Source organism: Thioalkalivibrio sp. ALMg13-2 (assembly GCF_000381185.1).
Classification (GTDB): Bacteria; Pseudomonadota; Gammaproteobacteria; order Ectothiorhodospirales; family Ectothiorhodospiraceae; genus Thioalkalivibrio; species Thioalkalivibrio versutus.
The window spans coordinates 1-52701 of sequence record NZ_KB906119.1 but is presented as its reverse complement, the minus strand read 5'-3'; the positions used below and the strand labels follow the sequence as shown (position 1 = coordinate 52701).

Here is a 52701-nt window from a genome sequence, read left to right as displayed (position 1 = left end):
AGGATCAGTGTCTTCGGGCCAGGGCATGAGAGGCCGGTGAGGAGAACCCCTGGCGCTCCTATGAGGTGCGCCCTTCCCCGGAAGGGCCGACCCTCGACTGTAGAGAAGGGCAGCTCCGCGACGAAGTGAAGTCCGGTCGGTAACCAACCCACGTATATCAGAGTGATCCACCGTCGCAATTCGCTTCTCGTGCCCTGACCCGAAGACATTGAAACAAGGAGGCCTCTATCGAACGCTATAGCCAACCGTTGACAGGTCAATCCATATCAGGAGCGTGCTCGCACGCGAAGCCCCTGCCAAAGCCGAATCCGGAAAACGCCGCGAACCTTGCCCCCACATCACCCGGCCGACAGACCTCATCATCCCGGCCCCAGTCACGCCCCCTGGTCATCCCGACCACAGCACCAGCCCCCCGTCATCCCGGCCGTAGCGCAGCGAAGAGCCGGGATCTCCACCGTTCGAACACCCCAAGATCAAGACCCCCGGCCATGACAACCAGCGGCACCCCGGCCCCCAGGGTGACAACGTGCGTCACTTAACGTGACCATTTTTGTCACGTGACACACCCGGGACGCGTGTCGGCGTGACCCATGCCACAGACCGCACCGCGCCCGGCCACCGTTTTCACGCATTCCCGCAGTCTTGGCACGCCCAATGCATCTCCTCAGACAGCTGCCCACGGGGCGGCCGGGCCGAAGGCCCAGCTTTTATCTCATCAAGGGAGTATCACCATGCATCAAGCCATGCGTACTGGACTCAGCAAACCGAAGGCCCAGCAGGGCTTCACTCTTATCGAACTGATGATCGTGGTTGCGATCATTGGTATTTTGGCTGCTATTGCGATTCCGCAGTATCAGGATTATGTGGCTCGGTCTCAGATGAGCACTGCTTATAGTGAAATCAACGTCTACCGGACCGCTATTGAAGAGCGCCTGGCTCGCGGTGAAGCAACCAACATGGGCGACGAAGACGACCAACTTGAAATCGGCCTCTCTGTCTCGAACCTCGTCGAAAGTGCAGACTCTTACGGCGGCACCATTGGAACAGATGGAACCGGAACTGTGACGATGTTGCTCAACGGGGCTGCTGCCGCCTCAATCAACGGTGCTTCAATCGAATTGACCCGGACAGCACAGGGCAATTGGTCTTGTGAAGTCACTGGAACTGAGGACGTTTTTAAAGAATCCTATCTGCCGGGCTCGTGCGACGAAGAAGACTAAACGATAGCAATTGGGTAAAAACACCCAATTAGTACCGAAGCCCCGGCCATCGTGCCGGGGCTTTTTCGTGTGTGCCAAATCCTCTGGTGAAGCCTCTGGGACACCCACTTCGTTGACATACTCTGGGACACCCATTTTGTTGTCATAAGCCGGATTCGCCGAAGCAATCGGCCGCAAGCCCCGCGTCTGCAACCCGTCCCTCACGCCGACCGATTTCTCGGACGGTTGCGCCAAGGTACGATTGACCATCTACATGTGCAGGTGAATCCATCCTCATCACCAAGCGCGGCAAGGCCATCGCGCGCCTTTCCAGCGCCACCGCCCCCAAGAAACCGATCGATGCGCATGCGCTCCGCCAAGTAACGGATACCCAGCACAACCGGACCGATGAGAGCTTCATGCGGCGAGTCCGTGACGGTGCCCGCTGCTGATGCGCCGAACCTCGGGCAAACCCACCTTGCTCGCCCCGCTCTAACGGAACCCTGGAACGCGGTTTCGCTACGCCCTGAAAAACTCCAAGGCATTCACTATCCTAACGACAGGAACGTCACGAACCTGCGTTGCTGCAAGACCTACTCCACGGAAGGAGCCCATCATGACCCAGCCCCGCTCGACCCTCGTCTCTCTGGACGATACTCCTTGGTACCACGTCGTTTCCCGCTGCGTCCGCCGCGCGTTTCTGTGCGGGCACGATGCCCACTCCGGGCGATCCTTTGAGCATCGCCGCGGCTGGATCGCCGATCGTCTGAAGCAGCTTGCGTCGTTCTTCGCCGTCGATATCGCAGCCTATGCGGTCATGAGCAACCACTTCCATATCGTTGTGCGAGTGGACGAGGCGCGCGTCGAGCGCCTGGAGCGCGACGCGATCCTGCGTCGCTGGACGCAGCTCTTCTCGGGGCCGGTTATGGTGCAGCGGTATCTGGCCGATCCACAGGGGCTCGGTGCGGCCGAGATGAAGGTCGTGGATGCCTGGGTGGAGACGTACCGCTCCCGACTCGCTGACCTGTCGTGGTTCATGCGCGTGCTGAACGAGTCGATCGCCCGCCAGGCGAACGCCGAGGACGGCGTGACGGGACGGTTCTGGGAGGGGCGCTTCAAGAGCCAGGCCCTGCTCGACGAGCAAGCGGTCCTGACGGCCATGGCGTACGTGGACCTGAACCCGATCCGGGCCGGGATGGCCCCCACGCCGGAGGCCTCCGAGTACACCTCGGTCGCGGAACGGCTTGCCCTGCTGCGGGCGACGTCCGGGGATAGAACAACGGTAGCCGAACGCGCCGCCGCCGATCCTGCGGTTCCAGGCGACAGCACTGCGCCGGGACACACCAACGCTACGAGATTCGACACACGAGCGAACCGGTCACGATCCGTTCCGCACCAAACAGAATCCTTGCAGCCGGAGACGGTCCTGGACCAACTGGTCAGCGCCCCGCTACTTCCATTCGACGCCACTGGCCGCGCGGAGTGCGCCGTGCCCTTCGGCTTCGAGGACTATCTGGAGCTCGTGGAGGCGACGGGGCGCGTCATCCGCGAGGACAAGCGCGGCTTCATCCACGATGGCACCCCGCCCCTGCTGGCACGTCTGGGCATTGATCCCGATCAGTTCATCCGTGCGGCCAGCCACATGTTGCAGCAATTCGGCAGCGCCATCGGAACACCGACCCATCTCACGGCCCGGTGCGATGCCCGCCAAACACGCTATCTGCGAGGCATGGCGACCGCCCGGCAGCTCTTCCCTCGGTTGGCAGCCTGATCCCGCCCCCCGGAACCAAGACCAGCCATTGGCCCAGCAATGATTTTGTACATACAATAATCAAATGGCGATTGAGTTCGACGCGGACAAGGATGCCGCAAATCAGGCCAAGCACGGGGCCTCACTCGCGCTGGCCGCGAGCCTGGAGTGGGAGACCCTTCTGGCCATGGAGGATCGTCGAAAGGACTACGGCGAATGTCGCATGCTGGGATACGCCCTGATGGGTGATCGCTTGTACTGCGTCATCTTCACGGACCGAGAGAATGTTCGAAGAATCATCAGCCTGCGCAAGGCGAATAACCGAGAGATCAGTCGTTATGTCCAGATCGTTGACGCTACGCAATGGCCGTCGGGTCTTGCTGAACAACCCGGAAGAGGAAACGGCGATTGAGGCCGGCATCGAAGCGGACCCGGAGACACGCGCGCCCGACGAGGAAGAAGCGCGGGCACTGCGGCGCCCCGGCCGCCCCCCAATGGATGTCACCAAGGAACGGATCACGATTCGCCTGTCGCCGGAGGTTGTGGAGGCCTTCCGCGCGACCGGAAAGGGCTGGCAAACCCGCATGGATGGCGCCCTTAAAGAATGGCTCCGGGAGCATCATCCAACGACGAAGTCCTGAATTGCCGTCGCATCGCAGGACGCCAGGTGTTGGACCCTTGATCACTCCCCTCGGGTCCGCCCCCTGCACAGCCTTAAAGCCCGACGCGCTATCGAGTGAAACCGACCCGCGCAGTCACACCCGCACCCCGTACTGTTCGATCTCCGAGCGCAACGTCTCGCTTGCCGCGCTGATATCCACCAGGTCAAAGCTGTACAGCGCCGGAAGCTCCTCGGTGCGCTCACGAAGTCGGCCCCAATACTGGCTTGTTGCCTTCCCCGAAGGGATCACAGCCAGGTCGATATCGGAATGCGGCCGGGCGGTTCCCTTGGCTCATGAACCGAACCAAATCACTTCAGACGTCCCCCAAAGCTCTTCCCTCTCAATCTCCGCCGCCTCGGATGCCAAACTCGTGACGCGGTTCAGGGCCAACTGCGCATCCTGATCATGGGCTGCCGTCACGCGGAAAGTCATCCATCCACCAATCACTCAACTGGGTACGAATATGGCATCCGTCCGGGCTTCACTCGCCGCCTACTCCAGGCGCTCACGCCTGGCTAGATCACCTCGCCGCTCAGAAACTCCCTCACCACACGATTAGCGAAACAAATCAGCGGCCGGTGCCGGGCGGTGGAGCAGGAAGCCCTGGCCGATGGCGCAGCCTTCCTGCAGCAGGAAGGCGCGCTGGGGTTCTTCTTCGACACCCTCGGAGATGAGGTCCAGTTCCAGGGCGGCGGCCAGCGCGATGATGGCGCGGATGATGGATTCGTTGTGGCGGGAATGGCCGATGTCGCGTACCAGCGACTGGTCGACCTTGAGGCGGTGCAGCGGCAGGCGGCGCAGGTGCGCGAGGTTGGAGTAGCCGGAGCCGAAGTCGTCCATGGCCAGACGCACACCGAGGCCGTCCAGCCGACGCAGGACCTCCAGGGCGCGCTCGGGGTACTCCATGATCATGGTTTCGGTCAGCTCGACCTCCAGGCGTTCGGGCGCGATGGCGAAGCGCCCCAGGGTCTCGCGTACGGTGGTGACGAGTTGCTCGTCGTGCAGCTCGCGCGCCGACAAGTTTACGGCGATCAACGGGATGTTCCGGCCCGCCTCGTCCCAGGCCGCGAGCTGGCGGCAGGCCGCCTCCAGAACCCAGCGATCGATCGCCTGGATCAGGCCGGTCTCCTCGGCCAGCGGGATGAACTCTGCGGGGGATACCATGCCCCGGTGCGGATGGTTCCAGCGCACCAGGCTCTCGACCCCCACGCACTCGCCACTGGCCAGGTTGAATTGTTGCTGGAAGTGGAGCACGAACTCGTGGTTGACGATGGCCTGCCGCAAGTCGTTTTCCAGAAACAGCCGATGCTCGGTCAGGGTGCCCATCTCGGCGTCGTAGGCGCACCAGCTGTCCCCTCCCCGGCGCCGCGCATCCTGCATCGCCAGCTCGGCGGCAGTGAGGAGTTCTTCGCGCGTCTGGCCGTCGCCAGGGAAACGCGCCACACCGACACTCGCCGTGAGTACCAGCGAGCGCCCCGCGATCTCGAAGGGGGCTCGCAGGGTATCGATCAGCGACTGCACGAAGCTGCCGAGGGCTTCCACGAGCGGGCTCTCGATGATCAGGCAGAACTCGTCGGCACCGATGCGGGCTACCGTGTCCTCGGGCGAAAGGGCCTGGTTCAGGCGCTGTGCAATGCCCTGCAGCACGGTATCCCCCGCCGCGGTCCCCAGGGTCTCGTTCACGTTGCGGAAGCGGTCCAGATCCATCAGCACAACCCATCGCGCCTCGCCGTCCGCCATGGCGCGCTCCACCGTGTGCCCCAGGCGGTCCTGCAACAGGGCGCGATTGGGCAGGCCGGTGCGCACATCGTAGTGCGTCATCTGCCGCAGCTGTTCCTTCTGTTCCATGCTGGCAGTCAGGTCGGTCCAGCTGCCAACGATCTCTAGCTCACCGCGCCCGTTGCTCCCTTCCACCACACGCATCTCGTCACGCACGTGGCGCAGCTTGCCCCAGCCGTCGAACAGGCGGAACTCGCGAACGAGCTCGCCATCCTCCAGCAGCCGTTCGTTCTCGCGCAGGACGTTCGCGCGATCCTCGGGATGCAGCTGATGCTCGAACCAGCCAGGACGCATCGCATCGTCGAGGTCGACTCCATACAGACGCTGGAGGTTGGGGCTAACCCATACCGGACAAAAGTCGTGAACATCCAGCTGGTAAATCACCGTAGGCCCACTGTCCAGCACATGCTCCAGGCGCTGGTTGACCGCGCTCAGCTCGCGGGTTCGCAGACGCACCTGCCAGCGCAGCAGTAACCCCGTAACCGTCAGCAGCACGACCAGAGCCAGCGCGATGATCAGCGCCCACACCACCCATCCCGGCAGCCCCGGTTCGCCCTGCGCGAGCAGCGTGGCCGCAAGGGCCTCCTGGTAGGGCGAGCCCGCCAGGGGCTTCCAGCGCTCCAGATAGGCGTCGATCAGTGCCAGACGCTCCGCCTGTGCCCCCGGCGCGGCCGCGTAGTGCATGCCCACCTGGCCGAAGGTGATCGGCGTCTCCACCAGCCCGTAGGCGCGGGCGTGCTGGCGTCCGTAGAAGTTATTGCTGACGGCGGCATCGGCTTCGCCGGCCGGCACCGAGGCCAGCACTGCTGGGAGATCGCTGTAGGGAACCAGTTGGTACTCGAGACCCGGGTCGCCGATTTGTTGCCGGCGCAGGTGGCTTTCCTGCACCGAACCCTCCAGCACGGCAATGCGCCGCGGGCCCAAGGACTCCAGACTGCTGAACCCCGACTGCGGGAACGCGTATATCTGGCTCCAGCCCTGGACGACCGGGATCTGGTGGAACCCGAAGAACGCCTCGCGCGTGTCAGTCCGGGCCACATCGGGCATCAGATCCAGCCGGCCTTCGCGCAGATCGGCAAGGCATTGCGACCATTGGCATGGGACGTACTCGACCTGCCAGTGCTCCCGGCGGGCGATCGAGTCCAACAGGCGGACGAACAGGCCGTCGGCTTCCCCGTGCTCGTCCACGCTGACCTTGGGCGCGTTGTCGTACACGCCCACGCGCAAATCCGGCGCGGAGGCCGCGGAGGACGGCGCCCAGGAGGCAAGCAGCAGGCCAACAAACGAGAGGCTGAGGAATACGCGCAGGTCCCTCGATCGCCTCCGGAGGGGCCGCCGCGTTCGAGGCGATTGGGAGCAATCCGTTGCGCGCACGACACTCTCTTGGAAAGACCGACATCCGCATAGTGCCATGCTCGGCCCATTGATGCGCGTCGGATACCACGCCCTCCTGGCTCCGCACCACAATAGCTGCATCCAGGCGCGCGGCGTCATCCAAGAAGGACCCGATTGCGCCCCTCCTCCTTGGCGCGGTACATCATCTTGTCGGCACGTTTCAGGACCGCATCCAGGCTGTCCTGCGGGCCGAAGCTGGTTACGCCGAACGAGGCCGTGACGCGAACCCCGGCGATCGGTTCGCGGGCAATCGCCTCCCGACAGCGCTCGGCAAGTTGCAGGGCGCCCTCGCGGCCGATCTCCGGCGCCACAATGAGGAACTCCTCCCCTCCCCAGCGAGCGACGGAATCCGGCTCGCGCACCGAAGATTGCAGGATTCGTGCAATGCCGGCGATCACGGCATCGCCGATCGCATGACCATGGGTATCGTTCACCGCCTTGAAGTGATCGATATCCATTCCGATCACAGCGACCGGCACGCCGTAGCGCCGGACCGAGGCGGCATGCCGCTGCAGCACGGACTCGGCCGCCCGCCGGTTGGCCAGACCGGTCAGGGGATCGGTCTGCGCCGCCTGTTCCAGCGCCTCGCTGCGCACCAGAGCGTCTTTGACGGTATCGCGCATGGAGGTCGCGACACTGGCCAGGGCCAACAAGACAGCCAGAAACAGATGCACCCGCACCAGGTAGACGCCCGCATCGCGCGAAAGCTCGCCACGCAGCCACTCCCCTGCGGCACCGGAGGCGGCGATCAGGGTGGCAACCACAAGGATGGCCACTCCGGCCCGAAACCCCCGGCGATGCTCAAGCATCACGAACGCGGCCAGGATCACGATTCCAACCGCCCAGTAATGCCCGCCGGCCAGCACCAGAAGGTGCTCGTCCAGGGGGCCGCCCGCGTGGAAATGCCATGCGAGACGACTGAGAATCATCATCGCCACCATCGCCAGCATCCAGGCTTCCAGCCGCGGCAAGGCCTGTGGTGCCCGCCACACCGCAACGAACAGCGCGGCCAGGACGAACGCAAACAACGGATAGAGATACGCGAGGAAGACATCCCCCGGTGTGCGAACAGCCCAACTGAGCACGAAGATCGCGATACCGGCGGGCAATACGACGAGATATACCCCCCGCTTGCGGGCCTCCACCCGTTCCGCCTCCGCTCGTGCGCTGCCGATCGCTTCGTCCTGCATTCCAGCTTTCCTCATTCAGGCGTCACGAAGATACGCATCATGGGCCCCAGCCTGGCATCCGCGCGCCGCCCCGAGGACAACGCTCCCAAAACGCGACCTGATTAGCAACGATCGTCAGCCAGTAGCGGGGCCCATTTGGGGACGTGCATGGCCCGCCCCGGGCCACTTTGATCTAGGCCTTCCCGGGAACATCACCCTCCCGAGCTCCGTTACCCCTGCCCTGTCATCCCGGTCGGAGCGCACCCCGATTGTGATCCCGGCAGTGGCGCCCCCTCCCCGTCATCCCGGCCGTAGCGCAGCGGAGAGCCGGGATCTCCACACGCCGTTCCAGCCCCAACGTACGGGTCACTCATACCGTGGAGATCCCGGATAACCGCTGCACGGTTTCCGGGATGACGATGTAGGAGACGCCTGGAGACCCGGGCCCGCACGGGCCTTGAGCCCGGCTGACGCTCGTTGCTGATCAGGAAACGCGAAAGGCCGCCTCGAGGGGCGGCCTTTCGCGGGTGCTGCAGTGATGGAGGCTGGGGTCGGAATCGAACCGGCGTACACGGATTTGCAATCCGCTGCATAACCACTCTGCCACCCAGCCTGTATCGGGTGGGTTTCGGCCCCACAGATGCTGGCGCATCTCCAGAGGCCGAAACAGAAAACCCCGGCGAACCGGGGTTTCAAAAATCTGTTGGAGCGGGAAACGAGATTCGAACTCGCGACCCCAACCTTGGCAAGGTTGTGCTCTACCAGCTGAGCTATTCCCGCTCTTCGTTATCGGCGCGTATTCTACCGCAGATTGCCCGCAGGTCAATACCCACGGTAGCCAATTGCCTCGGCGCCGTGCACCGCCCGGTCGAATACGACCACCTGGTTGCGCCCGGCGTTCTTGGCCACGTACATCGCCGCATCCGCCGCGCGCGACAAGGCGGGCCCGTCCGTCGCGTCCAGCGGAAACAAGGCGACCCCGATACTGCAGGAGATGTGCACCTCGGACCCGTCGCAGTTGAACGGGTCCGCCAGCACGGCTCGGATCTTCTCGCCGATCGCCGCGGCATGCACCCGGCTCTCCTCCACCGACTGGAAGCGAGGCAGCATCACCACGAACTCGTCGCCCGCAATGCGCGCGGCCACATCACTGTCGCGCAAGGCACCCGACAGGCGCTGCGCCACCAGGCGGAGCAGCATGTCGCCCACCGCATGCCCGTGCTGGTCGTTGACCGGCTTGAATTCGTCCAGGTCCACGAACATCAGCGCAACCTGCTGGCCCATTCGGCGAGCCCCCGTGAGTTCGTGATCGAGGATCTGAAAGAACAGGGTCCGATTGGGCAGGTCGGTCAACGGATCGTAATGCGCCAGGCGCTGCATATGCGCCTCGGTCTCCTTGCGCTCGGTGATGTCCCGAGCGATGCCGAGGAACACCGTCACCCGGCCCGCGTCGTCCAGCACGGGCGAGACATTGCTGGTGTGCCAGCGGTAATGCCCGTCCTGGTGGCGGATGCGGTACTCGATGCCGCTTTCCTTCTTCCCGGTGTCCGCAATCCGTTGCAGGAACGCGTAACACGCGGGCAGATCCTCCGGGGCTACGTATTCGTCGATCGAGTGATCGATCGCCGCGCTGACCGGATGGCCGAGGTTCTCCGTCCAGTTGGGCGAGACGTAGGTGAGCACGCCGTCCGGGCGCAGCGAATAGATCACGTCGCTGGCGGTCTCGACGAAGGCACGGAACTGCGCCTCGCTCTGGCGCAGTTCCACCTCGAGCTCCTTGTGCGTGGTGATATCGGTGGCGAAGCCGGTCCAGATGATCGTGCCATCCGCCAGCCGACGCGCAGTGTCATAGGCGGACAGCCAGACCACTGTGCCGTCGCGGCACTGCATGCGGAATTCCTGAAGCCAGGGCTCCGAATGCTCGGCCGATTCCATTGAGCTCGCCATCACCGCTTCGCGATCCTCGGGGTGGATACAGTCCAACAATGGCGCCCCATCCTTCTTGAGGGCCCCACGATCCACACCGAACCAGCCCTCCACCACTTCACCCACATAGGGAAAGTCGAAGTGCCCATCGGGCGTCCTGCGCAATTGATAGACAAAACCCGGCAACAGACCCTGAAGGGCCTCCAGGGTCTGCGTGTTGTCAAGATCAAGATCAGAAACGGGCATGGGCAGTCCACGCGCAGCACCGGGCAGGTGTCCGCAGTGTAGCCCCAAAGCCCCGGCCGACAAACACCCCGCCCCTTACTGCGAGCGTGCGGCCGCCAGCATGTACTGGATCATGGAGACCAGGGTCAGGGCGGCGGCCAGGTACAGCAGCCACTCGCCGATCACGAACGTCGGAAGGCCGACAATGGGCTCGGCCCACAGCAGCAGGAAGATCGCCACCATCTGCGCGGTGGTCTTCACCTTGCCCACCCAGGACACCGCCACCTTGGCACTGCCGCCGACCTCGGCCATCCACTCGCGCAGCGCGGAGATCGCGATCTCGCGCCCGATGATGACGATCGCGGCCAGCGCAATGCCGAGTTCGGGGTTGTGGTCCACCACCAGCACCAGGGCCGCGGCGACAATCAGCTTGTCCGCCACTGGATCGAGGAATGCCCCGAACCGACTGGTCACCTCCCAGCGCCGGGCCAGATAGCCGTCCAGCCAGTCGGTCACGCCCGCCAGGGCGAAGATGATGGCCGCCACGATTCCGCCCTGCGGCATGGACAGGCCGTAGAACGCGAGCACCAGTAACGGGATCATCACGATCCGCGACCAGGTCAGCCAGGTGGGCAATTGGGGAAACATGGCAGTGGCTCAACTCTCGTGAAACTGGTCGTAAATCGCCTGCGCGAGCCGGCGGTGAATCCCCGGCACCTTGGTCAGCTCCTCGACCCCGGCCCGGCTGACCCCGCGCAGGCCGCCAAAGTGCTTCAGCAGTGCGCTGCGACGCTTCGGCCCCAACCCCGGGATCGCCTCCAGGGTGGACTCCTTGCGCGCCTTGGCACGGCGGGCGCGGTGCCCGGTGATCGCAAAGCGGTGGGCCTCGTCGCGGATCTGCTGGATCCAATGCAGCGCACCCGAATGCGCGGGGAGTATAGAGGGCGCCTCTACCCCGCTCAATATCAGGGTTTCCATGCCCGCCTTGCGCTCCTCGCCCTTGGCCACGCCCACGACCTTGATGTGGTCCAGCCCGAGGTCGGCCAGCACGTTCAGCGCCTGGGTCACCTGGCCCTTGCCGCCATCGATGAACAGGATATCCGGTTCCTGCCCCTCGCCCTTCTTGAGCCGTGCAAAGCGCCGGCTGAGCGCCTGATGCATGGCCGCGTAGTCATCGCCCGGTTCGATCCCCTCGATGTTGAAGCGCCGATAATCCGACTTGATCGGCCCTTCCGGCCCGAACACGACGCAGGAGGCCACCGTGCCCTCGCCGCCGGTGTGCGAGATGTCGAAGCACTCCATGCGCTTGGGCGTCTCCTCCAGGCCCAACTCGCTGGTCAGCGCATCCAGGCGCGCCGTCTGTCCCGCCTGGCTGGCAATCCGGGTCTTCAGGGCCAGTTCGGCATTGCGCCGCGCCATGTCCAGCCAGCGTGCGCGGTCGCCGCGCAGCGACCAGGCCAGCGCGACCTTGCCGCCCCGCCGCTCGGCCAGGTAAGCCTCCAGTGTCTTGGCACCCTGCGGCTCGTGCGACAGCAGGATGCGCGCCGGCGGCTCGCGTTCCGCGTAGTACTGCGCCAGCACCGCGGCCATGATCTCGTCGGTCTCGGTCGCCTCCGGCACGTTCGGGAACAGCTCGCTGTTGCCCAGATTCTGCCCGTTGCGCACGAAGAAGATCTCCACCGCGCAGGTCCCCGCCTCCTGCGCCAGGGCAAACACGTCGGCATCCCCCTCGCCGCCGGAGACGAACTGCTGCTCGGAGATCTGGCGCAGCCGTGCGATCTGGTCACGCAGGCGCGCGGCATGCTCGAAATCCAGACGCGTCGAGGCCGCCTCCATGCGCTCCATCAGCTCCTCGATCACCGCCTCGCTCTTGCCTTCGAGGAACTTGACCGATGCCTCGACGTCGCGCGCGTAGTCCTCCGGGGAGATGTAGCCGACACAGGGCGCGGTGCAGCGCCCGATCTGGTACTGCAGGCAGGGGCGCGAGCGATGCGCGAACACGCTGTCCTCGCACTGGCGCACCTGGAAGAGCTTTTGTAGCAGCGCCAGGCTTTCGCGCACCGCGCCGGCCGAGGGGTACGGCCCGAAGTAGCGCATGCCCTTCTTGCGCGCGCCGCGATGGAACCCCAGGCGCGGGTACTCCTGGTTCGAGACGTAGATGTAGGGGTAGCTCTTGTCGTCGCGCAGCAGCACGTTGTAGCGCGGCCGGTGACGCTTGATCAGGTTGGCCTCCAGCAGCAGCGCCTCGGCCTCGGTATGCGTCACCGCAACGCGGATATCCGCGATCTGCCGCACCATCGAGCGGATGCGCGGCCCGCGGTCGTCGCTCCCACGGAAATAGCTGGGCACCCGGCTCTTCAGGTTGCGCGCCTTGCCGACGTACAGCACGTTCCCGGCCGCATCCAGCATCTGGTAGACGCCAGGCGACTGCGTCAGCGTCTGCACAAAGCGCTTGTGATCGAATCCGGTTTCGGAGGTACTCATGATCCGTTTAGGATACCGGAACTTCCCCGCCGCCCGGCATAGCCCGCGTGCGAGCCCGGCGATGTTCGGGCTATCCTGATACTCAGTTTTTCTCTTGCCTCCCGCCCCGGAGGCCAACGTATCGAGAGGGTCGAGCCATGGACATCGCCGAACAGATCTATCAGGAGGCCAAGCGCCTGCCGGAGCCCCTCTCGCGCGAGGTGCTCGATTTCATTGGTTATCTGGAGGCCAAGCACGGTTTGAGTGACACCCCGATCGAAGACCTCAAGAAGGCGCAGGAGACGACACTGGGACCGATTTGGGACACCCCCGAGGACGAGGTCTGGGATGACCGCTGAGCCGGGGGCCATCGTTGCAATCCCATTCCCCTTTTCGGACCTGACGACCCGCAAACGCCGCCCCGTTTTGGTCCTTTCCGAGGTCGATCGCTTCGGAGATTTTGCTGCTCTCGCGGTCACGTCGGCACCGACCCGCACTCATGCGGTCGAAATCACCTCCGAGGTGCTGACAGAGGGTTCTCTTCCCAAAACGAGTTGGGTCCGGTACGACAAGATCTTCACTCTCAGCAGCCGACTGATCACCCACCAGTACGCAAAACTGGGAGAACCAACCTTTGCAGATATCCGCGCCCACTTTTGCCGCCACTTCGGGTGCTGATCGCATAAGCAGTTGACCGCCTCGCCGGCACCGCCGATTGCCACGGCGCCTTAAGCGCCTCGCAATGACTGGAAGATTTGACCTCCGACGCGAATATCTACGCGAGGTACGTGCGAATGCGGGCGAAGAGTTCGTTGAACATGGCGGGGGTCAGGCGGCGGGTTTGGGTGTTGTAGCGTGAGCAGTGGTAGGAGTCGATCAGACGGGTGTGTGCGTCCAGCGCGTGTTCGGCGCCGTGGGCGAAACGCAGACTGGACAGCGGCAGGCCCTTCGCGCGCAGGATGGCGTCGTGGGCGATCTTGCCCAACGCCAGAATTACCCGCGGCTGCATCGCCGCCATCTCGGCGGCGAGGAACCCGTTGCAGGTGCGGATCTCTTCGGTCGTCGGCTTGTTCTGCGGCGGGAGGCATTTGACCGCGTTGGTGATGCGGCAGTCGATTAGCTCCAGATCGTCGTCCGCGCGCACGCTCTCCGGTGCACTGGCGAAGCCGTGTTCGTGCAGGGTCTGATACAGGAGCACACCGGCATAGTCGCCGGTGAACGGGCGCCCGGTGGCGTTGGCCCCGTGCATACCGGGTGCCAGGCCAACGATCAGGAGCCGCGCATCCAGCGGGCCGAAGGACGGCACGGGCGCGGCGTGATACTCGGGGTGCTTCGCCCGCACGTCCTCCAGAAAGCCCGCCAGGCGCGGGCAGGCGCGGCAGTCCGCGGCGAAGATCTCGCTAGGAGGCATCCGGCCACTCGCGATAGGGATTCCGGGCGAGTTCGGTGTTGTAGTAGCGCGGATCGTGCGAGACCTCCTCGCCCAGCCAGTCCGGACGCGGGAATTCGGCGTCGCTGCTCGGCAACTCCAGCTCGGCGACGATCAGGCCTGCATTGGCGCCCTCGAACACGTCGACCTCGTATTCCCAGCCCTCGACGTCCACCCAGTGGCGGGTCTTTTCGACCTGTGGGCCGGCCAGCGTGTCCAGCAGGCGGTGGGCCTCGTCCACGGGGATGTCGTACTGGTATTCGTCGCGTTCCACGCCGAGGGTCGCGCTCTTGATGTTGAGGTTGGCACCGCCCTCGTCCACTCGCACGCGGATGGATGCGCGGTCGTTGCCGCACAGGTAGCCCTGGCGCATACGCTGCGCACGCACGATGCGCTCGCGCCAGGCATCACTGGCCAGCAGGAATTTGCGTTCGATCTCGCGGCCCATGCCGAATGCTCCTTGTGTTTCCCCAGGATGCCGAGGACCCTCCCGGTCGATCGCCACGGCGCTGCGCGCCTCGCGATGACGCGTCCGCGGACCCCGGTTACATCCGGATGAGCGCGGAGCCCCAGGTGAACCCGCCGCCAAAGGCCTCGGTCAGGATCAGGTCACCCTTCTTGATGCGACCGTCGCGCACGGCGGTATCCAGCGCCAGCGGGATGGACGCGGCCGAGGTGTTGCCGTGGCGATCCACCGTGACCACGACGTTGTCCATGGACATGTTCAGCTTCTTCGCGGTCGCCTGAATGATGCGGATGTTCGCCTGGTGCGGGACCAGCCAGTCCAGCTCGGATTTGTCGATCCCGTTGTACTCGAGGGTCTCGTCGACGATCTGGTCCAGGGTATTCACTGCCACGCGGAAGACGGCTCGGCCTTCCATGCGAATGAAGTCGAGATCCGGGTTGCTGTCCGGCTGCGACACGCCCCCCGGCACCTCCAGCAGGCTCTTGTGGTGGCCGTCGGCATGCAGGTGCGTGGAGATGATGCCCGGGTCCGGCGAACGCGACAGGATCACGGCACCCGCACCGTCGCCCCACAGGATGCAGTTGCCGCGGTCGGTGTAGTCGGTAATGCGCGAGAGCGTCTCCGCCCCCACGACCAGCACATGCCGGATCTCATCGCTCTGCATGAAGCGGTCGGCAGTGGCCAGGGCATACACGAACCCGCTGCACACCGCCTGGATATCGAAGGCCGGACAGCCCCCCACACCCAGCTTGGCCTGCAGGATGCACGCGGTGCTGGGGAAGATCTGATCGGGGGTGGTGGTTGCGACCAGGATCAGGTCGAGGTCGGCGGCACGGATGCCGGCGGCGTCCATTGCGCGCTCGGCGGCCTTCAGCGCGAGATCCGAGGTCACCTCGTTCTCGGCGACGATATGCCGCTCGCGGATTCCGGTGCGGTCGCGGATCCAGGCATCCGAGGTATCGACCATCGCCTCCAGCTCGGCGTTGGTCAGGATGCGCTCGGGCAGGTAGCTCCCGGTCCCGCTGATGCGTGCATGCTTCACTCGCTTGTCTCCTGGCCCAGGAGCTGGCCAAGCTGCTTGTCGATCCGACTCGAGATGTTCGCCTCGGCCTCGATGCGGGCAATGCGGATCGCGTGCTCGAAGGCCAGCTCGTCGGCGCTGCCGTGGCTCTTGATCACCACGCCCTGCAGGCCCAGCAGCGAAGCGCCGTTGTAGCGGCGGTGGTCGAACCGATGACGGATCCGGCGCAGTACCGGCAGGGCGAACAGGCCGGACAATCGAGAAAACACCGATGCATCGAACTCCGCCTTCATTTTGGAGGAGATCATCTTGGCCACGCCTTCGCTGATCTTCAGCGCGACGTTGCCGACAAAGCCGTCACAGACCACCACGTCCACATCGCCACAGTAGACATCGTTCCCCTCGACGAAGCCGATGTAGTTGAGGCTGGATTCTTCCAGCATGCGGCCGGCCTCGCGCACGCGGTCATTGCCCTTGATCGCCTCGGAGCCGATGTTCAGCAGGCCGACCCGCGGGGCCTCCAGACCGTCCACCGCATTCGCCAGCACCGATCCCATCACCGCGAACTGATACAGATGCGCGGCCTCGACATCCACATTGGCGCCCAGGTCGAGCATGTGGGTATGCCCGTTCATCGACGGCAGGGCCGTGGCGATGGCCGGGCGATCGATGCCGGGGAGGGTCTTCAGGACGTACCGCGCGGTGGCCATCAGACCACCCGTATTGCCGGCGGAGACGCTGGCCTGGGCCGCCCCGTTCTTCACCTGGTCAATGGCGACCCGCATCGAGGAGTCGCGCTTGGTGCGCAGGGCCACGGCCGGCAGCTCGTCCATGCCGACCACCTGGCTGGCATGCACCATCTCGACCCGCTCGCGTTCGCTCGCGGACCAGCCGGATATCCCGGACTCGATGGTCTCCTGGTCACCGACCAGCAGCAGGCGGAAATCGTCTGCGACCTTCAGTGAACGGCGCGCAGCCGGAAGGATGACGGACGCACCGTGGTCGCCGCCCATCACGTCCAGTGCGATGGTAAAACTGGCAGTCATGCTCGGGCCCGACGGACGACCGCACAGCGGCCGTATTCAAACGCGGAAAGGCCACGGCGCAAACGCAACCGTGGCCCCGGGACGGTCATTCCCTGGACCTTAATCTTCGTCTTCGTCGACTTCGACGGCCTGCTGGATCACCTGACGACCGCGGTAGAAACCATCCGGAGTCATGTGGTGACGACGATGGATCTCGCCGGTGGTCGGGTCGGTCGACAGAGTAGCGCCCGTCAGACTGTCGTGGGAGCGGCGCATATCGCGCTTGGAACGAGTCTTGCGGCGTTGCTGAACAGCCATGATGCATCTCCAGATTGATCAAAATCCCGTGGCGACGGGAGTGAGCCCGGTATCAAATCGGGCGCAAGTATAACGGTTCGGCCCGGACAATGCCCCGGCCGGCGCTCACGTCATGAGCCGCCCCGGTCCGGGCCGCCCTTCTTGAGTTGTTCGAGCACCGCGAACGGATTCTCGGCGCCCTCGCCTTCCTCGAATTCGGCCCCAGCGGCGGGTTCGCAGTCCGCATGGCGCGGCACCAGTGGCCACGCCAGCAGGATCTCTTCCTCGACCCATGCCGCGGGGCGCAACAGGCCATCCGCCTCGAGAGCGACAAAGTCATCGCCCTCGCTCATGCCGGCCGGAGTGCCTTCCGGTGGCAGCAGCACGGCATCCGGTTCGAGGCGGAATTCCCATGCCATCGGCTGCAGGCAGCGCTGGCAGGTCTGCCACAGCTCGCCGGCAATCGTCCCGCTCAGCCGTATCTCGTCCAGCGCCCCGCGTTCCAGCTGGAATTGCGCGTGCACCCGCAACGGGTGTCCCGGCAGGGCATCGGCACGCAACCGCGGCAGCTCTTCCGCACGCAGGTCACCCTCGAATTCCAGGTGCCGCGCACGCGGTTGCCACGGGTCAAGAGAAACGGGGATGCGACTCATAAACGGCTCGGTTGCAAGGGCGCGGAATATACGCGCGCGAGGGCGATCTGTCAAAGCGAAACAGAAACTTGCAGCCGCCCCAAACGACGTCGATACTCGGGGTGTCATCGACCTGCCCGGGGCCTTCCGTTTGATTCGCAAGCTGCTCATTGCCAACCGGGGCGAAATCGCCGTGCGCCTGATCCGGGCATGCAGCGAACTGGGGATCATCTCGGTCGCGGTCTATACCGATGCCGACCGCCACGCCCTGCACGTGAAGAAGGCCGACGAGGCCTACGCCATCGGCCCGGACTCCATGGGCGGCTATCTCAGCATCCATCGCCTGATCAGCGTCGCGCGCGCCGCCGGTTGTGACGCGGTGCACCCGGGCTACGGCTTCCTCTCCGAAAACCCCGACTTTGCCGCGGCCTGCGCCGCCCGCAATCTGATCTGGGTCGGCCCGGATGCGTCGGTGATCCGCCGCATGGGCGACAAGGTGGCCGCGCGCCGGGCGATGATCGAGGCCGGCGTACCGGTCACACCCGGCTCGGAGGGCAACCTGGAGGGCGTCACCGCGGCGCTGGAGGTGGCCGAGCGCATCGGCTACCCGGTGATGCTCAAGGCCACCAACGGCGGCGGCGGACGCGGCATTCGCCTGTGCGAGGATGCCGCCGCTCTGGAGCACAACTTCGAGCGCGTGCGCTCCGAGGCCACCCGTGCCTTCGGCAGTACCGAGATCTTCCTCGAGAAGGCCGTGGTCAATCCGCGACACATCGAGGTGCAGATCCTCGGCGATGCCCACGGCCATGCGATCCACCTGTTCGAACGCGACTGCTCGGTGCAGCGCCGCCACCAGAAGCTGGTGGAGATCGCCCCCTCGCCACAGCTGGACGAGGCGCAGCGCCAGTATCTGGGAGAGTTGGCGGTGCGCGCCGCGCTCGCCGTCGGCTACCAGAACGCCGGCACCGTCGAGTTCCTGATGGACGCGGATGATTCATTCTATTTCATGGAGATGAACACAAGACTTCAGGTAGAACATCCAGTTACCGAGATGATCACCGGGGTCGACATCGTGCAGGAACAGCTGCGCATCGCCGCCGGCGAGCCGCTGCGCTACGAACAATCGCAGATCACCCGCCGCGGCTATGCGATGGAGTTCCGCATCAACGCGGAAGACCCGAAGAACGACTTCCTGCCGAGCTTCGGCCGCATCACCCGCTACTTCGCCCCGGGCGGCCCGGGCGTTCGCACCGACGGGGCCATCTACACCGGCTACACCATCCCGCCGCATTACGACTCGATGTGCGCCAAGCTGATCTGCTGGGCCCTGGAGTGGGACGACCTGCTGGCCCGCGCCAATCGTGCGCTGCGGGACATGGGCGTGTTCGGGGTCAAGACCACCATCCCGTTCCACCTGGCCATCGTTGACCACCCGACCTTCCGCAGCGGGCACTTCGATACCGGGTTCGTCGCGGCCCACCCGGAGCTGACGCACTTCCCCGGCAAGCGCTCGGACCGCCAACTGGCGGTGGCCGTTGCCGCAGCCCTCGCCGCCCACCACGGGTTATAACCCCGGCCACCGGACTGACCATGGATCGAGTTCACATCACCGACGTCACCCTGCGCGACGGCCACCAGAGCCTGATCGCCACGCGCATGCGCACCGAGGACATGCTGCCAATCTGCGAGCAGATGGACGCCATCGGCTTTCACTCGCTGGAGGCCTGGGGTGGTGCCACCTTCGATGCCTGCGTGCGGTTTCTCAAGGAGGACCCCTGGGAGCGGTTGCACCAGCTGAAGGCCGCGCTGCCGAACACCCCCCTGCAGATGCTGCTGCGCGGACAGAACCTGCTCGGCTATCGCCACTACGCCGACGACGTGGTGCGCGCCTTTGTCGAGCGCTCGGTCGCCGGTGGCATCGACATCATCCGCATCTTCGACGCGATGAACGACGCGCGAAACCTGCGCACCGCCATCGAAGCGACGCGCGACACCGGTGGCCATGCCCAGGGCACGCTCTGCTACACCACCGGCCCGGTGCATTCGGCCGCCGAATTCGTCGCCCTGGGCCGCGAGCTGGTCACGATGGGCGCACAGAGCATCGCGATCAAGGACATGGCCGGGCTGCTCACCCCCAGCGCCACCCGCGAACTGGTCACCGAGCTGGTGGATGCCCTGGACGTGCCGATCCACCTGCATGCCCACGCCACATCGGGGCTGTCCGAGCTGTGCCACTGGCAGGCCATCGAGGCCGGCTGCCGGCATATCGAGACCGCGATCTCGGCATTCGCCGGGGGCACCAGCCACCCGCCAACGGAGAGCCTGGTCGCCGCCCTCGCCGGCACCGAGCACGACACCGGTCTGGATCTGGTCGCGCTGCAGAAGATCGGGCTGTACTTCCACGAAGTGCGCAAGAAGTACCAGCGCTTCGAGAGCGAGTACACCGGCGTCGACACCCGCGTGCAGATCAACCAGGTGCCCGGCGGGATGATCTCCAACCTGGCGAACCAGCTGCGTGACCAGAACGCGCTGGATCACTTTGATGCGGTGCTGGAAGAAATCCCCCGGGTCCGCGAGGACCTCGGCTACCCGCCGCTGGTCACCCCCACCTCGCAGATCGTCGGCACCCAGGCGGTGATGAACGTCCTCGCCGGGGAGCGCTACAAGACCATCACCAACGAGGTGAAGCAATACCTGACCGGGCACTACGGCCGGGCGCCCGGCCCAATCAACAGCGTCGTGCGGCAACAGGCCATCGGCAATGCCGATGTCATCGATTGCCGCCCGGCCGACCTGCTGAAACCGGAGATGGCCACCCTGACTGACGAGATCGGAGACCTCGCCCGGGGCCCGGAGGATGTCCTGACCTTCGCCCTGTTCCCCGAGGTGGGTCGGCAGTTCCTGGAGCAGCGCCGCGACGGCACGCTCAGCCCGGAACCGCTCAACCTGCCGGAGAACACCCAGGCCGGCTGCCCGGCCCCGGTGGAGTTCAACGTCACCTTCCACGGCGAGACCTATCACATCCAGGTCAACGGCTCCGGCCATCACCGGGAGGACACCCGCCCGATGTACGTGACGGTCGACGGGATGCCGGAAGAGGTCCAGATCGAGACCCTGGACAGCATCGAGACCGCCGGCAACGGCGGCGCCGAACGCAGCCACGGGGCCAGCGGAGGCAAGAAGTCGCGCCGTGCGACCCGGCCGGGCGACGTCACTACCTCCATGCCCGGCACCATCATCGACGTGCTGGTGGCCGAGGGTGACAAGGTCGAAGCCGGGCAGCCAGTGCTGGTGCTGGAGGCGATGAAGATGGAATCGGAAATCGCCGCCCCCGTATCCGGCACGGTCACCGCAGTGAACATCACCAAGGGGGCTGCCGCCAATCCGGACGACGCCCTGATCGAGATCGACGGCGACGATGGCTGATACCGCACGAAGACTGGTCCTCGCCTCCACCTCGCGCTATCGCGCCGAACTGCTGGAGCGGCTGCATCTGCCATTCGAGACCGCGCGCCCGGCGGTGGACGAGACCCCTCTGGCGCATGAATTGCCCGAGGCGATGGTGGCACGCCTGGCCGAGGCCAAGGCCCGGGCGGTCGCCGATGTCTATCCCGACCATCTGGTCATCGGCTCCGACCAGAACGCCAGCCACGCCGGGCAGGTCCTCGGCAAGCCCGGCGACAGCGTCCACGCCGAGGCGCAACTCGCGGCGCTGTCCGGGGAAACGGTTACGTTCCACACCGGCCTGTGCCTACTCGACACGGCCACCGGGAAGGTGCGGACAGGCCAGGTCCCGTTCACCGTGACCTTCCGCGAGCTGAGCGCCGAGGAGATCCGGCGCTACGTCGCACTGGACCAGCCGCTGGATTGTGCCGGCAGCTTCAAGTCCGAGGGGCTGGGCATCAGCCTGTTCGCGCGCATGAGCGGCGACGACCCGACCGCGCTGGTGGGGCTACCGCTGATCACCCTGGGAACCTGGTTGCGCGAAGCAGGGGTGGCCGTCCCGCCCGCAGCGGCCTGAACACCGGCCCGGCAACCTCCAAGAACGGGCGCGCGCACGGCGTTGCGGCTCCCTTGTGCAGAATGACTGCACGGCAATCACCGCGCCTTGTTCGCACGCAAAAGCGACTCGAGCGCGTACATTAATCAGTGTTTCCCTAGCCCCAGTCGTTCCGCGGCTTGTGCGCCAGGACCTGCACCACCGCGCCGCGCCCGGTGTGGAAACGTCCCTCGATCACGTCGCGTTCGCGTTCCACGGCCTCTTCGAACTCCAGCCCTTCCAGTTCTTCGGTCAGCGCCTCCCGCTTCATCATCAATTCCGCAGTGGGCGGACCTCCCGTGCCCCATTCGAGTTGCGCCGGCGTATAGGCCTCGAGGATGAACACCCCGCCCGGGCGCAGGCCCGCGACCACCTCGGCGTGCAGGCGACGCCGAACGTCCGGTGGCAAATGGCAAAAAATCGATACGATCAGATCCCAGGAGTCCGGCTCGATCGCGTAGTCGGCCAGATCCGCCACCAGGGTCTCGATCTGCACCCCGCGGTCCTCGGCCAGACGCTGGGCCTTCTGCAGGCCGACCGCGGAGCTGTCCACCGCCAGCACGTCGAAACCCTGCTGCGCCAGGAACACCGCGTTGCGGCCCTCCCCCTCGGCCAGGCACAGGGCCCGCCCGCGCGGCACGTTGGCCACTGCCGCGCGCAGAAAATCATTCGGTTCAGTGCCGTAGACGTAGTCGTCCTCGGCGTAACGTTCATCCCACATCCCTGCTCTCCTTCCGTTCCCGGGAATCTGTCCATTGGTGCCGTCTGCCAGGCACTCCTGACGTGGCGCGTGCTTGCGCTCGCGCGATTGCCGGAACCCCGGCTTTACCCTACTCTTGCGCGTCCCCAAGGACTCCAACGATCTTCGACACCATGAGCGAAACCCCCACGCTGCGCGCACGCCTGGAACACTTTATCGAGGCCCGGCTGACCCAGCGCTTCATCATTGGCCTGATCCTGCTGAACGCCCTCACCCTGGGGCTCGAGACCTCGGACACCGTAATGGGCTGGATCGGCCCGGTGATCCTGAGTGCGGACGCCATCATCCTGTCGATCTTCACCGCCGAAGTGCTGGCCAAGCTGTTCGTCTACCGCCTGCGGTTCTGGCGCAACCCGTGGAACGTGTTCGATTTCTTCGTGGTGGGGATCGCACTGATCCCGGCCTCGGGGCCATTTTCGGTGCTGCGCGTGCTGCGTCTGTTGCGCCTGGTCTCCATGGTGCCGAAGCTGCGCTTCATCGTGGAGGCGCTGCTGCGGGCGATCCCCGGCATCATCTCCATCATGGGATTGCTGGTGCTGATCTTCTACGTGTTCGCGATCATCGCTACCGGCCTGTTTGGTGAATCCTTCCCGCAGAAGTTCGGCACGCTCGGCGCCACCATGTACAGCCTGTTCCAGGTGATGACGCTGGAGGGCTGGTCCGAGGACATCGCCCGCCCGGTGATGGAAATCTACCCCTGGGCCTGGGCGTTCTTCGTGCCCTTCATCCTGATCGCCACCTTCACCGTGCTGAACCTGTTCATCGCCATCATCGTGGACGCCATGCAGCGCATGCACGACCGCTCGATGGAGATCGAGCAGCAGATGATCCACGACAGCGTGCACGAAGAGAACCAGGCCCTGCACGCGGAGATCCACGAGATACAGCAGGAAACCCTCAAGCTCCAGGAACGCCTGACCCGCATGCAAACCATGCTGGAGAAACGCGTACGTTAACCCCCTTTACTACTCACTCGGCCCCGTCATTGCCGAACACACGGCGGTGTGCTTCAATATCGAAAAATGAAGCACACTTAGGGTGGCGCCATGAAAGAGCTCAACGTCCGCGAAATGCGAGCCTCCATTGGGCATCTGGACGAAATCGTCCAGGCGTCCGGGGAAATCACCATCACCCGTCACGGAAAGCCCATTGCACGGGTCCTGCCCGTTCGTCGCGGGCGCCAGCGCCCCGACCACCACGAACTTCGCCAGCGCACCGGACCACTGGTTCCCTCGGAAACCCTCCTGAGGGAAGAACGTGACGAGCGCGGATGAACGGAGCTACCTCGACACCAGTGCCCTGGCCAAGTGGTATTTGAACGAACCGGGATCCGAGGCCTTCGTCGACTATCTGCAGCGCGTCGACGTCGCGATCATCAGCCGCCTGGTAGCGACCGAACTGCGGTCCCTGCTCGCACGACGCCGACGCATAGGGGAGCTGCCGCAGGAACTGGAAACGATCATCTTCGCCACCTTCCAGGACGACATCTCCAGCGCCTCGTTACAACTCTATCCCTTCGACGACTCACTGTTCGACGAAGCGACCAACCTGATCACCCGCTATCCCGAACATCCATTGCGGACGCTGGACGCGCTGCACATCGCAACCGCGCGCCACCATGAGATTCCGGTGATTGCCACCGCAGACAACGTCCTCGCGGATGCGGCTTCATCGATGGGGCTGACCGTTCGTCGATTCTGACGCCTCGGGCATCCAACCTATCCGTAGGCAGGATGCCGATGAGCGCAGCGAATCGCATCGCGACCCAAACGCCTGGGTGACGGTGCGTTTCGCTTTGCTCTACGCACCCTACGGTAGACCGCAGACTGGCAGGGGCGGGGCCCCGCCGGAATCAGGCGTTAACGGCGGCCGGCTCGGTAGCGCGTTCGCCCAGACGGCGGCCGGTGGCGTTCAGGACGGCCTGCAGCGTCGCGGCCGTGGTGTCCTCGCCCAGGGCGACGCCCACGGAGCGTTCGCCATCGACCTGCACGTCCACGGCGGCCATGGCACGCGCCTCGGTGCCGGACTCCATCGCGTGCTCGTCGAAGTGGGTGACCTTCACCTGCACGCCACGCTCGGCCTCCATGGCGGAGGTCAGCGCCGCGACCGCGCCGTGGCCCTCGCCCCGCAGGCGGGATTCACGCCCGGGCGGGCCCATGGTCGCATCCAGCCGCACCACAGGACCGTCCTTCTCGATCTCGTAACGCACCAGATCCCAGCCGGTAACCGGCGTCAGGTAATGCTTTTCGAACAGCTCGTGGATGCGCTTCGAGGAGACCTCGATCTGCGAGGTCTCGGCATCCTTCTGCACGATGCGGGCGAACTCGATCGCCAGCCAGCGCGGCAATTCGATGCCGTAGTCGCGCTCCAGCACATGCGTGACCCCACCCTTGCCGGACTGGCTGTTGATGCGCACGACTTCCTCGTAACGCCGGCCCAGATCGCTCGGGTCGATCGGCAGGTAGGGCACGTTCCAGTGGCCGCCCTTCTCCTTGTAATGCGCCAGGCCCTTGCGGATCGCGTCCTGGTGGCTGCCGGAGAAGGCGGTGTAGACCAGCTCGCCCGCCCACGGGTGGCGCGGGTTGATGGGCATGTCGGTGCACTCCTTGTACACGTCCATCAGCCGCTCCATGTCGGACAGGTCAATGGTCGGGTCAATGCCCTGCGAGTACAGGTTCATGCCGACGGTGACCAGATCCATGTTGCCGGTGCGCTCGCCATTGCCGAACAGCGTGCCTTCCAGGCGGTCGGCCCCGGCCAGCAGCCCCAGCTCGGCCGCGGCCACGCCGGTGCCCCGGTCGTTGTGCGTATGCAGCGACACGCAGAAATGCTCGCGGTACTGCACGTGGTCGCAGAACCACTCGACCTGGTCGGCAAAGACGTTCGGCGTGGCGGACTCGACCGTGGCCGGCAGGTTGATCACGACCTTCTGGCCCTGGTCCGGGCGCCAGATCGCATTCACCGCATCGACCACCTCGACCGCGAAGTCCAGTTCGGTGGTGGAGAAGCTCTCCGGCGAGTACTGGAAGATCCAGTCGGTCTGCGGGTACTTCGCCGCATGGTCACGCACCCAGCGCGCACCGTTTTCGGCAATGCCGCGCACGCCGTCGCGATCCATGCGGAAGACCTGCTCGCGCTGCGCCGGGTTGGTGGAGTTGTACACGTGCACCACCGCGCGCGGGGCGCCCTCCAGCGCCGCGAAGGTCTTCTGGATCAGGTCCTCGCGCGCCTGGGTCAGCACCTGGATGTACACGCCCTCGGGGATCCGGTCTTCATCGATCAGGCGGCGGGTAAAGTCGTAGTCGATCTGCGAGGCGGACGGGAAGCCGATCTCGATCTCGGTCAGACCGATTTCCACCAGCACCTCGAAGAAGCGCATCTTCTGCTCCACGCTCATCGGGTGCACCAGCGCCTGGTTGCCGTCGCGCAGGTCCACCGCGCAGAAACGAGGGGCGGCCGTGGTGCGCTGCGCCGGCCAGCGCCGATCGGACTTGTCGATCGGCGGGAACGGGGCGTACTTGGTGTGATCGAAGGCCATCGTGTTCATCTCCTGTAAGGGGCGCGGCCTCGCCGTGTGGTCGGGTGCCACGCTCCGGATTTCTATCTGTGCATTATCCTAACGCATTGTCCCCGGCATAACCTTGCGTTTTTCCCTAAGAACGCAATAGTTGCGCACTATCCTTGCGCAATAAAGCCACTGTAGAGCAATATTCAACCATGGAATCCGAACCACACCGACTCGACCGCTATGACCGCCGCATCCTCGAGATCCTGCAGGAGGATGCGAGCCTGTCCAATCAGGCCCTGGCCGATCGCGTGGGGCTCAGCCCCTCCCCCTGTCTGCGTCGGGTACGTGCGCTGGAACAGGCCGGCGTCCTGTTGAGCCGCGTAGCCCTGCTGGATCGGCGCAGCCTGGGGCTGGAGCTGACCGCCCTGATCCATATCGGCATGGACCGCCACACCCCGGAGCGCTTCGCCCACTTCGAGGAGACCGTGGCGAGCTACGCCGAGGTCCAGCACTGCTACCTGATCACCGGCCAGTCGGCGGACTACATGCTGCAGGTGGTCGTCCCCGACATGGATGCCTACCAGGAATTCCTGCTGCGCCGCATCACCCGACTGGAGGGCGTGGACAGCGTCCATTCCAGCTTCGTGCTGCGCCGCGTGGTCGACCGCACCGCCCTGCCACTGGACTACACCCCCACCTGAATACCACATCAAGACCCAGGGCGGATTGACCACGAAGGCACGAAGAAAGGCAAGGGCCGGCAGGATGTGATGAGCGAAGCGAAGCGCATCGTGTAGCCATCCCAAGGGTGGCGAGGTTCCCGGATCGATGCGTTTCGCTTCGCTCAACAGCATCCTACGCCCGGGCCGCAACACCTCCCTGGGTTTTCTCCGTAATCCTCTGTGGCGCAACCGCCCTTGACCTTCTTCGTGCGCTTCGTGGTGGAACAAACCGGCCGTCAGGAGCAAACACGCACTCCGGATGGATGCGCCGCTCTTGTCCTCGCGCCAGCGACCCCTGTACTGTATATATAGACAGCAACCGGAGGGTGCCCCGTGTCGCTCACTGCACGCCAGCAAGCCATCTTCGACTACATCGCCGAGACCATCGCCACCCAGGGCACGGCACCGACCCGCAGCGAGATCGCCCGGGCCTTCGGCTTCCGCTCGCCCTACGCGGCCGAGTGCCATCTGAAGGCCCTGGAGAAGAAAGGCACGATCGAACTGCTGGGCGGCACCTCCCGCGGCATACGCCTGCCGGGCGCCGCCCGTGGCGCACCGGCCGAACTCCCTCTGGTCGGGCGCGTCGCCGCCGGCTCGCCGATCCTTGCCACCGAGCATATCGAGCGCCACTATCGGGTCGACGACGCCCTGTTCCGCGGCCGCCCGGACTATCTCCTGCGCGTACACGGCGAGAGCATGCGCGACGCCGGCATCCTCGACGGCGACCTGCTGGCCGTGCGCCAGACCCCGGAGGCCCGGCCCGGCCAGATCGTGGTCGCCCGCATCGAGGACGAGGTCACCGTCAAGCGCTTCGCGCAGGACGGCCCGAAGGTGCGCCTGCTCCCGGAGAACCCCGACTTCGCCCCCATCGAGATCGACCTCGAGCGCCAGGAACTGGCCATCGAGGGGATCGGCGTGGGCGTGCTGCGCGATCTCGACCCGCAGGCCTAGGGAAACACTGACTCATGTACACACTCGCGTTGGCACCCCAGGTTTTCCGAGACAAGGCGCGTCGTGCAACAGGTAGTGGTTCTACCTGCCCGTTTTTGATGGATTCGGGGCGCAACGCAGGATCGGCGAACCTGGGGCGCCAACCCCACAAACGATTGAAGGCAGGGGCTCGGCCGCCCATTGTTGATGAAAACGGGCGCGGGAACGGCGTTGCGGCTCCCTTGTGCAGAATGACTGCACGGCAGTCACCGCGCCTTGTTCGCACGCAAAAGCGACTCGAGCGCGAGCGTGTACATGAATCAGTGTTTCCCTAAGCCATGAGCGCGCTGGATACCCTGCTCGACCACCCGGCGCTCTGGCGCGGGCGCAGTGCTGCCCCGGCCACGGATGCCCCGGTCTGGCCCAGTGGCCATACGGAACTGGACCGGGCCCTGGGCGGCGGCTGGCCGCGCGGCCAGCTGATCGAACTGCTGGGGGCCCCGTTCGGCTGTGGCGAGACCCGGCTGCTGGTCCCCATGCTCGCCGCCTGCGGCCGCGACGGCTACTGGATCGCGCTGATCGCACCGCCGGCCACGCCCTGGCTACCCGGCTGGCAGACCCTCGGCATCCCGCCGGAGCGAGTCCTGTTGATCCATACCGAGCATGATCGCGACACCCTGTGGGCCGGCGAGCAGTGCCTGCGCGACCCGGCGTTCGGCGTCCTGCTCGCCTGGCTGCGCGGCCCCGTGGAGACGGCCCTGCTGCGCCGGTTGCGTCTGGCTGCCAGCGAGAGCCGGGCCTGCGCGATCCTGTACCGGCCACCAAACGCCGCGGCACAGCCTTCGCCGGCCCACCAGCGCCTGCGCTGGCAGCCCGCGGCCTCCGGCCTGGAACTGCACTGCCTGAAGGGGGCCAGCCACTGGGCCCGCTCCGGCCACCCCCTGCAGGTTCCCGAACCACCGGAGGCCTGAGATGGGCCAGCCTGCCCGTCCCTCGCGTGCGGCCACACACCCGGAGCCGGTCCGACAACAACTGAGCCTGCTTCCGGCCGCAGCCCTGCCCGCCACCGCACTCCGACCACCGAAGACGCATACCGCCACCCGCGACGCCCGGCCGCGGCAGGAACACTGGATGGCAATCGACCTGCCGCACCTTGCGCTGGACGCGCTGGCCCGGACGGAGCCGGACCCCGGGCGGCTTCAGCGCCCCCTGCTGGTGGTGGAATCCGACCCTGCCCCCCGGGTGCACGCCGCCAACCGCGCCGCCCGCCAGGCGGGTGCCCGCCCCGGCATGGCGCTGGGGGATGCCCTGGCGGTGCTGGATACCCCGGAACTGGTCGAGCATGCCCCGGACACCCTGCAGGCCCAACTGGAGATGCTGGCCGGCGTACTGCTGCGGTTCTCCGATCACGTGCACCCGGAGCCGGAGGCACAGCGCATCCTGGTGGAGGTCGGGCGCAGCCGCCGCCTGTTCGGCGGCCTCGAGACCCTGCGCGACCAGGCGCGGGACACCCTGACCGAACTGGGCTTCCATCCCCGTATTGGCCTGGCCCGCAGCCCCGCCGCCGCGCGCCTGCTGGCCCGCCTGCGCAACCCCGCGATCGCAGAAGACCCCGAGGCCCTGCGCCGCATCCTGTCCCCGGTTCCGCTGGAGGCCCTGCCACTGGCCGCCGCGACCCGCGAGGGCCTGCGCGCCGTGGGCCTGCGCCAGTTGGGCGATCTGCTGCGCCTGTCGCGCCCCGAACTGGCCCGACGCCACGGACCGGAGTTGCTGGACCTGCTGGACCGACTGCTGGCGCGGCGCGCGGAGACCCTGCCCCGCTTTGCGCCACCCCCGGTGCTGGATCTGTCCCTGCGCCTGGAGCACGAGATCCACGCCACGGCGACCCTGGCCTTCCCGCTCAAGCGGCTGCTGCGCCAGGCCGAGGCGCAGTTGCGCGGCCTGAACCGCAGCCTGCAGGGGATGACACTGGAACTGGCCCACCGCGAGGCGTGTACCCGCATCTCACTGGAGCGCGGGCAGCCGGGCATTCGCACCGACGAGTGGCTGCCCCTGTGGCAGACCCGACTGGATCGCGAGACCCTGCCGGCGGCGGTGATCGGCCTGCGCCTGCAGGCACCCCGCTTGCTGGACCCATCGGCCCGGGGCGACAGTCTGCTCGCCGCAGACCCGGCGAGCAGACCACCGGCCGATCAGCTACCCGCCGTGCTGGCTCGCCTGCGCGCCCGGCTGGGCGAGCAGGCCGTCGCCCGTCTGATCAACCGCCGCACACCGAGACCGGAGGATGCCCAGCGGCCGCGACACGATCTCGCCACCACTCCGGCCCCCACCGCTCCAACCCCGGGCCAACGGGCCTGCGGAACTGCCCTCTGGCTACAGGGCCCCGAGCCCGCCGCGCCCCCCGACCAGCCCCAATGGCTGGGACGACTGGAAGACGGCTGGTGGGATCACGGCCAGGACGCGCGCCGCGACTATGCTTGCAGCCGCGACCGTCAGGGCCGCCGGCTCTGGCTGTACCGCTGCCTGCGCAGCGGCCAGTGGTATCGCCAGGGTTACTGGGGCTGAGGGGGACCCCGCGTCAGCGGTGGTATTCGCCCGCGCGCTCCGGCTGGTACTCGACCTCCTCGATGCGCACGTGCATCTGCCCCCCGCCCGGGCGCGGCCACTCGATCTCGTCGCCCTCGGACAGGCCCAGCAGCGCACTGCCCACCGGCGCCAGGATCGACAGCGTGCCGCCACTCTCGTCCACATCGCGCGGGTACACCAGTGTCATCGAGAACTCGTCGCCGGACTCGATCACCCGGAACCGGACCTTCGAGTTCATCGTCACCACCGAACCCGGAACCTCGTGCGAATCCACGACATCCGCGCGATCCAGTTCGGACTCGAGATCGGCCTTGCCGGGGAAACTTCCATCCGGAAGGGACTCCAGCAGCTTGTCCAGGCGCTCCATGTCCGTGGTGGAGACAATGATCTTCGGCTTGTTCACTTTCTTACTCCAGAATGCAGAACGCGCCTCCGGGGAGACGCGCCAGGCAAATAATATTCAGGGAATTTCCGGAAACCGGGAAACTTACTCGGGAGACTAGCCAAGACCCGGCAAAAAAGCCATAGCGTCCATCACAGTGCTCGTAAGCGGGAGCCGCACACAGGGAGACGCTGATTAATTCGCACGTCCGCGCTCGATCGATTTTGCTCGCTGACAAGGCGCGGTGAGCGAAGTGTAGCCGAGCTACATAAGCAAGCCGCAACGCGGTCAGCGGGCCCATTTTCGTCAACAACGGGCGGCCGAGCCCTCAAGGGGTTGGCGCCCCATTTTCCCCGATCCTGCGTTGCGGCGTTTGACCGTAGAGTGACTACGGCGCTGCGCACCGCGCCTTGTCTCGGAAAAAATGGGGCACCAACGCGGACGTGCGAATTAATCAGCGTCTCCCTAGCCTTTGCCTTGCGCCCTCACCGAGGCCAGGTCTCCCGCCACGCCGCGTAGCCCCCGCGCAGCACATGCGCATTGATACCCATCGTGCGCAGGCTGTCGGCCACGAGCTGGGACCGGCCGCGACCGCCACAGAACACCACGACGGGCTGGTCCGCATCCGCCATATGAGACTCGATACCGGCCTCTAGCTTGGGCCGCGGGATGTTGATCGCGCCCTCGATCGTCCCCTCGGCCGCCTCCTCGGGCTGGCGCACATCCACCAGCAGAAACGGTTTCTCTTCCTCGAGCCAGCGCGCCACCTCCCCTGGTTCCAGATGCGGCAGGCTTTGTTCCAGCTCGCGGATACGCTTCTCGAAAAGACTCACAGGAGGACTCCGTTGGCTGCGTGAACCGCAAGTTTAGCGCGCGCCCGGGTCACAACGACGGACGTACCAGCAGTGGGACCACCCGAAGGGTGAACAGGACCAGCCCGACCAGCGCCGCCACCGCACCCACCGCCGTTAACATCGCAACGCCCAGGATCCAGCCGAGCCCCATGCCCAGCACGGCCAGATGCACCAGGACCTGCGGCGTCCAGGCCCACAGCCAGCCACTGGCGATCGGGTGGCCGGTAAAGCGCGGCAGCATGTGCTCGCCAAGCCCCATGATCAGCAACAGAAGAAAACCCAGGGTAAAGCCGTGCAGCGCGGCCGGACGCGCCGCACCCTCGAGGAAGAACCCGCCCAGTGGCAACGCGGCACCCGCGATCAGCAGCCAGATCATCGCGCCCAGCACCGAGGCCCGGCTGGAGGCCGACAACCCCAGCCCGACATGGCGCGCGGCCTTCTGTGTGCGTTCCGGGGCCTCCGCCACCAGTGCGGTCGCGGCGGTGCGATCCAGCAGCCCAATGTGCTTGAGCTCGCCATCCACCACCACGGCCGGGATCGACCGGATGCGCAGCCGGGTCGCCAGTTCGCGCCCTTCGGGCTGGCCCATATCGACCACCGCGAAGTCGATCTGTTTGTTTTCCGCCACCTCGCGCCAGATGCGCTCGGCATCGTGGCAGGAGGCACACCACTCGGATACCAGCAGCTCTACCTTCATGATCCCGCCCTTAGTCCGCGCAGCGCATGCAGTGGATGTCGTAGCGATCGACCCATTGTTTCAGACCGGCAATCGCCTCGGCCCCGGTATGTAGCCGCTCCAGCGCCGCTTCCGGATCGTCCGGGCGCATCACCACGACCCAGGCATCGGTATAGGGGGCCACGTTCACCAGCCCCGGATCGGCCTCCACGGCCGGATTGATGCGCTCAATGGTGCCGTCGAACGGCGTAGGGATGCCCCCCGCCCACTTGCCGGACTCCAGCCGCGCCACCGGCTTGCCCGCGGCGCGGTGCGAACCCGGCTTGCGAAAGCGGAAGTACTGCACCCGCCCCGCCATGGTCTGGGCGGGATCGGTAATCCCGAGGGTAAAGGTGCCGTCGTCCTCCGGACGGACCCAGACATAGTCCAGGTCATAGAACAGGTCGTCCGGCAACTCGCAGCCGTTGTATTCCGTATGACTCATTACGCCCCCTTCGGACCGTAGTGACGCACGGTGAGTGCAATGTTCAGTGCGAACAGGATCATCGCCCCCCAGGCCATCGCCCCGCCGACCGCGACGGTCGGGTTATGAAAGACCAGCCAGCCCGCGATCATCACCAGGAGCCCGAGATTGGCCAGCAGGAACTGCACATGGCCCAGGCGCTCGGAGAACAGCGAACGTCCGGAAAAGCGCGGCAACACATGCAGACCCACGCCATAGATCATCATGGTCACGAACCCCAGCAGCATCAGGTGGCCATGGATGCGCGGCACATTGCCGGGGATCAGGCCGGGATGGGCCAGCCAGAGGATGCCGAGCAGCCCGCCCAGCAGGGCATAGGCGAGGGCCGCGAGGATGAACATCCGGTTCCGAGGGTGCATCAAAAGCTCCAGGCCAGGTTTCGCACAGCATACTTTAAGCTATATTCAATTTACATTGATCGAGATCAAGACGGGGCGCGAGCGCTTCGGCGAAAGTCGCCTGCTTGTTGACCACTCTGCGAAGGTCCGATACCCCATGCACGCGCAACTCCACGAAAGTGTTCCCGGATTCCAGCAGCCCATCGAGTTGCTGCGGGCGTGCCATCGCCGAATCCTCAACTCTCTGGACATCCTCGAGCGCCTGCCCGCCCATTTGGCCGACAAAGGCGCCGACGAAGAGGCCCGAGGCGCCGCGCAACGGGTCCTGAACTACTTTCACGAGGCAGCGCCCAACCACCACGCGGACGAGGACCAGGACCTGTTCCCCGTGCTGCGCCAGCACTGTGGCCACCCCGAGAGTCATCCACAACTGTGCGAATGGCTGGACCGCCTGACTGCCGAACATGACGAGATCGAGGCCGGCTGGGATCGACTGGAGCCGGCCCTGCAACGCATCGCCGCGGGCCAGCCGGCGGACCTCGACGGGGCCGACGCCTGGATACGCCAATACCGCATCCACCTCGATCTGGAAGAGCGCGCCGTACTCCCCTTTGCCGAGCACCTGCTAAGCCCGGAAGACCGCCGCGCCATCGGTGCCGCCATGGCCGCACGCCGGGGCATCACGGGCGCAGACCGTGGCTGATTTCGTACTCGACCTCCGCGGCCTGGCCGAACATGCCCACACCCGCGCGTACTACACCCTGCGCGAACTGCGCAGCGGTCAGGTCTTCGAGGTCTGGCTTGATCAGGAACCGAAGATGCTGATGGACGCGGTCAGCCTGCAGCTGCGTCAGGCCATCCACTGGCGGGTGCTCGAAGACGGCCCGCCCTCGTGGAAGCTCGCGGTACAACGCCGCGAGGACGTCGCCCCGGTGGACCTGGTCGACCTACTGGAACGCGATCACCTGCGCATCGACCGCCTGTTCGCCAGCGCCCTGCACAAGGTCAACGCCGGCGACCTCGAAGGCGCAGCGCCGGATTTCCACGCCTATGTCGACGGCCTGCGGCGCCACGTGAAGGTGGAAAACGACCTGATCGTCCCCCTGCTGGACCTGCCCCGCAGCCCGAACGGCCAGGATCCCACCTCGATCATGCTGCGCGAGCACGACGAGATCCTGGAACAGACCGCGATGCTGGAACACGAATTCAGCGAAGGCGCGGACGAGGCCTGGGCCGTGGCCCCGTTCTTCGCCCTGATCTCCGGCGCGCTGGCCAAGCACGAAGGCCGCGAGGAACAGAACCTGTTCCCGCACTGGAGCCGCGCCCTGCGCGAACAGCCCGATGCCGCCGCCGAGCTGCTCCAGCGCGCACAGACCCTGCTGACGGCACCCGACCCGGCACCCCACAGCAACTGAGCGCCCCGCATGGCTGCGCGGCCGCCGCAGCCCGGCACTCGTGTCAATCCACGGCTTCCCGGGCGCGATGCGGCGCCGACAGGCGCGCCAGCGCCCAAAGCCCCAGCAACGGGCCGGGCAGCAACAGCCACAGGACCCAAACCCCGCCATCCGCCCATAACCAGCCGGTCAGCCAGATGCCCGGCAGGGTCAGCGCAAAGCCGATCGCATTCATCACGCTCAACGCGGAACCCACGGCATCCTCCGGCGCGCTGTCCGCGGCCAGCGCGGAGAACTGGGGCGAGTCCGCGATCACCGTGAGCCCCCACAGCGCCAGGAGGCCGAACAGCAACCAGGGCGACTGCCCCGCAAGCAGCGGGTACAGCAGACAGGCCAGGCCCGAGGTTGCCAGTGCCACCCGCGCCACACGCAGGCTTCCCAGACCCCTACTCAGGCGCCCACCCCAGACACAGCCCGCCAGACCCAGCGCGATCACGCCAAAGGCCAGCCACGGAATCAGGGCCGCATCGGCCTCCATCCGTGCAAGCTCACGGGCTACCAGCAGAGGCACCAGCGTCCAGAACGCATACAGTTCCCAGCAGTGCCCGAAGTAGCCCCCGGCCACGGCGCGAAAATCCCGCCGTGCCAGGGCATGGAAGCCCTTCCCGAGCCCCGGCGTGCGCCCCGGTGGCGGCAGATGCGGGCCATCCCCCAGACGCAGGATCATCAGCGCGGCCAGCAGGGCCAGGCCCGAGGCCAGAAGCACGGGCACCGCCCACGGGAAATCGAGCGTGGCGCCACGCAGCAGATGCGGGAGCGCGGTCCCCAGGGTCAGCATTCCGAGCAGCCAGGACAGCGCCCAGCCCTTGTACTGCGGGGTCCAGCCGATTACCAGCTTCATGCCCAGCGGATAGACCCCGGCCAGTGCCAGCCCGACCAGAAAGCGCGTCAGCAGGGCCAGCTCCCAGACGCCGGCGAGCAGGATGAAGATGGCGTTGAGCCCGGCCCCGAAAAGCGCCGAAATGGCGAACACACGACTAGCACGAAAGCGATCCGCCAGCCCCGTGGCGGCGACCGCCAGCGTCCCGGTGATGAAACCGAGCTGGGTGGCCATCGTCAGCCAGCCGATCTCGGCGGGCGACCACCCCAGTGCCTGCTGCAGCGACAGCCCGACCCCGTTGACCGAAAACCACAGCGACGTCCCGAACAGCTGCGCCACCACGATCACCGCCAGCGGATGGCGGCGAATCAGGTCAGCCATCGAGGGATGCCACTCCGGCCGACCCCGGCCGGGTCAACGACTGGCGCCGCGTATCCAGCGCTTCAGCAATGCGAACAGGGCGCCTCCGGAGATCAGCCCCAGCAGGTAGATCCCGACAATCAGCAGCGCCAGTGGCAGGGTTACGTACAGGGTGAGGAAGTTGAGCGTTACGAGACGCAGGTTCTGGATCGCAAAGATCGCAACCACCGCGACGAACACGATAATCAACAGGGTGTACAGGTAACGCATAGGACCTCCCTGGTCAGTCGGACATGCCTCTCAGGTTCCGGCGCCCCGCCGCGGGCGTCAACCGGCCGGGCGGTGGGTTTCAGGCCTCGGCGTGGGTGCAGTGCCGCCGCACCGGACAGGCATCACAGCGCGGCCGCGGCCGGCAGCGCTCCTTGCCATGTTCCACGATCAGCGCATGCAGGTCGTTCAGCGCCGCCACATCCGGCCCCAGAGCCACCTCGACGTGCTCGCGCAGCGCATCGTACGGAGCCCGTGCCTGCGGCAGGTCCAGACGTTCGAACAACCGGCGGGTATAGGCATCCACCACGAACACCGGGCGCCCGAAGGCGTACAGCACGATATCGTCGGCGGTCTCCGGTCCGACACCCTTGACCCCCAGCAGCGCCGCGCGCAGCGCGTCGGTGTCCAGCGCCGCCAGACCCTCGATCCCGCCGGACGCCTCCAGGAAGGCCAGCAGGTGGCGCAGGCGATCCGCCTTCACGTTGAAATAGCCACTGGGACGAATGTGTTCGGCCAACTCTTCCCGGCTCAGGGCCATCAAGCCCTCCGGCGACAGCGCGTCGATACCGCGCAAGTTGGCCAGCGCCTTCTCGACGTTGGTCCAGCTGGTGTTCTGCGTCAGCACCGCGCCGACCATCACCTCGAACGCAGTCTCCGCCGGCCACCACTGCAGGTCGCCGTACTCCGCGCGCAGGACATCCAGGAGCTCGGGGATCCGCACAGGAGCTACCGCTGACGGCTACCGCCCGGTTTGCCACCGCCGCCCGAGCGGCCGCCGGGTCGACCTCCCGCAGGCTTCGCGCCCCGGGAGCCGCCGCGCCCCGCGGGGGACGAAGACTTGCCCGGCTTCTTCGGCGGCGACGAACTCCAGCCGTCCTCGCGCGCCGCCCGGCTGGTGCGGGCCTTGCCCGCCGGCGCCGCCTTGCCGGGGCGTTGATCCCGCGGTTTGCCGCGCGGATCGCGTCGCGGGCCGCCGCGACCGCGCGTGCGCACGGAGTCCGGCACGGGCAGGTCCGCCGCCTCGTACAACCCGGCCACCTCGCGGGTCTCCAGATCCCGCACCGCACCGGTCTTCAGCCCGTGCCCGAGGACCACCGGCCCGTAGCGCACCCGGATCAGGCGGCTGACCGTGACCCCGACCGCATCCCACAGGCGGCGCACCAGCCGGTTGCGGCCTTCGCTGACCACCACATGAAACCAGTGATTGGCGCCTTCCCCACCCTGCTCCTCCAGACTGTCGAAACGGGCCGCGCCATCCTCCAGTTCCACGCCTTCGCGCAGCATGTCCTGGGTCGCCGGCGGCACCTCGCCCAGCACGCGCACCGCGTACTCGCGCTCCAGGGCCATGCTCGGGTGCATCAGCCGGTTGGCCAGTTCGCCATCAGTGGTGAACAGCAGCAGGCCCGAGGTATTCAGGTCCAGCCGGCCCACGGCCACCCAGCGCTGCCCCTTCAACCGCGGCAGGCTGGCAAACACCGGCCGCCGCCCCTCGGGGTCCGAGCGGCTGCAGATCTCGCCCACCGGCTTGTGATACACGATCCACCGATGCGGATGCTCCGGGCGCCGCACGATGCGCCCGCGCACGCGGATCACGTCGTGCTCGTCGACCTGGTCGCCCAGCTTCACGGTGCGGTTGTTCACCTGCACCTCGCCGCGCTCGATCCAGCCCTCGATCTCGCGCCGCGAACCCAGCCCGCGCGCCGCCAGGACCTTCTGTACCCGCTCCGACATTCCCGGAACTCCAGCAACTCATTAAGATGGACGCCACGATACACCAACAGGACGTTGCCATGACCGATTCCGCGCCGGAAACCACGCCCGTCAAGACACCGCTGAACATCGCCGTGCTCACCGTCTCCGACAGCCGCGAACTCGCGGAGGACCGTTCCGGCGACGCCCTGGTGGAACGCCTTGAAAGCGCCGGTCACCGGCTGGCCGAGCGCAAGATCGTGAAGGACGACATCTATGCCATCCGCGCCGAACTCTCGCGCTGGATCGCCGATCCCGCTATCGACGCGGTGCTGACGACCGGCGGCACCGGCATTACCGGCCGCGACGGCACCCCCGAGGCCGCCTCGGTGTTGCTGGACAAGACCATCGAGGGCTTCGGCGAGCTGTTCCGCATGCTCTCCTTCGACGAGATCGGCACCTCCAGCCTGCAGTCGCGGGCCCTGTCCGGCGTCGCCAACGGCACCTACATCTTCGTTTTACCCGGCTCCACCGGCGCCTGCCGCACGGCCTGGGACCGCATCATCCGCGCCCAGCTCGACGACCGCACCATGCCCTGCAACCTCACCATGCTGATGCCCCGCCTGAAGGAATCCTGAGGCAACATGATCAATCCGGCTCCGGGCCGGACTCGTCGGGCGCGAAGCATACCGGCGAGGCCCGCTCGTCCGTTGGTTCCTCCTCGGCCCGTTCGGCGTCGAGGAGAGCGCCAAGGGCCGCCGCATGGCTGTGCTCGACGTCCCGGGTCGCCGTCAGCAGCGTCAGGCGGCCGCGACGGGCATGCCCCAGCAAGCGGCCCCAGGCCTCGGGCGCCGCTCCCAGTTCCGCCCGGTACCGGCGACAGAATTCGCGCCAGCGTTCCACGTCATGGCCGAACCAGCGCCGCAGGTCGGTGGACGGAGCGAGCGACTTTTCCCAGGCATCCAGCGCGAGCGCCGACTTTTTCACTCCGCGCGGCCACAGGCGGTCGACCAGCACACGCGCTCCATCCCCGGGGTCGACCGGGTCGTAGACGCGCCGGATCCGCACCCGTTCCATACGGCGATTACCGGTCCACGTGGGTCTGCAACCAGTACTCCAGCAGGGCCGCGTGCCAGAGCTTGGAGCCCTGGATGCGGGTGAAGTACTGGTCGGGCGCATCCAGCAGCTTGTCGATGTAGGCCGGCTGATAGAGGCCCCGCTCGCGCGAGGCGCGCGAGGTGAGGATGTCGCGCATGAACTCGAGGAAGTCACCGCGCACGTACTTCAGCGCCGGCACCGGGAAGTAGCCCTTGGGCCGATCCAGCACCGCGTCCGGTAGCCGGCCACGAGCGATGCGGCGCAGCACGTCCTTGCCGCCATCGCCCAGCTTCAGATGCGGCGGCATCGCGGCGGCGGTCTCGACCAGCTCGTGGTCCAGGAACGGCACCCGCGCCTCCAGGCCGAAGGCCATGGTCATGTTGTCCACGCGCTTGACCGGGTCGTCCACGATCAGCGTGGTCACGTCCAGCGCCAGCACGGCGTCGATGAAGGAATCCGCGCGGTCGGTCTCCAGTTCGGCGAACTGCTCCCGCAGCCAGTCACCAGTGACGTCGTTCGCCGGCGGGTGACGCAGCATCTCGGCCATCTCCGGATGATCGCGGTCGAAGTAGTGGCGCCGGAAGCGTTCCACCCAGTCGCCATGGCGATCCTCCGCCATCTGCGGATACCAGAAGTAGCCACCGAACACCTCGTCGGCGCCCTGCCCCGACTGCACGACCTTCACATGCTGCGAGACCTGCTCGGACAGCAGGTAGAACGCGACCGCATCCTGGCCGAACATCGGCTCGGCCATGGCACCCACCGCCTCCGGCAACCGGGCCAGCACCTGGTCGTTGGGGATCAGCGTGGCCTGATGGTCGGTCGCGTAGCGCTCGGCGACGGGGTCGGAATACTCGAACTCAGAGCCCTTCTCCTCCGGCTGGTCTTCGAAGCCGACGGTAAAGGTGCGCAGGTCCTGGGCGCCCTCCTCCATCGCCAGCGCGACCAGCAGGGAGGAGTCCAGCCCACCGGAGAGCAGCACGCCGACGGGCACATCGGCCACCTCCAGCCGCTTGCGCACCGCCTGGCGCAGCGAATACTCGATGCGTTCCTGCCACTCGCCGTCCGATACCGGCTCGGCCGGGCGGTGTGCATGCAGCGTCCAGTAGCGCTGCAACCGCTCCTGGCCCCGCGCGTCGATGCTCAGGTAGTGCCCCGGCTCCAGCTTGCGGATGCCGCGCAGCACGGTGCGCGGCGCGGGCACCACCGCGTGCAGCGAGAACAGCATGTGCAGGGCCTCCGCATCCAGCTCGGTGTCCACGTCGCCGGCCGCCAGCAGCGCCTGGGTGTTGGAAGCGAAGCGGATGCCCTCACCGACGCGGGCCAGGTACAGCGGCTTGATGCCCATGCGGTCGCGCGCCAGCAACAGACGCTGGGCGTTGCCATCGAACAGTGCGAACGCGAACATCCCATGCAGTCGGGCGACGATGCCCTCGCCCCACTCGGCGTAGCCGCGCAGGATGACCTCGGTGTCGCCGGTGGAGAAGAAGCGGTGGCCGCGTCCTTCCAGTTCGCTGCGCAGCGCACGGAAGTTGTAGATCGCGCCGTTGAACACCAGCGCAAGCCCGGTCTCCGGATCGAACATCGGCTGGTGCGCGCGCTGCGACAGGTCCAGGATCGACAGCCGCCGGTGGCCGAGGGCGACCCGACCAGAAGCCCACAGGCCGTCGGCATCCGGCCCGCGCCGTTCCAGACAGGGCAGCATGCGCGCGACCGCCTCGCCGCTCGCGCGCCGTTCACCCCAGACGAATTCTCCTGCGATCCCGCACATGATTGGTTCCTTGCTGGTTGGGACTTCTTGGGTTGTGCTTCGTGGTCATCGTCCTACGCGGGCGGGGCTTCGCGGGCGAACCCGCCCCCCAAGCCGCGATCAGGACGACTGCTCGGTTCGAAACGCCTGCTCCAGTGCGTCCATCAGGGACTGACTGGCCGCGCCGGCGCGGTCGCGATCGGCATGTGTAATGTAGAACGGCACCGCATGCCGCGCCCCGGCCTCCAGATTCAGTTCGACCAGGCCTCCCGCGGCAAGATCCTCGGCGATCCGGTCCTCCGGCATCCAGGCGAAGCCGATCCCGGAGCGCAGGATCTCGCAGGCCGTACCCATGTGCGACACCGTCCAGCGCTGGTCCGCCTCCACCCAGCCGCCCTCACCGGAGGCCTGGGCACCCGAGTCCCGCACCACGACCTGGCGGTGCGGCTGCAGATCGCGCCGGGTCAGCGGCGCTTCACCCTGCGCCAGGGGATGCGAAGGGTGCGCCACGCACACCATCGACAACTCGCCCAGGCAGGTCCCGAGGTAGCCGGATGGCAGTTCCGGACCCAGCAGGATGTCCACCGCCGCTTCGCGCAGCAGATCCGGCCCACCGCTCAGCACTACCTCGTGCAGCTGGATGCGAGTGGCCGGGTAGGCCCGCGAGAAGACCTCCAGGGCCCCGATCACTGGCGCCCGCGGCAGGAGCTGATCCACTGCCAACCGGATTTCGGATTCCACCCCGGCGGCCAGCGCACCGGCCAGGGTCTCGATCTCCGCCGCCTCTTCCAGCAGGTGGCCGGCCCGGCGCAACAGCGCCGCCCCGGCCGCGGTGAGCACCGCCTTGCGGCCCTTGATCTCGAAGACGTCGACGCCCAGCTGTTCTTCCAGCTTCTGCACCGCGTGGTTGATGCTCGACGGACTCTTGTGCACCCGTTCCGCAGCACGCGCAAAGCCCCCGGCGTCCACCACCGCCTGCAGCATGCGCCACTGTTCGAGAGTGACGCGGATCAATCTACCCGCTCGCGCTGGTGCCCCGGGTTTCCCGGGACCTGGCGCGGCGCGCCACCGAGCGTGATGCTACCGGCCGGTTTTGGTCTGTCTCGGGTCGCAACACAGGGTCGGGAAACCTGGGGCATCAACCCCACACACCATTGCATGACGCGCCGCAGCCGCGTTTGCCTTCTACTAACGTTGGGCCCGCTGGCGGCGTTGCGCGTCCCTTGTGCAGAGCGAGGGCATGGCAGTCGCTCTGCCGGGTCAGCGAGCACAATCGACTCGAGCACGAACGGGACCATTGATGCGCGCACCCCTAGTGTTCCTCGGGGCAGCCGCAGCCCGGATTGTGGGTCCGCGCATGCCACTCCTCGCGCATGCGGGCATAGGCCGCGCCGGTCAGCAGGACCAGGTGTACGGTGGAGGGGTAGATCCGCCCGTCCAGGCGCAGGGTCTCGGTGAGTTCGGGGTCGCGGCCTTCCGGGATGTAGAAGAAGTCCACGCCCTCGCGCAGCTGATGCTTGCGCGCCTTGAACAGACGGAAGGCCGTGCCCTTGGGCACGCCGTTCCATGCATCGACCTGGCGCAGACTCAGCGTCGCATACCCGGCATGGATGATCGGCTCCGGCGTCGGACCGGCCGCGGAACCTTCCTGGCCGTGAAACCGTCCCGCGCTACGAGGGTCTTCAACTGTATCGGTATCCATGCTGGCATTATGCCTGCGCGGACATCCCGGCTCATCAAGGACAGCCAATGGAATTTCTTCAGGAATACGGACTTTTCGTCGCCAAGGCCGCCACGGCCGTCATCGCCGGGCTCATTGTGTTGAGTGCGATCGCCGGCCTGGTCGGCCGGTCGCGCGAGGGCAAGCCGGACCGGTTGCACGTCAAACGCCTGAACGATCGTTTCGAGCGGATGGAGAAGACCGTGCGCCGGGCGGTGGAGCGCCGCCGCGGGCGGGTGGAACGCCTGCGCCACTGGGCCGCACGCAAGCTGCCGCGCAAGGGGATGGGGGACTCGACCGCCACAACCGAAACCGAACAGACCGACAAGCTCGGTGGCACCCGTTCCGACCACGAGGCAGATGCCGAGCGCCCGCGCGTGTACGTCCTGCGCTTCGACGGTGATATCCGCGCCTCCAGCGTCGAGAGCCTGCGCGAGGAGGTCACCGCCATCCTCACCATGGCGCGACCGGAACAGGACCGCGCCATCGTCTGCCTGGAGAGCCCCGGCGGGCTGGTGCCCTCCTACGGGCTCGCGGCCGCCCAGCTGGCACGCCTGCGCGAAGCCGCGCTGGACCTGACCGTGGCGGTGGACCGCGTCGCCGCCAGCGGCGGCTACATGATGGCTGCGGTCGGTCACCGCATTGTCGCCGCGCCATTCGCGGTGCTCGGCTCGATTGGCGTGGTCGCCCAGATCCCCAACTTTCACCGCTGGTTGTCGCGCAACGATATCGACATCGAACTGCTGACCGCTGGCGAATACAAGCGCACCCTGACCATGCTTGGCGAGAACACCGACGAGGGCCGCAAGAAATTCCGCGAACAACTGGAAGAGGCCCACGAGCTGTTCAAGACCTTTCTCGCCCGCTACCGCCCGCAACTGGACCTGGACCAGGTCGCCACCGGCGAACACTGGTACGGCGAACAGGCCCGCGAGATGGGGCTGGCCGACGAACTGCGCACCAGCGACGATCTGCTGCTGGAGCTGACCCGCGAGGCGGACGTATTCGAGCTGATCTACCATCGTCCGCAGACCCTGGGCCGGCGCATCACCTTTGCGATGGAATCCATCCTCGAGCGCGTTTTGCGCAGCCAGGGGCCGGAAACCCGGATGTAAAGTCCACCTGCCGGGGAACGCTTTGGCGGGCGAGAACGTCAACCTCACACGATCTACTGCAACAATCGGAGTCCCTCATGAAACGAAACAACCACCCACTGACCCGTCTTCTGCTGATCCTGCTGGCCGCCGCCAGTCTCATGGCCACGCCGCTTGTGGCCGGCGCGGACGACAACCTGCCCTGGGGCTCGGCCGAAAAGATGGACCGGCAGTACGAACCCCGCAAGGTGGTCTACGACGTGTATACCAGCAGCCCCAGCGAGCTGGAGGGCGTACTGGACCGCGTGAGCATGCTGAACAACGTCTACGAGGCGGACCCGTTCGAATCGCACATCGTCCTGGTGCTGCACGGTGCCGAGGTCCCGTATTTCACTCGCGACGAGTTCGGCGAGCACGAGGAACTGATGCGCCGCGCCCGCTCGCTCACCCAGGCCGGCAATATCGAGTTCCGCATGTGCGAGGCCTCTGCGCGCCTGCGCGGCATCGACGTGGAAGACGTGCATGGCTTCGTGAACGTCGTACCGATGGCCGATGCCGAGATCATCGAACTGCAGCACGAAGGCTATCTGCTGATGCAGTAATCCTCGAGCGGTGTTCGGCCACCCAGGGCCGAACACCGTGCACGGGCGTCGTCCCACGACCCGATCACGCTTCCGCCGACCGGTCGCTGAAAATTCTGCATGGGTCGCCTACCTTTTTCGGACGTGATGACGAAACCACCCGGTCGATCGTCGCCACTGGCTCGACGCACCCATTACTGCACGAGGACGTTGTCATGAAGAAGACGCTACTGACCGCTCTGTTGCCCCTAGCCCTGATCGCGACCCCGGCGCTGGCCGCCGACGTACCCGGGATGATCGCCAAGGCCAGCCCGCATTCCGCCTCCGAGACCCTGGATCGGCTGGAGAATGCCCTGGAAGCCAACGATATCGGCGTCGCCTTGCGCTGGGACCACGCCGCCAAGGCGGACGGCGTGGATATCGAACTCGGCCCGACCGAACTCCTGATGTTCGGCAACCCGGCGCTCGGCAGCCACTTGTTCACCAGCCAGCAGACCGCCGGCATCGACCTGCCGATGAAGGCGCTGGCGTGGACCGATGCAGACGGCCAGACCTGGCTCGCCTACAACGATCCGGAATGGATGGCCGAACGCCACGGCATCGAGGACCGCGATGACATCCTCGATACCATGAGCAACGCGCTGGACAACCTGACCAACGCAGCAATCGCCGAGGACTGAGCATCTGCTCGATCCCCGCCGCACGGGCGCAGCCCTGCTGAGGTTCACTCGCGCCGGGCGGGCGATTGGTTATAGTGAGGCTTCCATCCTTTCCGGGAGCCGACGTGGATCGCCCGTCCCCTTCCAGCCAGACCTCACCCGACATCCGCGACCGGCCCATCCTCGGCTGGCGCGAATGGGTCGGCCTGCCCGACCTCGGCATCCCCGCGATCAAGTGCAAGGTCGATACCGGAGCCCGCAGTTCCGCGCTGCATACCTTCCAGATCGAACCCTTCACGCGTGATGACCACGAGTGGGTGCGCTTCGGCATTCACCCCCACCAGCATGATACCGAGACCGAAATGTGGTGCGAGGCGCCGGTGCTGGATGTCCGCAAGGTGACGGATTCCGGCGGGCACACCGGGGAGCGCTACTTCATCGCCACCCGGGTGCAACTCGGTGCCGTAGTACTGCCAGTTGAACTCTCCCTGACCAGCCGCGATACCATGCTCTTTCGCATGCTGCTCGGCCGCGAGGCCATGCGCGGTCGCTTTCTTGTCGACCCCCAGGCCTCGTTTGTCGCCAGCCACCGACCGCAAATCCCTACAGCCCAGCAGGCGCCTGAATGAAACTCGGCATCCTTTCGCGCAACAGCAAACTCTATTCCACCCGACGCCTGGTCGAGGCGGCCGAACAGCGCGGCCACGAGGTCCGTGTGGTGGATCCGTTGCGCTGCTACATGAACATCACCGCGCACAGCCCGCAGATCCACTACAAGGGCGACATCCTCGACCAGTTCAACGCGGTCATCCCGCGGATCGGGGCATCGATCACCTTCTACGGGACCGCAATCCTGCGCCAGTTCGAGATGATGAACGTCTACCCGCTGAACGAGTCGGTGGCCATCTCGCGTTCGCGCGACAAACTGCGCAGCCTGCAGCTGCTCTCGCGCCGCGGCATCGGCCTGCCGGTGACCGGGTTTGCCCACTCGCCGGACGACATCGATGACCTGCTGGCGACCGTGGGCGGCGCGCCCTGCGTGATCAAGCTGCTGGAAGGTACGCAGGGGCTGGGCGTGGTACTCGCCGAGACCAAGCAGGCGGCCGAGAGCGTGATCCAGGCCTTCATGGGCCTGAAGCAGCACATCCTGGTGCAGGAATACATCCAGGAGGCCAAGGGCTCGGATATCCGCTGCTTCGTGATCGGCGACAAGGTGGTCGCAGCGATGAAGCGCCAGGCCAAGGACGGCGAGTTCCGCTCCAACCTCCACCGTGGCGGCAGTGCCTCCCTGTGCCGCATCACCCCGGAAGAACGTGCCACCGCGGTACGCGCGGCCAAGGTCATGGGCCTGAACGTCTGTGGCGTGGATCTGCTGCGTTCCAATCACGGTGCGGTGGTGATGGAGGTGAACTCCTCACCCGGCCTGGAGGGCATCGAGAATGCCTCGGGCAAGGATGTGGCGGGCATGATCATCGAGTTCATCGAGAAGAACGCCAAGCCCAACCGGACGAAGACCAAAGGGAGCGGCTAGTGTCCTTGAGTCGCAGGGCTACACTTCACTCGCAGCGGGTGGACCGCACGCAAGAGCGACCCGCGCGGGCGTATGCACATTGTTCGGTGGCTCCCTGATGCCCGGCATACCCCAGTCACTGCGCAACAAGCCGATCACCATTGGTGGCACCACCGTCCGCCCCGGCGAGCGGCGCACGGTGGAGCTGGAACTGGGAGCGCTGTACACCCACACCCCGACCAACATGCCGGTACAGGTGCTGTGCGGTCGGCGCAAAGGGCCCGTGCTGTTTGTCAGCGCCGCCATCCACGGCGACGAGATCAACGGCGTCGAGATCATCCGCCGCCTGCTGAAAGTCCCCGCCCTGCGGCGCATGAAGGGAACCCTGATTGCCATCCCTGTGGTCAACATGCACGGCTTCATCAACCAGAGCCGCTACCTGCCCGACCGGCGTGACCTGAACCGCTGTTTCCCCGGCTCGCAGAAGGGCTCACTGGGGGCTCGCGTTGCGCGCCTGTTCATGCGCGAAATCGTGCAGAACAGTACCCATGGCATCGACCTGCACACCGGCGCCATCCACCGCTCCAACCTGCCGCAGATCCGCGCCAACCTCGATCACGCCGAGACCCTCGATCTGGCGCGCGCCTTCGGGGCCCCGGTGATTCTCAACTCGGCCCTGCGCGACGGCTCCCTGCGCGAGGCCGCCGCGGAACGGGAAGTCCCCATCCTGCTGTACGAGGCCGGCGAGGCCCTGCGCTTCGACGAGCTCTCCATCCGCGGCGGGGTGCACGGCATCATCGAGGTAATGCGCCATCTGGGCATGCTGCCGGCCGTACGCCGGCGCCCGCGCAAGGAACCCATCATGGCGCGCACCAGCGGCTGGGTCCGCGCGCCCCAAAGCGGCATCCTGCGCACCTTCGTGCGCCACGGGGACCGCGTGGTCCGCGACCAGACCCGCCTGGCGATCATCTCCGACCCGTTTGGCGAAACCGAGACCGAGATCCTCGCCCCGGCCTCCGGCATCATCATTGGTCAGCTCAACCTGCCGCTGATCAACGAAGGGGACGCACTGTTCCACATCGCCCAGTTCAACCGTACGGACCTCGCCGTGGAACGCCTGGAGACCTTTCAGGAAAACCTGGAGGCCAGCGACTACCCCTACGCCGATCAGCAGCGGCTCGAGACACCCTGAAGGAGACGCCCTGAAGGAGACGCCGAGGGACACGCCGGGCACGGCCCTTGCGCCGGCCATCCGGCTCAGTGGCCGATGTCCTCGTGCCACAACTCGGGGTGCGTCTCGATAAACGCGCGCATCAGTTCGCGGCAGCCCGGGTCCTGGACTACGTCCACCTGGATGCCGTGACCGCGCAACCACGCCTCCTCCCCCAGGAACGACTCGTTCTCCCCGATCACCACTCGCGGAATACCGTAGAGGACGATCGCGCCGCTACACATCGCGCAGGGCGAGAGCGTGGTGTAGAGCGTGCATTCGCGATACACCTGCGCCGGCTGCCGGCCGGCGTTCTCCAGCGCATCCATCTCCGCATGCAGGATCGCGCTGCCCTGCTGCACCCGCCGGTTGTGCCCGCGCCCAATCACCTCGCCCCGGTGCACCAGCACCGACCCGATCGGGATCCCCGCCTCGCCCAGCCCCGTACGCGCTTCGTCGAGCGCCATTTCCAGAAACGGATCCATCGTCGTCACCCAGTTGTCCCAACGAATTCAGGCTGACGGTAGCCGATGCGGCATTGCAAGATCGAGTCCGCCCCACGCGTGAGACGCCGATGGAGCGGGCGTCAGATGTGGGCGCTGAACTGGCCCCGCCGCGGCAGGCCGAGCAGATGGAGGAAATCTGTTTCGCGCAGCCGGACGAGCGACTCGTGATCGCCAGCCTCGAAATACACGTTGCGCTGTTCCAGCACGCTGTCATCAAGCAGGGTTTCCAGCCCGTAAGCGGCGCCCAGAGCGGGGATTGCGCCGCGTTCGCAGTCAGCAAAGACGCGGGCCACCTCGTCCTCGGTAGCCAGGCCCACGTGCTCGCCCAACAACCGGTGCAACTGCCCAAGTTTTACGCGGCGCGTGGCCGGTACGACGGCCAATCGGTACTGTCCATCCTCCTCGACCAGCAACACCGCCTTGGCCACGGCGTCGCCCGGCACATGGGCCGCCTCGGCCGTGCGGCTGGCCGAATTCGAATGCGGATGGGGCACCAGCTGGTAGGCCACCGCATGTTCGGCCAGAAAGTTGTTCAGGGTCCCGGGGATACTCATGGCGCACGCTCCGCAGTGTCTTCCTTCGACTATAGACCCCACCGGGATCGCCTACGTCTGCACGGATCCAGCAGGTCGGTACAATCAAGCATATGACTGCCTTTTCCGTACTCGACCTGGCCCCGATCACCGCTGACGGGGACGCCACCCACGCCTTGCACAACACCCTCGATCTTGCGCAACACGCCGAGGCCCTCGGCTTCCAGCGCTACTGGCTGGCGGAACACCACAACATGCCCGGCATCGCCAGCGCAGCCACGGCGGTGGTGATCGGCCAGGTGGCAGCCGCCACACAGCGCATTCGGGTGGGTGCCGGGGGCATCATGCTGCCCAACCACGCCCCGCTGGTGGTCGCCGAACAGTTCGGCACCCTGAACGCGCTGTACCCGGGCCGCATCGACCTCGGGCTGGGGCGCGCACCCGGCACCGACCCGACCACCGCGCGCGCCCTGCGCCGGGCCCCGGATATCGACCCCGACCAGTTCCCGCGTGACGTCGCCGAGGTGCTGGGCTATTTCGACGACCCCCAGCCGGACCAGGTGATCCGCGCCATCCCCGGCGCCGGCCAGCACGTGCCCGTCTGGATCCTCGGTTCCAGCCTGTTCGGTGCCCAGCTGGCCGCCCAGATGGGCCTGCCGTATGCGTTTGCCTCGCACTTCGCGCCCGGGCATCTGATGAACGCACTGGAGCTGTACCGCAGCCAGTTCCGGCCGTCCGCATGGCTGGATCGCCCCTACGCCATGCTCGGCTACAACGTGTATGCCGCCGACACCGACGCCGCGGCGCGAACCCTGGCCAGCTCCATGGAACAGGCCTTTGTCAGCCTGCGGCGGGGTCGCCCCGAACCGATCCAGCCGCCGATCGAGGGCTACCGCGAACGCCTCGACCGCGCCGAACGCGCGATCGTCGAACAGACGATGGCCTGTTCCGCGATTGGCGCGCCGGACACGGTGGAAACCGAGATCCGCCAGTTTCTCGACCAGACTGGCGCCGACGAATTGATCGTAACCACCTCCACCTTTGACCATGCGGCGCGCCGGCGCTCGCTGGAACTAACGGCGGAGGTGCGCGACCGAATCACCATGTGAAAACCGGACCACCTGTTCACCCGACCGAACTGGGGCCCTATGCTTGAGGCGACGGCCGGAGTGGCCGAGCCCATTCAGAAACAGGGGGACACATGCGCGTCAAGGTCCACGGCATCACCATCGAATGCATCACCGGCAATATCGCCGCCCAGCGCGACATGGACGCGGTCGTCAATGCCGCCAACGCCTGGCTGCGGCCCGGCGGCGGCGTGGCCGGGGCCATCCACCACGCCGCGGGGCCCGGTCTGGAGCGTGAATGCCAGCCCCTGGCTCCGATTGAACCCGGCCAGGCCGTACTGACCGGTGCCCACAACCTGCCCAATCGCTTCGTAATCCACTGCCTGGGACCGGTCTACGGGCACGACGAACCGGCCAGCCGGTTGCTGGCTGCCTGCTATCGCAACGCCCTCACCCGCGCCGAAGAAGCCGGGGCCTACAGCATCGCATTTCCCGCGCTGTCCACCGGGGCCTTCGGCTATCCCGTCGAGGAAGCCGCCCGCATCGCTTTGGAAACCGTGATCGCCGCCACGCCCCGGCTGGATGCCGTCGGCCATGTCCGCTTCGTTCTGCATACCGAGGGCGATCTGGAGATCCATACCCGCATCCTTGGCGAACTGACGGCATGATCACCGCCGGTCCCACGGCTTCACACCTCCACGAGCTCCACGCATGAACCCGCCGCGCAAGATGCCCGTGCAGTTGATCCCGGTCGAGGAGGTGGTCCACCGCGCCGACGACCTGGCACGCCAGATACGGGCCAGCGACTTTCGGCCGGACACGATCGTGGCCATCACCCGCGGCGGGTTCATGCCCGCGCGATTCTTGTGCGACTTCCTCCGAGTGCACAAGCTGCTCAGCCTCAAGGTCGAGCACTACACCTCGGGCGCGCGCGAAAAGCAGCGAGCGGCCGTTACGGTCCCGCTGGCCGGGGATGTGCGCGGCGAACGGGTCCTGCTGGTCGACGACGTCAACGACTCCGGCGACACCCTGGTGGCCGCCCGCCCCCATCTGGAGGGCTTCCAACCGGCCGCCGTGCGCACCGCCGTGCTGCATGAAAAGGCCAGCACCCAGTGCCCCGCGGATTTCCACAGTCAGGCCGTGCAGGAGTGGCGCTGGATCCTCTACCCCTGGGCCGTCATCGAAGATGTCGGCCAGTTCGCGCGCGAAATGGACCCGCCCCCGACCACCGCCACCGAGCTGCGCACGCGTCTGCAGCAGGACTACGGCCTCGAGCTCGACGCGGCCCAGTTGGACCGCGTAATCCGCTACAACGACCTGCCCTTTTCCGCGTAGGACGACGCGGACCGGGATCCGCCCGGGTTGGCAATCGGGTTCGGGGAACGGATGATATGGACCCGGCCCGGTCACCCCGGGTCACGAAACCCGATCCGACCCAACGGGCCCTTCCATCCGGCCCACCAACCTGGCATCGAGACTGCCCATGTCGTATCTCAAGGATTTCCCCAACCCGGAAGGCTACTTCGGCGAATTCGGCGGCGCCTTCCTGCCGCCGGAGCTGGAACCGCATTTCGCCGAGATCAACCACGCCTATCGGACCCTGGCGCGCTCCGGCGATTTCCTGAACGAACTGCGCTACATCCGCAAGCACTATCAGGGGCGCCCGACGCCGGTGTACTACGCCCATAACCTGAGCCGTTCGGTGGGCGCGCATATCTATCTCAAGCGCGAAGACCTGAACCACTCCGGCGCGCACAAGCTGAACCACTGCATGGGCGAGGCGTTGCTGGCCAAGCACATGGGCAAACGCAAGCTGATCGCCGAGACCGGGGCCGGCCAGCACGGCGTGGCGCTGGCCACTGCGGCGGCCTACTTCGGCATGGAATGCGAGATCCACATGGGCGAGATCGACATCGCCAAGGAAGCACCCAACGTGACCCGCATGAAGCTGATGGGGGCCCAGGTGGTACCGGTCTCCTTCGGTGGCCGCTCGCTGAAGGAGGCGGTGGATTCCGCCTTCCAGTCCTATCTCTCACAGGCGGACGAGGCCCTGTTCGCGATCGGTTCCGTGGTCGGGCCGCACCCGTTCCCGCTGATGGTGCGCAACTTCCAGTCGGTGGTAGGCATCGAGGCCCGCGAGCAGTACCTGGAGATGAGCGGTGGCGAGCTGCCGGATCACGTGGTCGCCTGCATCGGCGGTGGGTCCAACGCGATGGGCATGTTCGCCGGCTTCATCGAGGACGCCCAGGTGCAACTCAACGGCGTGGAGCCACTGGGGCGCGGTACCAAGCTCGGCGAGCACTCCGCCACCATGACCTACGGCAAGCCGGGCATGATCCACGGCTTCAAGTGCATGCTGCTGGCCGACGCGGAGGGCAATCCGGCCCCGGTCCACTCCATCGCCTCCGGCCTGGACTATCCCGGCGTCGGCCCGGAGCACTCCTACCTCAAGACCACCGAGCGCGTCGCCTACCACGCCATCAACGATGACGCTGCCCTGGATGCCTTCTACCAGCTCTCGCGCACCGAGGGCATCATCCCGGCCCTGGAAAGCGCCCATGCCGTCGCCTGGGCCATGAAGCACGGCCGCGAGAACCCGGGCACGACGATCCTGGCCAACCTCTCCGGTCGTGGCGACAAGGACATCGACTACGTCGCCCGCGAGTTCGGACACGGATAGCCCGCCTCGCCAATACGGCTCGAAGGCGGCGCTACGGGAACTTCAGGCCAGGTTGCGCCGGTCTCAGTCTTGTTGACCACGGGCGGAGGCCTCGCGATGGCAGGCGGATGGGCAAAAGACGGTGCGGAGCAGGAGCAGATCGACAACACGGTCGAGGACGCCCTGCAACGGGTGCGCAGCCAGATTCCCACCGGGGAAGGTCTGAAAGAGTGCGAGGAATGCGGGGCGCCGATTCCCGAAGGCCGGCGCCAGGCCCTGCCGGGCGTGCGCCTGTGCGTGGGCTGCCAGGAGGCGGAGGACGCGGCACAGCAGGCCACCAGCCCCTACAACCGGCGGGCCTCCAAGAACAGCCAGCTGCGTTGAGCCCGCCCCAGGGCAACACTGATTAATGTACACGCTCGCGTTGGCAGCCCAGGTTTTCCGAGACCAGGCGCGTCGTGCAGCGGGTAGTGGTTCTACCCGCCCGTTTTTGATGTCTTCGGGGCGCAACGCAGGATCGGGGAACCTGGGGTACCAACCCCACAAGCTATTGAAAGACGGGGCTCGGCCGCCCGTTGTTGATGAAAACGGGCGCGGGAACGGCGTTGCGGCTCCCTTGTGCAGAATGACTGCACGGCAGTCACCGCGCCTTGTTCGCACGCAAAAGCGACTCGAGCGCGTGCGTGTACATTGATCAGTGTTCCCCTAGTGTCCTTTAACAAAAGTTCATCGACTCCGTGACTGTCCCCCTGTATCCTGATAACAGGCACTCGGGAGGCGACCGGAATGGGACGACCGATCAAGACGTTGACGATCAGCGAAGCCGAACGCGACGAGCTCGAGAGCTGGCTGCGGCGGCGCCAGATGCCCGCGGCGGAACAACAGCGCGCGCGCATGATTCTGCTGAGCACGCGAGGCCTGAAGGCTTCGGAGATTGGCGCGCGGGTTGGCGTCTCGGCGGAGAC

General features: G+C 66.3%; 59 protein-coding genes, 2 tRNA genes and 1 pseudogene. 31 read left to right on the top strand and 31 right to left on the bottom strand.

Features of this window, described 5'->3' with window-relative positions:
- Positions 1-590 precede the first annotated feature (590 nt).
- From F618_RS0111895 to F618_RS0111880, 5 genes are all read left to right on the top strand, one after another.
- Positions 591-1220 carry a pilin gene (locus F618_RS0111895; protein ID WP_369772995.1) on the top strand — a complete coding sequence of 210 codons (630 nt, stop codon included), beginning with the start codon at positions 591-593 and terminating at the stop codon, positions 1218-1220.
- A gap of 269 nt (positions 1221-1489) precedes the next feature.
- A complete protein-coding gene (locus F618_RS15635) occupies positions 1490-1651 on the top strand; it encodes a prevent-host-death protein (RefSeq protein ID WP_081620892.1) in 162 nt (53 codons plus the stop codon).
- A gap of 164 nt (positions 1652-1815) precedes the next feature.
- A complete protein-coding gene (locus F618_RS0111890) occupies positions 1816-2970 on the top strand; it encodes a transposase (RefSeq protein ID WP_019568667.1) in 1155 nt (384 codons plus the stop codon).
- Positions 2971-3034: 64 nt separating this feature from the next.
- Entirely contained in the window at positions 3035-3361 is a 327-nt protein-coding gene (locus F618_RS0111885) for a BrnT family toxin (RefSeq protein ID WP_019568666.1), read from the top strand.
- Complete coding sequence (locus F618_RS0111880) at positions 3327-3590, top strand: BrnA antitoxin family protein (protein WP_019568665.1); 264 nt, start codon at positions 3327-3329, stop codon at positions 3588-3590. Before F618_RS0111885 ends, F618_RS0111880 begins: the two co-directional genes overlap by 35 nt.
- 114 nt (positions 3591-3704) lie before the next feature.
- Here F618_RS0111880 and F618_RS16230 read toward each other — a convergent pair.
- The 8 genes and pseudogenes from F618_RS16230 to uvrC all read right to left on the bottom strand — a co-directional run.
- Positions 3705-3890, bottom strand: a pseudogene (locus tag F618_RS16230) (nucleotidyltransferase family protein); the annotation flags it as partial.
- 276 nt (positions 3891-4166) lie between these two features.
- Positions 4167-6611 carry an EAL domain-containing protein gene (locus tag F618_RS0111865; RefSeq protein ID WP_019568664.1) on the bottom strand — a complete coding sequence of 815 codons (2445 nt, stop codon included), beginning with the start codon at positions 6609-6611 and terminating at the stop codon, positions 4167-4169.
- 269 nt (positions 6612-6880) lie between these two features.
- The gene (locus F618_RS0111860; protein WP_019568663.1) at positions 6881-7975 is read right to left on the bottom strand and encodes a diguanylate cyclase; all 1095 of its coding nucleotides are present in this window, start codon (positions 7973-7975) and stop codon (positions 6881-6883) included.
- Positions 7976-8493: 518 nt separating this feature from the next.
- Positions 8494-8567 (bottom strand) — tRNA-Cys (locus F618_RS0111855).
- A gap of 91 nt (positions 8568-8658) precedes the next feature.
- A tRNA-Gly gene (locus F618_RS0111850) sits at positions 8659-8734 on the bottom strand.
- A 42-nt stretch (positions 8735-8776) separates the two neighbouring features.
- Positions 8777-10126 (bottom strand): sensor domain-containing diguanylate cyclase, encoded by a 1350-nt coding sequence (locus F618_RS0111845; protein WP_019568662.1) that lies wholly within the window; start codon positions 10124-10126, stop codon positions 8777-8779.
- A 75-nt stretch (positions 10127-10201) separates the two neighbouring features.
- A complete protein-coding gene (gene pgsA, locus F618_RS0111840) occupies positions 10202-10753 on the bottom strand; it encodes a CDP-diacylglycerol--glycerol-3-phosphate 3-phosphatidyltransferase (RefSeq protein ID WP_018170035.1) in 552 nt (183 codons plus the stop codon).
- 9 nt (positions 10754-10762) lie between these two features.
- Positions 10763-12589, bottom strand: coding sequence for an excinuclease ABC subunit UvrC (gene uvrC / locus F618_RS0111835; protein ID WP_019568661.1), 1827 nt, complete (start codon positions 12587-12589; stop codon positions 10763-10765).
- Between the two features lie 137 nt (positions 12590-12726).
- On the opposite strand from uvrC, the gene F618_RS0111830 reads away from it, so the two are divergent.
- Both F618_RS0111830 and F618_RS0111825 read left to right on the top strand, forming a co-directional pair.
- Positions 12727-12927 carry a DUF2281 domain-containing protein gene (locus F618_RS0111830; protein ID WP_018144158.1) on the top strand — a complete coding sequence of 67 codons (201 nt, stop codon included), beginning with the start codon at positions 12727-12729 and terminating at the stop codon, positions 12925-12927.
- Positions 12917-13246 carry a type II toxin-antitoxin system PemK/MazF family toxin gene (locus F618_RS0111825; RefSeq protein WP_018938063.1) on the top strand — a complete coding sequence of 110 codons (330 nt, stop codon included), beginning with the start codon at positions 12917-12919 and terminating at the stop codon, positions 13244-13246. The genes F618_RS0111830 and F618_RS0111825 overlap by 11 nt, the downstream gene beginning before the upstream one ends.
- A gap of 97 nt (positions 13247-13343) precedes the next feature.
- On the opposite strand, the gene F618_RS0111820 is transcribed toward F618_RS0111825, so the two are convergent.
- The 6 genes from F618_RS0111820 to F618_RS0111795 form a co-directional block, all read right to left on the bottom strand.
- Positions 13344-13979, bottom strand: coding sequence for a uracil-DNA glycosylase (locus F618_RS0111820; RefSeq protein WP_019568660.1), 636 nt, complete (start codon positions 13977-13979; stop codon positions 13344-13346).
- Positions 13969-14445 (bottom strand): CYTH domain-containing protein, encoded by a 477-nt coding sequence (locus tag F618_RS0111815; RefSeq protein WP_019568659.1) that lies wholly within the window; start codon positions 14443-14445, stop codon positions 13969-13971. The genes F618_RS0111820 and F618_RS0111815 overlap by 11 nt, the downstream gene beginning before the upstream one ends.
- Positions 14446-14542: 97 nt before the next feature.
- The gene (locus tag F618_RS0111810; protein ID WP_018144161.1) at positions 14543-15505 is read right to left on the bottom strand and encodes a beta-ketoacyl-ACP synthase III; all 963 of its coding nucleotides are present in this window, start codon (positions 15503-15505) and stop codon (positions 14543-14545) included.
- Positions 15502-16530: a phosphate acyltransferase PlsX gene (plsX, locus tag F618_RS0111805; RefSeq protein ID WP_019568658.1), complete on the bottom strand. Its 1029-nt coding sequence runs from the start codon at positions 16528-16530 to the stop codon at positions 15502-15504. The genes F618_RS0111810 and plsX overlap by 4 nt, the downstream gene beginning before the upstream one ends.
- 99 nt (positions 16531-16629) lie before the next feature.
- Positions 16630-16827 (bottom strand): 50S ribosomal protein L32, encoded by a 198-nt coding sequence (gene rpmF, locus F618_RS0111800; RefSeq protein ID WP_018144163.1) that lies wholly within the window; start codon positions 16825-16827, stop codon positions 16630-16632.
- Positions 16828-16937: 110 nt separating this feature from the next.
- A complete protein-coding gene (locus tag F618_RS0111795) occupies positions 16938-17459 on the bottom strand; it encodes a DUF177 domain-containing protein (protein ID WP_019568657.1) in 522 nt (173 codons plus the stop codon).
- Between the two features lie 130 nt (positions 17460-17589).
- On the opposite strand from F618_RS0111795, the gene F618_RS0111790 reads away from it, so the two are divergent.
- The 3 genes from F618_RS0111790 to F618_RS0111780 are packed head-to-tail and all read left to right on the top strand — an operon-like array spanning position 17590 to position 21459.
- Positions 17590-19008, top strand: coding sequence for an acetyl-CoA carboxylase biotin carboxylase subunit (locus F618_RS0111790; protein WP_018649968.1), 1419 nt, complete (start codon positions 17590-17592; stop codon positions 19006-19008).
- Between the two features lie 20 nt (positions 19009-19028).
- The gene (gene oadA / locus F618_RS0111785) at positions 19029-20864 is read left to right on the top strand and encodes a sodium-extruding oxaloacetate decarboxylase subunit alpha (RefSeq protein ID WP_019568656.1); all 1836 of its coding nucleotides are present in this window, start codon (positions 19029-19031) and stop codon (positions 20862-20864) included.
- Complete coding sequence (locus F618_RS0111780) at positions 20857-21459, top strand: nucleoside triphosphate pyrophosphatase (RefSeq protein ID WP_019562934.1); 603 nt, start codon at positions 20857-20859, stop codon at positions 21457-21459. The genes oadA and F618_RS0111780 overlap by 8 nt, the downstream gene beginning before the upstream one ends.
- Positions 21460-21595: 136 nt before the next feature.
- On the opposite strand, the gene F618_RS0111775 is transcribed toward F618_RS0111780, so the two are convergent.
- Positions 21596-22198 carry a cyclopropane-fatty-acyl-phospholipid synthase family protein gene (locus F618_RS0111775; RefSeq protein ID WP_019568655.1) on the bottom strand — a complete coding sequence of 201 codons (603 nt, stop codon included), beginning with the start codon at positions 22196-22198 and terminating at the stop codon, positions 21596-21598.
- A 152-nt stretch (positions 22199-22350) separates the two neighbouring features.
- Here F618_RS0111775 and F618_RS0111770 point away from each other — a divergent pair, with 152 nt between their 5' ends.
- The 3 genes from F618_RS0111770 (at position 22351) to F618_RS0111760 (ending at position 23938) form a co-directional block, all read left to right on the top strand.
- The gene (locus tag F618_RS0111770) at positions 22351-23193 is read left to right on the top strand and encodes an ion transporter (RefSeq protein ID WP_019568654.1); all 843 of its coding nucleotides are present in this window, start codon (positions 22351-22353) and stop codon (positions 23191-23193) included.
- 90 nt (positions 23194-23283) lie between these two features.
- Positions 23284-23511 (top strand): type II toxin-antitoxin system Phd/YefM family antitoxin, encoded by a 228-nt coding sequence (locus F618_RS0111765; RefSeq protein WP_018938068.1) that lies wholly within the window; start codon positions 23284-23286, stop codon positions 23509-23511.
- Complete coding sequence (locus F618_RS0111760) at positions 23495-23938, top strand: type II toxin-antitoxin system VapC family toxin (RefSeq protein WP_018938069.1); 444 nt, start codon at positions 23495-23497, stop codon at positions 23936-23938. The genes F618_RS0111765 and F618_RS0111760 overlap by 17 nt, the downstream gene beginning before the upstream one ends.
- A 151-nt stretch (positions 23939-24089) precedes the next feature.
- Here the strand turns inward: F618_RS0111760 and F618_RS0111755 are convergent, their stop codons facing one another.
- Positions 24090-25775: a 2-isopropylmalate synthase gene (locus F618_RS0111755; protein WP_019562935.1), complete on the bottom strand. Its 1686-nt coding sequence runs from the start codon at positions 25773-25775 to the stop codon at positions 24090-24092.
- 179 nt (positions 25776-25954) lie between these two features.
- Between F618_RS0111755 and F618_RS0111750 the strand changes: the two genes are divergently transcribed.
- From F618_RS0111750 to F618_RS0111735, 4 genes are all read left to right on the top strand, one after another.
- Entirely contained in the window at positions 25955-26446 is a 492-nt protein-coding gene (locus tag F618_RS0111750; RefSeq protein ID WP_019568652.1) for an Lrp/AsnC family transcriptional regulator, read from the top strand.
- A 354-nt stretch (positions 26447-26800) separates the two neighbouring features.
- Positions 26801-27418, top strand: a complete 618-nt coding sequence (gene lexA, locus F618_RS0111745) for a transcriptional repressor LexA (RefSeq protein ID WP_019568651.1) — start codon at positions 26801-26803, stop codon at positions 27416-27418.
- A gap of 317 nt (positions 27419-27735) precedes the next feature.
- Positions 27736-28368 carry a translesion DNA synthesis-associated protein ImuA gene (imuA, locus tag F618_RS0111740; protein WP_019568650.1) on the top strand — a complete coding sequence of 211 codons (633 nt, stop codon included), beginning with the start codon at positions 27736-27738 and terminating at the stop codon, positions 28366-28368.
- A gap of 160 nt (positions 28369-28528) precedes the next feature.
- Positions 28529-29962, top strand: a complete 1434-nt coding sequence (locus F618_RS0111735) for a DNA polymerase Y family protein (protein WP_019568649.1) — start codon at positions 28529-28531, stop codon at positions 29960-29962.
- A gap of 13 nt (positions 29963-29975) precedes the next feature.
- Here F618_RS0111735 and rnk read toward each other — a convergent pair whose 3' ends face one another.
- The 5 genes from rnk to F618_RS0111710 form a co-directional block, all read right to left on the bottom strand.
- Positions 29976-30386: a nucleoside diphosphate kinase regulator gene (rnk, locus tag F618_RS0111730; RefSeq protein WP_018144175.1), complete on the bottom strand. Its 411-nt coding sequence runs from the start codon at positions 30384-30386 to the stop codon at positions 29976-29978.
- A 464-nt stretch (positions 30387-30850) separates the two neighbouring features.
- The gene (locus tag F618_RS0111725; protein ID WP_018175770.1) at positions 30851-31198 is read right to left on the bottom strand and encodes a rhodanese-like domain-containing protein; all 348 of its coding nucleotides are present in this window, start codon (positions 31196-31198) and stop codon (positions 30851-30853) included.
- Positions 31199-31247: 49 nt separating this feature from the next.
- Positions 31248-31916 (bottom strand): thioredoxin family protein, encoded by a 669-nt coding sequence (locus F618_RS0111720; RefSeq protein ID WP_018175769.1) that lies wholly within the window; start codon positions 31914-31916, stop codon positions 31248-31250.
- Positions 31917-31926: 10 nt separating this feature from the next.
- A complete protein-coding gene (locus F618_RS0111715; RefSeq protein ID WP_018144178.1) occupies positions 31927-32379 on the bottom strand; it encodes a glycine cleavage system protein H in 453 nt (150 codons plus the stop codon).
- The gene (locus tag F618_RS0111710) at positions 32379-32777 is read right to left on the bottom strand and encodes a hypothetical protein (protein WP_026182008.1); all 399 of its coding nucleotides are present in this window, start codon (positions 32775-32777) and stop codon (positions 32379-32381) included. Before F618_RS0111710 ends, F618_RS0111715 begins: the two co-directional genes overlap by 1 nt.
- A gap of 55 nt (positions 32778-32832) precedes the next feature.
- On the opposite strand from F618_RS0111710, the gene F618_RS0111705 reads away from it, so the two are divergent.
- Both F618_RS0111705 and F618_RS0111700 read left to right on the top strand, forming a co-directional pair.
- Positions 32833-33459 carry a hemerythrin domain-containing protein gene (locus tag F618_RS0111705; RefSeq protein WP_018170051.1) on the top strand — a complete coding sequence of 209 codons (627 nt, stop codon included), beginning with the start codon at positions 32833-32835 and terminating at the stop codon, positions 33457-33459.
- Entirely contained in the window at positions 33452-34171 is a 720-nt protein-coding gene (locus F618_RS0111700) for a hemerythrin domain-containing protein (protein WP_019568648.1), read from the top strand. The genes F618_RS0111705 and F618_RS0111700 overlap by 8 nt, the downstream gene beginning before the upstream one ends.
- A gap of 43 nt (positions 34172-34214) precedes the next feature.
- Here the strand turns inward: F618_RS0111700 and F618_RS0111695 are convergent, their stop codons facing one another.
- The 4 genes from F618_RS0111695 to rluB form a co-directional block, all read right to left on the bottom strand.
- The gene (locus tag F618_RS0111695) at positions 34215-35411 is read right to left on the bottom strand and encodes a nitrate/nitrite transporter (protein ID WP_019568647.1); all 1197 of its coding nucleotides are present in this window, start codon (positions 35409-35411) and stop codon (positions 34215-34217) included.
- A 33-nt stretch (positions 35412-35444) separates the two neighbouring features.
- Positions 35445-35660, bottom strand: coding sequence for a lipopolysaccharide assembly protein LapA domain-containing protein (locus F618_RS0111690; protein WP_019568646.1), 216 nt, complete (start codon positions 35658-35660; stop codon positions 35445-35447).
- A 79-nt stretch (positions 35661-35739) separates the two neighbouring features.
- Positions 35740-36381 (bottom strand): endonuclease III domain-containing protein, encoded by a 642-nt coding sequence (locus F618_RS0111685; RefSeq protein WP_019568645.1) that lies wholly within the window; start codon positions 36379-36381, stop codon positions 35740-35742.
- A gap of 5 nt (positions 36382-36386) precedes the next feature.
- Positions 36387-37391, bottom strand: a complete 1005-nt coding sequence (rluB, locus tag F618_RS0111680) for a 23S rRNA pseudouridine(2605) synthase RluB (RefSeq protein ID WP_018144185.1) — start codon at positions 37389-37391, stop codon at positions 36387-36389.
- A 59-nt stretch (positions 37392-37450) separates the two neighbouring features.
- Here rluB and moaB point away from each other — a divergent pair, with 59 nt between their 5' ends.
- Positions 37451-37987, top strand: coding sequence for a molybdenum cofactor biosynthesis protein B (gene moaB, locus F618_RS0111675; protein WP_019568644.1), 537 nt, complete (start codon positions 37451-37453; stop codon positions 37985-37987).
- A gap of 10 nt (positions 37988-37997) precedes the next feature.
- Here the strand turns inward: moaB and F618_RS0111670 are convergent, their stop codons facing one another.
- From F618_RS0111670 to F618_RS0111655, 4 genes are all read right to left on the bottom strand, one after another.
- Positions 37998-38426 (bottom strand): DUF488 domain-containing protein, encoded by a 429-nt coding sequence (locus tag F618_RS0111670; RefSeq protein ID WP_019568643.1) that lies wholly within the window; start codon positions 38424-38426, stop codon positions 37998-38000.
- Between the two features lie 7 nt (positions 38427-38433).
- Positions 38434-40218 (bottom strand): N-acetylglutaminylglutamine amidotransferase, encoded by a 1785-nt coding sequence (locus F618_RS0111665; protein WP_019568642.1) that lies wholly within the window; start codon positions 40216-40218, stop codon positions 38434-38436.
- 99 nt (positions 40219-40317) lie between these two features.
- A complete protein-coding gene (locus F618_RS0111660; RefSeq protein WP_255349468.1) occupies positions 40318-41211 on the bottom strand; it encodes a LysR family transcriptional regulator in 894 nt (297 codons plus the stop codon).
- A gap of 298 nt (positions 41212-41509) precedes the next feature.
- A complete protein-coding gene (locus F618_RS0111655) occupies positions 41510-41899 on the bottom strand; it encodes a hypothetical protein (protein ID WP_018144190.1) in 390 nt (129 codons plus the stop codon).
- 47 nt (positions 41900-41946) lie between these two features.
- Here F618_RS0111655 and sohB point away from each other — a divergent pair, with 47 nt between their 5' ends.
- From sohB to F618_RS0111625, 6 genes are all read left to right on the top strand, one after another.
- Positions 41947-43032 (top strand): protease SohB, encoded by a 1086-nt coding sequence (gene sohB / locus F618_RS0111650; RefSeq protein WP_019568640.1) that lies wholly within the window; start codon positions 41947-41949, stop codon positions 43030-43032.
- 77 nt (positions 43033-43109) lie between these two features.
- Complete coding sequence (locus F618_RS0111645; protein WP_019568639.1) at positions 43110-43613, top strand: DsrE family protein; 504 nt, start codon at positions 43110-43112, stop codon at positions 43611-43613.
- A 194-nt stretch (positions 43614-43807) separates the two neighbouring features.
- A complete protein-coding gene (locus F618_RS0111640) occupies positions 43808-44272 on the top strand; it encodes a DUF302 domain-containing protein (RefSeq protein ID WP_019568638.1) in 465 nt (154 codons plus the stop codon).
- 104 nt (positions 44273-44376) lie between these two features.
- Positions 44377-44880: an ATP-dependent zinc protease gene (locus F618_RS0111635; RefSeq protein ID WP_019568637.1), complete on the top strand. Its 504-nt coding sequence runs from the start codon at positions 44377-44379 to the stop codon at positions 44878-44880.
- Positions 44877-45782, top strand: coding sequence for a 30S ribosomal protein S6--L-glutamate ligase (gene rimK / locus F618_RS0111630; protein WP_018144195.1), 906 nt, complete (start codon positions 44877-44879; stop codon positions 45780-45782). Before F618_RS0111635 ends, rimK begins: the two co-directional genes overlap by 4 nt.
- Positions 45783-45879: 97 nt before the next feature.
- Positions 45880-46953, top strand: coding sequence for a succinylglutamate desuccinylase/aspartoacylase family protein (locus F618_RS0111625; RefSeq protein ID WP_038038162.1), 1074 nt, complete (start codon positions 45880-45882; stop codon positions 46951-46953).
- 65 nt (positions 46954-47018) lie between these two features.
- Here F618_RS0111625 and F618_RS0111620 read toward each other — a convergent pair whose 3' ends face one another.
- Together F618_RS0111620 and F618_RS0111615 are read right to left on the bottom strand one after the other, a co-directional pair.
- Positions 47019-47456, bottom strand: coding sequence for a nucleoside deaminase (locus F618_RS0111620; RefSeq protein WP_018950818.1), 438 nt, complete (start codon positions 47454-47456; stop codon positions 47019-47021).
- 101 nt (positions 47457-47557) lie between these two features.
- Positions 47558-48031, bottom strand: coding sequence for an aminoacyl-tRNA deacylase (locus F618_RS0111615; RefSeq protein ID WP_019568635.1), 474 nt, complete (start codon positions 48029-48031; stop codon positions 47558-47560).
- A gap of 92 nt (positions 48032-48123) precedes the next feature.
- Between F618_RS0111615 and F618_RS0111610 the strand changes: the two genes are divergently transcribed.
- The 5 genes from F618_RS0111610 (at position 48124) to F618_RS0111590 (ending at position 52120) form a co-directional block, all read left to right on the top strand.
- Entirely contained in the window at positions 48124-49119 is a 996-nt protein-coding gene (locus tag F618_RS0111610; protein ID WP_019568634.1) for an LLM class flavin-dependent oxidoreductase, read from the top strand.
- Positions 49120-49211: 92 nt separating this feature from the next.
- Positions 49212-49745 carry a macro domain-containing protein gene (locus F618_RS0111605; RefSeq protein ID WP_018950815.1) on the top strand — a complete coding sequence of 178 codons (534 nt, stop codon included), beginning with the start codon at positions 49212-49214 and terminating at the stop codon, positions 49743-49745.
- Between the two features lie 43 nt (positions 49746-49788).
- The gene (locus F618_RS0111600; protein WP_018938094.1) at positions 49789-50412 is read left to right on the top strand and encodes a phosphoribosyltransferase; all 624 of its coding nucleotides are present in this window, start codon (positions 49789-49791) and stop codon (positions 50410-50412) included.
- Positions 50413-50560: 148 nt separating this feature from the next.
- On the top strand, positions 50561-51757 hold the full coding sequence (gene trpB / locus F618_RS0111595) for a tryptophan synthase subunit beta (RefSeq protein WP_019568633.1): 1197 nt from the start codon (positions 50561-50563) through the stop codon (positions 51755-51757).
- 96 nt (positions 51758-51853) lie between these two features.
- Positions 51854-52120, top strand: a complete 267-nt coding sequence (locus tag F618_RS0111590) for a DksA/TraR family C4-type zinc finger protein (RefSeq protein ID WP_019568632.1) — start codon at positions 51854-51856, stop codon at positions 52118-52120.
- Positions 52121-52701 lie beyond the last annotated feature (581 nt).

Bases quoted from the DNA above. Each gene is read 5' to 3' on its own strand.
- F618_RS0111895 (WP_369772995.1), top strand. From the start codon at position 591: ATGCCACAGACCGCACCGCGCCCGGCCACCGTTTTCACGCATTCCCGC.
- F618_RS0111890 (WP_019568667.1), top strand. From the start codon at position 1,816: ATGACCCAGCCCCGCTCGACCCTCGTCTCTCTGGACGATACTCCTTGG.
- F618_RS0111885 (WP_019568666.1), top strand. From the start codon at position 3,035: ATGGCGATTGAGTTCGACGCGGACAAGGATGCCGCAAATCAGGCCAAG.
- F618_RS0111860 (WP_019568663.1), bottom strand. From the start codon at position 7,975: ATGCAGGACGAAGCGATCGGCAGCGCACGAGCGGAGGCGGAACGGGTG.
- F618_RS0111845 (WP_019568662.1), bottom strand. From the start codon at position 10,126: ATGCCCGTTTCTGATCTTGATCTTGACAACACGCAGACCCTGGAGGCC.
- pgsA (WP_018170035.1), bottom strand. From the start codon at position 10,753: ATGTTTCCCCAATTGCCCACCTGGCTGACCTGGTCGCGGATCGTGATG.
- uvrC (WP_019568661.1), bottom strand. From the start codon at position 12,589: ATGAGTACCTCCGAAACCGGATTCGATCACAAGCGCTTTGTGCAGACG.
- F618_RS0111830 (WP_018144158.1), top strand. From the start codon at position 12,727: ATGGACATCGCCGAACAGATCTATCAGGAGGCCAAGCGCCTGCCGGAG.
- F618_RS0111825 (WP_018938063.1), top strand. From the start codon at position 12,917: ATGACCGCTGAGCCGGGGGCCATCGTTGCAATCCCATTCCCCTTTTCG.
- F618_RS0111820 (WP_019568660.1), bottom strand. From the start codon at position 13,979: ATGCCTCCTAGCGAGATCTTCGCCGCGGACTGCCGCGCCTGCCCGCGC.
- F618_RS0111815 (WP_019568659.1), bottom strand. From the start codon at position 14,445: ATGGGCCGCGAGATCGAACGCAAATTCCTGCTGGCCAGTGATGCCTGG.
- plsX (WP_019568658.1), bottom strand. From the start codon at position 16,530: ATGACTGCCAGTTTTACCATCGCACTGGACGTGATGGGCGGCGACCAC.
- rpmF (WP_018144163.1), bottom strand. From the start codon at position 16,827: ATGGCTGTTCAGCAACGCCGCAAGACTCGTTCCAAGCGCGATATGCGC.
- F618_RS0111795 (WP_019568657.1), bottom strand. From the start codon at position 17,459: ATGAGTCGCATCCCCGTTTCTCTTGACCCGTGGCAACCGCGTGCGCGG.
- oadA (WP_019568656.1), top strand. From the start codon at position 19,029: ATGGATCGAGTTCACATCACCGACGTCACCCTGCGCGACGGCCACCAG.
- F618_RS0111780 (WP_019562934.1), top strand. From the start codon at position 20,857: ATGGCTGATACCGCACGAAGACTGGTCCTCGCCTCCACCTCGCGCTAT.
- F618_RS0111775 (WP_019568655.1), bottom strand. From the start codon at position 22,198: ATGTGGGATGAACGTTACGCCGAGGACGACTACGTCTACGGCACTGAA.
- F618_RS0111770 (WP_019568654.1), top strand. From the start codon at position 22,351: ATGAGCGAAACCCCCACGCTGCGCGCACGCCTGGAACACTTTATCGAG.
- F618_RS0111765 (WP_018938068.1), top strand. From the start codon at position 23,284: ATGAAAGAGCTCAACGTCCGCGAAATGCGAGCCTCCATTGGGCATCTG.
- F618_RS0111755 (WP_019562935.1), bottom strand. From the start codon at position 25,775: ATGGCCTTCGATCACACCAAGTACGCCCCGTTCCCGCCGATCGACAAG.
- F618_RS0111750 (WP_019568652.1), top strand. From the start codon at position 25,955: ATGGAATCCGAACCACACCGACTCGACCGCTATGACCGCCGCATCCTC.
- imuA (WP_019568650.1), top strand. From the start codon at position 27,736: ATGAGCGCGCTGGATACCCTGCTCGACCACCCGGCGCTCTGGCGCGGG.
- F618_RS0111735 (WP_019568649.1), top strand. From the start codon at position 28,529: ATGGCAATCGACCTGCCGCACCTTGCGCTGGACGCGCTGGCCCGGACG.
- F618_RS0111720 (WP_018175769.1), bottom strand. From the start codon at position 31,916: ATGAAGGTAGAGCTGCTGGTATCCGAGTGGTGTGCCTCCTGCCACGAT.
- F618_RS0111715 (WP_018144178.1), bottom strand. From the start codon at position 32,379: ATGAGTCATACGGAATACAACGGCTGCGAGTTGCCGGACGACCTGTTC.
- F618_RS0111710 (WP_026182008.1), bottom strand. From the start codon at position 32,777: ATGCACCCTCGGAACCGGATGTTCATCCTCGCGGCCCTCGCCTATGCC.
- F618_RS0111695 (WP_019568647.1), bottom strand. From the start codon at position 35,411: ATGGCTGACCTGATTCGCCGCCATCCGCTGGCGGTGATCGTGGTGGCG.
- F618_RS0111690 (WP_019568646.1), bottom strand. From the start codon at position 35,660: ATGCGTTACCTGTACACCCTGTTGATTATCGTGTTCGTCGCGGTGGTT.
- rluB (WP_018144185.1), bottom strand. From the start codon at position 37,391: ATGTCGGAGCGGGTACAGAAGGTCCTGGCGGCGCGCGGGCTGGGTTCG.
- moaB (WP_019568644.1), top strand. From the start codon at position 37,451: ATGACCGATTCCGCGCCGGAAACCACGCCCGTCAAGACACCGCTGAAC.
- F618_RS0111670 (WP_019568643.1), bottom strand. From the start codon at position 38,426: ATGGAACGGGTGCGGATCCGGCGCGTCTACGACCCGGTCGACCCCGGG.
- F618_RS0111665 (WP_019568642.1), bottom strand. From the start codon at position 40,218: ATGTGCGGGATCGCAGGAGAATTCGTCTGGGGTGAACGGCGCGCGAGC.
- F618_RS0111655 (WP_018144190.1), bottom strand. From the start codon at position 41,899: ATGGATACCGATACAGTTGAAGACCCTCGTAGCGCGGGACGGTTTCAC.
- sohB (WP_019568640.1), top strand. From the start codon at position 41,947: ATGGAATTTCTTCAGGAATACGGACTTTTCGTCGCCAAGGCCGCCACG.
- F618_RS0111645 (WP_019568639.1), top strand. From the start codon at position 43,110: ATGAAACGAAACAACCACCCACTGACCCGTCTTCTGCTGATCCTGCTG.
- F618_RS0111640 (WP_019568638.1), top strand. From the start codon at position 43,808: ATGAAGAAGACGCTACTGACCGCTCTGTTGCCCCTAGCCCTGATCGCG.
- rimK (WP_018144195.1), top strand. From the start codon at position 44,877: ATGAAACTCGGCATCCTTTCGCGCAACAGCAAACTCTATTCCACCCGA.
- F618_RS0111625 (WP_038038162.1), top strand. From the start codon at position 45,880: ATGCCCGGCATACCCCAGTCACTGCGCAACAAGCCGATCACCATTGGT.
- F618_RS0111620 (WP_018950818.1), bottom strand. From the start codon at position 47,456: ATGGATCCGTTTCTGGAAATGGCGCTCGACGAAGCGCGTACGGGGCTG.
- F618_RS0111615 (WP_019568635.1), bottom strand. From the start codon at position 48,031: ATGAGTATCCCCGGGACCCTGAACAACTTTCTGGCCGAACATGCGGTG.
- F618_RS0111610 (WP_019568634.1), top strand. From the start codon at position 48,124: ATGACTGCCTTTTCCGTACTCGACCTGGCCCCGATCACCGCTGACGGG.
- F618_RS0111605 (WP_018950815.1), top strand. From the start codon at position 49,212: ATGCGCGTCAAGGTCCACGGCATCACCATCGAATGCATCACCGGCAAT.
- F618_RS0111600 (WP_018938094.1), top strand. From the start codon at position 49,789: ATGAACCCGCCGCGCAAGATGCCCGTGCAGTTGATCCCGGTCGAGGAG.
- trpB (WP_019568633.1), top strand. From the start codon at position 50,561: ATGTCGTATCTCAAGGATTTCCCCAACCCGGAAGGCTACTTCGGCGAA.
- F618_RS0111590 (WP_019568632.1), top strand. From the start codon at position 51,854: ATGGCAGGCGGATGGGCAAAAGACGGTGCGGAGCAGGAGCAGATCGAC.